Consider the following 48,480-nt stretch of genomic DNA (forward strand, 5'->3'; position numbering starts at 1 on the left):
CGAGCCGGACGGGCTCTGGACCACATAACCGCCGTCCGCCGCGGTGGTCGCGGAGACCGCCGAGTCGCCCGTGCCGACGGTCACGGTGGCGCCGGCGACGCCGTTGCCGTCGTTGGCGTCGAGGACCCGGCCCGCCACCACACCGCTCTTGGTGGTGCGGAAGGCGATGGACAGGCCGTCGGTGATGACCGGTGTGTTGAAGGAGTACTTGAAGGCGTCGGTGCCGGTGGCGTTCTCCACGCCGACCGTGGCCGTGGACCCGCCCTTGATCCCGCTGCCGCCCGTCCCCTTGTACGAGTACGAGACGGTGCCGTCCTCGCCGATGGCCGCGGCGAACGAGAACTTCTCGGCCTGCGCCGACCAGTGGGAGACCTCGCGCCACTCGATCACGTAGGCGCGGTGCGGGGCGGTGCCGGTGACGGCGGTGAAGACGCCGGATCCGCTGCCCGCCGCGCCGACGACCAGGTCGTCCCAGAAGGGGTAGAGCGCGGCGTTCGGGGTGGCCGCGCTCGGGAGGTCACCGTTGACGTCGGCGGTGTTGTTGCCGCCGAAGCTCACGGTGCCGTTGGTGCCGATCCAGGCCTGGCCGTACGTCTTGCCGTACAGCGGCAGCGGGAAGGGGAGGTCGACGCGCTCGGTGGTGTTGTCGCCGGTCAGCGCGAGCTGGCGGCTGCCCGGCGCGTACGGGCGGCCGTTCGCGGTGGCGCAGGCGTAGCCGTAGCCGTCGGTGCGCTCGGGCAGGGTGACGGTGACGGTGGTGTCGCCGGCGACGGTGGCCTTGGCCGTGCCGCCGGTGACGCAGCGGGAGGAGTGGGTGGCGTTCACGTCGTAGGCGCCGTGCGGCAGGGTGACCTCGAAGCGGCCCTGCGCATCGGCGGTGGCGGTCACGGGGGTGTCCGCGATGGTGACGGAGGCACCCGCGGCGGGTCCGGCGGCGGAGGAGACCGTACCGCTGAGCTTGCCGGAGGGGGCCTGGGTGAGGGTGAAGTCGCCGGTGGCAGTGGTGTTCTCGGCGACCGCCACCGTCGCGTTCTGCGGCCCGTAGCCGAACTTGGCGGCGGTCAGGCTGTAGTCGCCCACCGACAGGGCGGCGAACTTGTAGGTGCCGTCGGCCGCGGTCGTCGTCGTACGGTCGATCGGGCCGTCGGCGGTCACCTTGGCGCCCGCGACGGGCTCGCCGCCGCCGGAGCGGACGGTGCCGGTGAGCGCGCCGGTCGCGCCGCGCGGGGCGGCGTTCACGGCGGCGAGGACGTCGAGCCTGCCCTCGCCGAAGACGTTGTTGTCGGCGGCGTTGCCGCCGCACTGGCCGCTGTCGGTGTCCTGGGCGGTGCCGTCCAGGAGCGATTCGGTCTGCGCGATGTCGCCTTCCAGGGCGGGCGCGGCGGACCAGAGCAGGGCCACGGCCGCCGCGGTGTGCGGCGAGGCCATGGAGGTGCCGGAGAAGGCCTCGTACCCGCCGCCGGGGACGGAGGAGCGCACGTTCACGCCCGGTGCGGCGATGTTCGGCTTGATGATGCCGCCGGGGCCGGCGCCCCGCGAGGAGAACGACGCGATGGCGTTGTTGATGTCGAAGGCGCCGGAGCTGTAGGAGCTCGCATAGTCGCCGGGTGAGCCGCTCGTGGCGCAGCCGGGCCCGGAGTTGCCGTTGGAGAAGGCCGGGAAGATGCCGGCGGCGCGCCAGGTGTCGACGATCTGCTGGTACCAGTCGTCGTGCGCGGCGCTGCCCCAGGAGTTGTTCACGATGTGAGGGGCGAGGTCGGGGCGCGGGTTCTGGCCGCTCGGATCGGTCGGGGCGACGATCCACTGGCCGGAGGCGAGCAGGGAGGCCTCGGAGCAGGAGTTCGTCTCGCAGCCCTTGGCGGCGATCCACTTGGCGCCCGGAGCGACACCGATCTTGTTGGCGCCCCCGTCGTCGCCGACCATCGTGCCCATCGTGTGGGTGCCGTGGTCGTTGTTGTCGCAGGGGGCCGCGGCGGCGCAGACCCCCGCCGGGTCGAACCAGTTGTAGGCGTGGGTGTAGCTGCCGTCCGCGTTCTTGCCGCGGTACTGGTTGTTGACGGCCGGGTGGGTGTAGTCCACCCCGCTGTCGATGTTGGCGACGACGATGCCCTCGCCGCGTACCCCGGCCTGCTCCCAGACCTGGGGCGCCTTGATGCGATCGATGTTCCACTCGACGGCGTCGGCCGCGGCCCGTTCGCGCTTGCCCTCGGCGGGTTTGGGCAGGTCGACCTTGTCGTCGGCGTCGATCCGGGACACCTCGGGGCGCTGCGCGAGGGTGCCGGCGAGCTTCTCGCTGCCGACGACGCGGACGGCGTTCACGATCCAGTACGAGGTGTACTCGGCCTTGGCGCCTTCGAGGGCCTTGACCAGCTCGGCCTGGCTGCGCGCGGCGTGGTCCTTCTTGGCGCGGAGCACGGTCTCGGCCTTGGCGGCGCGGGTCTGCTGCTTCGCCGCGGCGCCGAGGTCGGCCGCGCTGTCGAGGTAGACCCAGAAGACGGCTTTCGCCGAGCCGTCGAGCTGGGCGCGGAGCTTGGGTTCGATCTTGCGTTCGGCCGCACCCGGGGTGGGTCCGCCGCTGCGGGGGTCCGCCGTCGGCGCGGCGGCGGCGACGCCCGCGCCGAGGGGCAGGAGCAGGACCGAGGTGAGGGCGGCTAGCGCCGTGCGTAAGTGTCGCCTGTTGCGTTGGGCCACGTGTTGTCTCCTCGTACACCGGGTGCGGGTTGTGCGGGAAAGACGTGCGAGATGTGCGGGATGTGCGCGGGTCATGGTGATTGAGTGCCATGTTCATTACAAGAGGGCCTAATGAGCCGCCCCCCGCGTCCGCTGGCCCTTCCCCGCGGCCGGGGCCAGCCTGAAGGCATGACCTCACCCGCCGAACCGCCCGAGCCGGGCGTCCCGCTCGCGTCCGCGCGAGGCCGCTGGATCCTGCTGACCACCGTGCTCGGGTCGAGCATGGCCCTGCTCGACTCGACGGTCGTCAACGTCGCCCTCCCGCGCATCGGGCAGGACCTGGACGCCGATCTTGCCGTGCTCCAGTGGACGGTGAACGCCTACGCGCTGACCCTGGCCGGGCTGATCCTGGTCGGCGGGGCGCTCGGCGACCGCTTCGGGCGCCGGCGGATCTTCGTGGTCGGCGTCGTGTGGTTCGCGGTGGGCTCGCTGCTCTGCGGCATCGCGCCGAACGCCGGGGTCCTCATCGGCGCCCGGGCCCTGCAGGGCGTCGGCGGCGCACTCCTGACCCCCGGCTCCCTCGCGCTGATCCAGGGCTCGATCCGGTCCGGGGACCGGTCCCGGGCGGTGGGGCTGTGGTCGGGGCTGGGCGGGGTCGGGGCCGCGGTGGGCCCGTTCCTCGGCGGCTGGCTGGTGGACGGCCCCGGCTGGCGCTGGGTGTTCCTGCTGAACGTGCCGCTGGCCGCGCTGTGCGTCCCGGTCGCGCTGCGCCACGTACCCGAATCGCGGGATCCGGACGCGCGCGGGCGGTTCGACGTGCTCGGCGCGGCGCTGTGCGCGACGTCCCTGGCGCTGATCACCTACGCACTGATCGAGGCGCAGGCCGCGGGCGCACCGGTGATCGCAGCGGCAGTCGGCGGCGTGGGGCTGGCCGTCGCCTTCGTCTACGTAGAGCGGCGGCGGCCCGACCCGATGGTGCCGCCGTCGATCTTCACCTCCCGGCAGTTCACGGCCGTCAATCTGGTCACCCTGTGCGTCTACGCGGCCTTCGGCGGCTTCTTCTTCCTCGTCGTGCTCCAGCTCCAGGTGGTGGCCGGATACTCCGCGCTGGCCGCCGGGGCCGCGCTGCTGCCGACCACGGCGCTGATGCTGCTGCTCTCGGCCCGCTCGGGGCAGCTCGCGGAGCGGATCGGGCCACGGATCCCGCTGACCGTGGGGCCCCTGCTCTGCGCCGCCGGGACGCTGCTGATGCTGCGCGTGGGTCCGGACGCCTCGTACGCGGCGGACGTGCTGCCCGCGATGGTCGTGATGGGCATGGGCATGGTGACCCTGGTGGCCCCGCTGACGGCGACCGTGCTGGCCTCGGTGGACCCGGGCCGGGCGGGGCTGGCGAGCGGCATCAACAACGCCGCGGCGCGGGTGGCCGGGCTGCTCGCGGTGGCGGCGCTGCCGCTGCTGGCCGGAATGGGACCCGAGGCGTACCTCTCGGCGGTCCAGTTCGACGCGGCCTTCGGCCGGGCCATGCCCTGGTGCGCGGGGGTCCTGGTACTCGGGGCGGCCGTGGCCTGGACGACCGTACGCACACCCGAGCCCTGGGCGCCGCATCCGCAGTGCCGTACCCAGTGCGCCATGACCGCCCCGCCGCTCGAACCCCCGCGAGAGGAGAGCGGAGCTTGACCGGAAATCAGTCGATGCCACGGCCCGCCCTGCTGGACGGTGCAGCAGACGGCCGCCCGGTGGCGTAGGGCCATGTGCTGGAGCGCCACGGCCGATCTGGCGGCGGGCACGGTCATCACCGCCGTGGGAGTCGTATGCGTGGCGCGCACGGTACGCGCACGGCGCGCCCGGGACCTGCCCGTCGCCGCGCTGCCCCTGCTGCTGGGCGCGCACCAGCTGGTGGAGGCCGCCGTCTGGAATTCGGACGGCGGCCGCTCCCCCGCCGCCACCGTCTGGGCGGTGATCGCCCTGCCCCTCCTGGCCGTGTGGGTGCCGCTCGGCGTGCTGTACGCGGCCCCACCCGCGGTCCGGCGCCGCCTGTGGGGGCCGGCCGGCGTAGGCCTCGCCATCGGCGCGGCCCTCTCGTACACCCTGGTGACGCGGCCGGTCACCGCGGAGATCCGCGGCCACACGGTCGGCTACGGCATGGACGTCCCGTACGCGCCGCTCCTCGTGGCGGGCTACCTCTTCGCCACCCTCGGCGCCCTGCTGCTCGCGGGCGACCGTCGGCTGCGGCTGCTCGGGGTCGTGACGGCCGCCGCGGCCGCGGTCTGCGCGGCCCTGTGGAGGCTGGAATTCGCCTCCACCTGGTGCGGGTTCGCCGCGGTCGCGTCCTTGCTGGTCCTGGGCTGGACGGGCCGCCCGGAGCCCGCCGTCCCCGTGCCGCGACCGGCCTGAAGTTGCCAAGTTACCTACCGGTATGTAGTGACTTCACACGCACGTAGCAGTAGAACTCGTTCTCATTCAGCCAAGAGTGAGGAACGTCACATGAGCGAAAAAGGCGTGTCCAGAAACGGGCCCAACGGATTCTCCCGGCGCGGATTCCTCGCAAGAACAGGTTCTATTCTGGGGGCGGTGGCCCTCTCTGCTCACGTCACCCCCGCTTCAGCCGCGCAGGCCGCCACCTCCACCGCACCGATCGGCGACGGAGCCCGCGTCCCCGTCCTGGTGATCGGCACCGGATACGGCGGATCCGTCGCCGCCCTGCGCCTGGCCCAGGCCGGCATCGATGTACACATGGTCGAGATGGGCATGGCCTGGGACACCCCCGGCAGCGACGGCAAGATCTTCGCCCACACCACCGACCCGGACTACCGCTCCTACTGGCTGCGCACCAAGACCAAGGCGCCCCTCAGCAACTTCCTCGGATTCCCGATCGACAAGACCGTCCCCAAGTACACGGGCATCCTCGACGCCGAGGAAATGGGCGGCATCATCGTCTACCAGGGCCGCGGGGTCGGCGGCGGCTCGCTCGTCAACGGCGGCATGGCCGTCACCCCGAAGCGGCAGAACTTCAGCGTCGTCCTGCCCTCGGTGAACGCCGACGAGATGTACGACACCTACTACCCCCGGGCCAACGCCGGACTCGGCGTGGGCCTCATCGACCCGGCCTGGTTCGACACCGTCGCCTGCTACCAGTACGCCCGCGTCGGCCGCAAGCACGCCCAGCGCTCCGGCTTCCCCTTCGTCTTCGTCCCCGACGTGTACGACTGGGACTACATGAAGCAGGAGGCGGCCGGCACCGTACCCAAGTCCGCGGTCGACGGCGAGATCCTCTACGGGAACAACCACGGCAAGAAGTCGCTCCAGCAGACCTACATCGCCGCGGCCAAGGCCACCGGCAAGGTCACCATCTCCCCCCTCCACCAGGTCACCTCGGTCGCCCCCGCCCCCGGCGGCGGCTACACCGTCGCCATCAGCCAACTGGCCACCGACGGCACCGTCACGGCGACCAAGACCGTCACCTCCGACCGGGTGTTCTTCGCCGCCGGCAGCGTCGGCACCAGCAAGCTGCTCGTCAAACTGAAGGCCACCGGCGCCCTGGCGAACCTGAACGACGAGATCGGCAAGGGCTGGGGCGACAACGGCAACGTCATGTGCGGCCGCGCCAACCACATGTGGGACGCGACGGGCAAGGTGCAGGCCGCGATCCCCTGCGGCGGCATCGACAACTGGGAGGCGGGCGGCGCCTTCGCCGAGGTGGCGCCGCTCCCGACGGGGATCGAGACCTACGCGTCCTTCTACCTCTCCATCACCAAGAACCCGCACCGCGCCCAGTTCTCCTGGAACGCGGCGGCCGGCAAGGTCCAACTCGACTGGCAGACGGCGTGGAAGCAGCCGTCCATCGACATGGCCAAGACCATCTTCGACAAGATCAACTCGAAGGAGGGGACGATCTACCGGAGCGACCTCTTCGGCACCAACAAGATCTGGGGCGACCACCTCACCTACCACCCGCTCGGCGGCGCCGTCCTCGACAAGGCCACCGACAACTACGGGCGCCTGCACGGCTACACCGGCCTGTACGTGATCGACGGCGCGCTCATCCCCGGCAACACCAGCGTCAACCCGTTCGTCACCATCACGGCCCTCGCCGAGCGGAACATCGAGAAGATCATCGCCACCGACCTGTAGCCAGCGCCTGGCACACCGAAGCCGGGGCCGACCGGATCCACCGAGCGGCCCCGGACCCATGTCAATGACCCGGCAGCACGCAGACGCTGTCGAGGCCGAGCACGTGGTTGAGCCGGCCGAAGGCCAGCCAGGAACCGATGCTCATCGTCAGCTCCACGATCTCCAGCTGGCTGTAGTGCGCGGTCATCCGGTCCCAGAACTCGTCGTCGAGTCCGTGGTGGTCGAGCGTGTACCGCTCGGCGTACTCCGCCGCCAGCCGGGTGCGGTCGTCGAAGGCCTTCGTCGTGCGCCACTCGGTGACCGCGTCGGGGAACTCCTCCTCGACCTTCTCCCCCTCCCGCTCGGTACGCCAGTCCAGGCAGAAGACGCACCCGTTGATCTGCGCGACGCGCAGCCGGGCGGCCTCGAACTCGCGCAGGCCCAGGGTGGTGTGGGCGTACACCGAGAGGGAGAAGTTGGCGGCGGCCATGCCGATGCCCGGGACCATGTCGCCCCACACGTACTCGATCGGGTGCTGGCCTTCGGGGATGTCGATCCTCATGACTGTTTCCTTCCGAGTTTGCCGACGGCGGGGCGCAGCGGGATGTCGAGGGCGTCGTAGAGTCCGGGCTCCGCCTCGGTGAGCCAGTCGATGGCGCCCACCAGGCGCCCGACGGCGGTGGCGTTGCCGCCGGCCGAGCGGTTCTCGCCCTCGTCGGTGGCCTCGACGGTGACCTCGATGCGGGGACGGCCTTCGATGACGACGCGGTGGGCGCCGTCGCCGCCGTCGGGCGGCGACGGCCAGTCCGGAGCGCACGAGGCGTGGATGCGGGTGACGTGCTCGATGACGATGCGGGGCTCGCCCTCGACGATGCCCTGCACCTCGAAGCGGATCGCCCCCTGGGTGCCGGCCTCGAAGGCGCCCATCGCCTTGGTGGTCACGGTGGTGTCGAGCGCGCGGCGCTCCGACGTCTCTCGGATCTCGTCCAGTTCGACCCCGAGGGCCCTGGCCATCATGCGTATCTGGCCGCCCCACACCATGGTCGGGATCGAGGGCGTGAGCATCATCGGCTCGTGGTCCATGGGCTGGCCCATGCCCACGAGTTGGCGGACGGAGTACGGCTGGTCGTAGGTGGAGTAGTCGAAGATCTCCTGGCAGCGGATCAAGTCGACGGTGGTGCCGAGTCCGCTGAGCAGCAGCGGGAGTACGTCGTTGCCCCAGCCGGGGTCGACTCCGGAGGCGAACAGCGAGCCGCCGCCCTCCGCGATGGCTGCCAGCACCGGATCGCGGAACTCCGGCGGTGCGCTGCGGTGGTCGTAGAGCGGGTACAGCGCGGGGCTGACGACCACCGCGCCGGACCGGATCGCCCGGGTGATGTCGGCGAGGGCGTCGTCGGGACGGACGTCCCCGGAGGCCGCGTACACGACGGCCTGCGGGCGTCCGGCCAGGACGGATCCGATGTCGTCGGTGGCCGCGACCCCCAACGGGTGGCCGAGGCCGCCGAGTTCGCCCGCGTCGCGGCCGACCTTGGCTGGATTGTGGACGATGACTGCGGCGAGCTTCAGCGCGGGATGGGCCTCGACGGCGCGGATGGCCAAACGGCCGACGTTGCCGGTACCCCAGACAACCGTGGAAATCATGCGCGGAGGGTAGCTACAGGACCTGCACCTTTCCAGAGCCGTGCGGCCCGGACCGCTACTGGTTCTGGCCGCCCAGGACGAAGAGGAGGTAGACGAAGAAGGCGAAGAGGTGACCGACGAACAAGTAGGCGATCAGCCGGATCAGCAGACCGCGCGGGAACTTCGATTCGATGCGCGCCCGTATGGTGACGGGGTTCTCTCCTCGGGACATGGGTGGGACTCCTCGGCTCTGTGGCGTGCGGGGGCTATCGGTGGTGCGTGGACGTGGTGGCTGCGCCGAGGCACAGCCCGGCGAGGCTGCTCTGCAGCAGGGTGTGGACGAACAGCAGGTCGGCTCCGCCCGCGGAGGCCGCGCCGATCCGGTGCGGGGTGAGCGAGTCGAAGTGCGCGCTGTCCCCCGGCTCCAGCAGGTACTCGGCCTCCCCCAGGTGGAGCCGCAGCCGCCCGGCGAGGACGTACAGCCACTCCTCGCCGGGATGTACGCGGACCAGCTCGCCCTGGCTGCGGCCCTGAGGGACGTGGACGCGCAGTGCCTGCATCCCGCGCCCGGAGCCGCCGGCCTGCCAGTACGTCCACCCGTCGGCCTCGCGGGCGCCCGGACCGCCGGCCCGTACGATGGGATCGGCGACGGCCGGGGTCTCGCCGAGCAGCTCGGAAACGGTCGTACCGTAGGTGCGGGCGAGCGCGAGCAGCAGCGGCAGCGAGGGCTGGCGCCGTCCCGTCTCCAGCCGGGACAGGTGCGCGGGCGAGAGCCGGGCCCTCGCGGCGGCGGCCTCCAGGGTGAGTCCGGCGCGGCGGCGCAGGTCACGCAGTTGCGGGGCCACGGCGGGCAGCTCGTCTGCGGGCTCGGCGGGGTCGGCTGGGTCGGCCACCGCTTCGGAGCCGGTTTCGGGGGCGGTCCGGTCTTCGGGACCGGGGGCAGGACCGGATGTCATACCCCGATTGAGCCAGAGTCTTGCCTTTCTGGCAACGCGTCTTACCTCTGAGGCAAATTCACCGGACCCTGCCCTGTTCGAGCACCGTCTCCACCGTGTCGGCCTGGTCCGCGCTCTTGTCCGGGCGGTGCCGGAGCACCCGCGCGAAGCGCAGCGCCACCCCGGCCGGGTAGCGCGGGGAGCGCTGCAGACCGTCGTAGGCGATCTCCACGACCAGTTCCGGGCGCACCCGGACGGTGAAGCCGTCGTCCGAGGTCGCGAGCGCGCCCAGCGCCCCGGTCTGCCAGCGCAGCATCTCGTCGGTGAGCCCCTTGAAGGTCTTGCCGAGCATGGCGTACGTCCCGTCGGCGGCCCGCGCGCCGAGGTGCAGGTTGGACAGCAGCCCGGTGCGCCGTCCGTGTCCCCACTCGGCGGCGAGGACGACCAGGTCCAGGGTGTGCACCGGTTTCACCTTGAGCCAGTTCCTGCCGCGCCTGCCCGCCGCGTAGGCGGAGCTGAGACCCTTGACCATCACACCCTCGTGGCCGCGGCGCAGGGTCTCGGCCCAGAACTCCTGGGCCTCGGCGGCCTGCGCCCGCACGTCCTCGACCACGAGGCGGCGGACCCGGGCGCTCTCGGGCACGAGCGCGGCGAGGGTCTCGTACCGCTCGCGGACCGGGAGGTCGAGCAGCACGTCGTCGCCGGCGACCAGGACGTCGAAGAAGAAGGGGACCACCGGGAGCGTCCGCCGGGCGGCCTCCACGTCGAGGCGCGAGCCGACCCGGCTCGCGATCTCCTGGAAGGGCACCGGACGGCCGTCCGCGGCCCGGCCGATGACCTCTCCGTCGAGGACGAACCGCTCCCCCGGCAGTGACCGGGCCAGCGCGGCCACCTCCGGCAGCCGGTCGGTGATCTCGTCCAGGGAGCGCGTGTACACCCGTACCTCGTCCCCGTCGCGGTGGACCTGGACCCGGATCCCGTCGAGCTTCTCCTCCACCGCGCAGGGCCCGAGCGCGGCGAGGGCCTCCGCGACCGACTTGGCGGTGGCCGCCAGCATGGGCTGTACGGGCTGCCCCACGCGCAGGGTGACGTTGCCCAGCGCCTGCGGCCCGTCGGCGAGGACGGCGGCGGCCACGCGCGGCAGGGATCCGTCGAGCATCACGGCGCGGCGCAGGTCGGCGGCCGGAACTCCGGCGGCCGCGGCCACGCCCTCCAGGGCCACCGCGTCGAGTGCGCCCTGGCGCACCTCGCCGGAGAGCAGGCTGCGCAGGAACCGCTGCTCGGCCTCGGTGGCCGCGCCGAGCAGGCCGTCCAGGATCCGGCGGCGCCGGGCGTGCGATCCCGGGCCCGTGACGGCGGCCAGCTCCGTGACCGCCTCGTCCACGGCCCGGACGGTCAGGCCGGGCTCCGACGCCGGTTCCACGTCCTGGGCGAGGGCGCGCCAGCCGATGCCCGGGCGGCCCTGTGGGAGGCGCCCGGCCAGGTAGGAGATCACCAGCGCGGCCTCCTGCGGGGGCGCGGCGGCGAAGAGCTCCGCGAGCAGGGCGGTCTTCCGCGACCGGGCGGAGGTGTCGGCGACCTCCCGGGACACGCGCGCGACCTCGGCCAGCAGCATGCGGCCATCCTCCCGCCGGACGGGGCGCCCCGCAGATCGGGAGCCGGGTGGCCGCATACCGCAGGTGCGGTACAGGGGGCGGTCCGTGTACTCCCCGGGAAGGTGGGGACATCCCCCTGCGGGCGCTCGGGCCGGGGGCAACTGGCGTTTAGGGTTCCCGTATGAAGCTCCGACTGCCCAGGCGACGCCGGGACCGTCTGCTCGCCGGCGCGGCCGCGCTCGCCGTCGTCGCGGGAGCCGGCACGTGGACGGCCGCGGCCTCGGCCGTCGGCGACGCGCCGGCCGTGCACCGCCAGGACGCCGTGCTGGACATGCCCGACGCCGGAATCGACACCTCGTACTTCACGGCCGGCGGTGGGGACGGCGAGGGGAAGAAACGTCCCGCTGTGCTGCTGGGGCACGGTTTCGGCGGCAGCAAGGACGATGTGCGCGCGCAGGCCGAGCGGCTGGCCCGCGACGGGTACGCCGTCCTGACCTGGTCGGCGCGCGGCTTCGGCCGCTCCGGGGGCCGGATCGGGCTGAACGACCCGGAGTACGAGGTCAAGGACGTCTCCCGGCTCATCGACTGGCTCGCCACCCGGCCCGAGGTGCAACTCGACGCGGACGGCGATCCGCGCGTCGGCGTGTCCGGCGCCTCGTACGGCGGCGCGGTGTCCCTGCTCGCCGCCGGGTACGACCGGCGGGTGGACGCGGTCGCCCCGCAGATCACCTACTGGAACCTGGCGGACTCCCTCTTCCCGAACGGCGTCTTCAAGAAGCTGTGGGCGGGTGTCTTCTTCACCACCGGCTCCGTCGGCGGCATGCAGCCCGGCCAGCCGGGGCCGCAGGCGCCCGATGCGCGGTCCGCCCCCGGCTGCGGGCGGTTCCAGCCCGAACTCTGCTCCATGTACGAGCGGGTCGCGGTGGCCGGGAAGCCCGACCCCGAGGCCCGCGCGCTGCTGGAGCAGCGCAGTCCGTCGGCCGTCGGTGCCCGCATCAAGGTGCCGACCCTCGTCGTGCAGGGCCAGGACGATTCCCTCTTCCCGCTGGACCAGGCCGACGCCATGGCCAGGGCCATCGCGGCGAACGGCGCGCCCGTCTCCGTGGACTGGGCGGCCGGCGGGCACGACGGCGGCATGCGCGAGGCGGGCCGGACCGAGGCCCGGGTCGCTGCCTGGTTCGACCGCTACCTCAAGGGGGGCGGGGCCGACGGAAACACGGACACCGGCCCGGCGTTCCGCGTCTCGCGCTCCGGCGGCATCGACTCCACCGACGGGCGGGTACAGCTGCGCGGCGCGAGCGGCGAGCGGTATCCCGGACTCACCTCCGGCCCGGAGCGGTTCGCGCTGACCGGGCGCGAGCAGAGCTTCGCCAATCCGGCGGGCGGGGCGCCCCCCGCGCTGTCCTCGCTGCCCGGCATCGGCGGGCAGCTCGCCGCCCTCGGAGCCGGGTTCTCGCTGGACTTCCCGGGGCAGAGCGCCCGCTTCGAGTCGGAGCCGCTGACGGAGGACGTACGGATCACCGGGACGCCGACCGTCACCCTGAAGGTGAGGTCGACGGCTGAGGACGGTTCGGCCGTCCTCTTCGGCAAGGTGTACGACGTCGGGCCCGACGGCCGCCAGCAGGTGCTGCCGAGTCAGCTGGTCGCCCCGGTGCGGGTGGAGGACGCGCAGCAGGGCAGGTCCGTCGAGCTCCGGCTGCCCGCGATCGACCACGCCGTGGAGGCCGGGCACCGGCTGCGGCTCGTGGTCGCGGCGACCGATCTCGGCTACGCGACCCCGGCCGCGCCCGCCACCTACACGGTCTCGGCCGAGGGCCCTCTGGCCGTCCCCGTGGCCCCGGACGTGCGGACCGCCTCGGCCGGGCTGCCCGCCTGGACGTGGTGGCTGCCGCTGGGCGCGGCGGCGCTGGCCGCGGCGCTGCTGGGGATCCGGCGGACCGGGCGGGGGCCGGCAGGGGCGCGGGGCGGCGTACCGCAGCCGGAGCCCGCGCTGGCCGACGTACCGCTGGAGATCACCGGACTGACGAAGCGGTACGCGAAGGCGCAGGACCGGTACGCGGTACGGGACCTGTCGTTCCGGGTGGAGAGGGGGCAGGTGCTGGGGCTCCTCGGGCCCAACGGCGCCGGGAAGACGACCACCTTGCGGATGCTGATGGGGCTGATCTCGCCGGACGCCGGGGAGATCCGGGTGTTCGGGCACGCGGTGCGGGCCGGGGCGCCGGTGCTGTCGCGGGTCGGGGCCTTCGTGGAAGGCGCGGGATTCCTGCCGCACCTGACGGGCCGGGCCAACCTGGAGCTGTACTGGCAGGCCACCGGCCGCCCGGCCGAGGACTCGCACATGGCGGAGGCCCTGGAGATCGCGGGGCTCGGCGACGCGCTGGAGCGCGCGGTGCGCACGTACTCGCAGGGCATGCGGCAGCGCCTGGCGATCGCGCAGGCCATGCTCGGGATGCCCGACCTGCTGATCCTCGACGAGCCGACGAACGGTCTGGACCCGCCGCAGATCCGGGAGATGCGGGACGTGATGATCCGCTACGCGGCGGGCGGGCGGACGGTCATCGTCTCCAGCCACCTGCTGTCGGAGGTGGAGCAGTCCTGTACGCACCTGGTGGTCATGGACCGCGGCAGGCTGGTGCAGGCGGGCGAGGTCGCTGAGATCACCGGCGGCGGGGACACCCTGCTGGTGACGCTGGCGGCGCCGGTGGACGAGACGGCCGTCGAGAAGGTGGCGGCGCTGGAGGGAGTGGGTTCCGTGGTGTCCGCCGAAGACGGGCTCCTCGTACGGCTCGAAGGCGCGACGGCCGCAGGGCTGATCGCCGAACTCGTACGGCTGGAGGTGCCGGTGGCGGGAGTCGGGCCGCACCGCCGGCTGGAGGACGCGTTCCTCACCCTGATCGGAGGTTCGGCATGAGCACGGTAGAGGCAGAGGCCGTCCAGGAGGTGGCCCCCGGCTACCGGGCGAACCGTACGCTGCCGCTGCGCGTGGAGGCGCTTCGGCAGTGGCGCCGACGGCGAACGCTGGTGATGGGCGGGGTGCTGGCCGCGCTGCCCTTCATCCTGATCATCGCGTTCGCGGTCGGCGGCGGGCCCGGCAGCCGCAGCGGCGGAGACGGCCGGATCACCCTCATCGACACGGCGACGGCCTCGGGCGCGAACTTCGCCGCGACCTGCCTGTTCGTCTCGGCGGGCTTCCTGCTGGTGGTGCCGGTGGCGTTGTTCTGCGGGGATACGGTGGCCTCGGAGGCGAGCTGGTCCTCGCTGCGCTATCTGCTGGCCTCGCCGGTGCCGCGGGCGCGGCTGCTGTGGAGCAAGCTCGTGGTGGCGCTCGGCTTCAGCCTGGCGGCGATGGTGCTGCTGCCGGTGGTCGCGCTGGCCGCGGGCACGGCCGCGTACGGGTGGGGGCCGCTGAAGCTCCCGGCGGGCGGCGCGCTGCCCGCCGGGGACACGGCGGCGCGGCTCGCGCTGGCGGTCGCCTTCGTCTTCGTGTCGCAGCTGGTGACGGCGGGGCTGGCGTTCTGGCTGTCCACGCGGACGGACGCGCCGCTGGGCGCGGTGGGCGGCGCGGTCGGGCTGACGATCGTCGGGAACGTCCTGGACGCGGTCACCGCACTCGGGTCGTGGCGCGAGTTCCTCCCGGCGCACTGGCAGTTCGCGTGGGCGGACGCCTTGCAGCCGCAGCTGGAGTGGGGCGGGATGGTCAAGGGGGCGGCGGTGTCGGTGTCGTACGCGCTGGTGCTGTTCGCCCTCGCCTTCCGGGGGTTCTCCCGCAAGGACATCGTGTCCTGAGTCCGCACGGCGGCCCGCGCCCCGCGGCCCACCGGCTGTGGGCCGGGGCTGTGGGCCGGGGCCGGGGGCCGGGGCCGGGGGCCGGGGCGGGGGCCGGGGAGCCGCCCGCCGGGAGCCGCCGTAAGCCGTCCGTGGCAATGCGCCCGCACCCGTGTGTGGCTGCGGTCCGATCACCCCCGGCGCGCTGGACATTCGCGGTCTTTACGACCGAGGGGTGCCACCCATGCACACAGCAGGACGTCCGGCTCGCAGGGCCGTGCTGACCGGCGGCCTCGCGGCCGGCGCGGCCGTCGTACTCGCGGCACGCCCGTCGGCGAGCACCCCGAAGGCGACGGCCGCGGCCCCGCAGCCGCGGCCGTCCACGCCCGGGGCCGCGTACGCACGCCTGATGGAGGGCAACGCGCGCTGGGTGAGCGGGGACCTCGACCACCCCGACCGGGATCCCGAGCGGCGCCAGCTCGTCGCCGCGGCGCAGAACCCGTTCGGGGTGGTCCTGACCTGCATCGACTCCCGGGTGGCGCCCGAGCTCGTCTTCTACACCGGGCTCGGCGACCTGTACGTACTGCGCACGGGCGGACAGGCGATCGGCCCGGTGGTCACCGGTTCCGTCGACTACGGGCCCCTGACGGGCGGCACTCCGCTGATCGTCGTGCCCGGGCACCAGCGCTGCGGCGCCATCGAGGCCGCGTACAAATCGCTGGGGGACGGCGTGCCGCTGCCCGGGAATCTGCAGGCCATCGTGGAGGCGGTGAAGCGGGCGTACCGGCTGCCGGTCGAGAACCCGGGTGCCGACCCCGTCGACACCATGATCCACAACCGGATCCGGGTCACCGCGGACGATCTGCGCGCCAACGCCGACCTGGCGCCCCTCGTGAAGAAGGGCGCCCTGACCGTCGTCGGCGCCTACTACTCGCTGGACACCGGCAAGGTGGACGTCCTGACGGGGGCACCCGTCTGAGCCGTCATTCCGGCTTCCCCGCCCCCGGGACGGCGTCGATCGCGGCGAGCAGCTCGGCGTCGAGCGGTCGGTCGGCGACGGCCGCGTTGGCGCGCACCTGATCGGCCGAGGTGGCCCCCGCGATGACGGAGGCGCAGCCGGGCTGGGCCGAGAGCCAGCCGATGGCGAGTTCGAGGACGGTACGGCCGTGCTTCTCGGCGAGGGCGGCCAGCGCTTCGACGACGTCGAGCCGTTCCTCCGTGAGGTACGCGTCGCGGCCTTCGAGGCGGGAGCCGGCCGGGACGGCCGCGCCGCGGCGGATCTTGCCGGTCAGCAGGCCGTTGGCCAGCGGGAAGTACGGGAGCACGCCGACGCCGTAGTGCAGGGCCGCCGGGACGAGCTCGCGCTCGGCCGACCGCTCCAGCAGCGACCACTGGTTCTGCGCGGAGACGAAGGGGACCGAGCCGGTCTCGCGGGCGACGTGGGCGGCTTCGGCGAGCTGCCAGCCGGTGAGGTTGGAGTGGCCGACGTAGCGGACCTTGCCCTCGGCGACGAGTTCGGTGAGGGCGGCCAGGGTCTCGGCGATGGGCGTGGCCGGGTCGGGGCTGTGCAGCTGGTAGAGGTCGATGTGGTCGGTGCCGAGGCGGCGCAGGGACTCCTCGACGGCCCGGCGGATGTAGGCGCGGCTGCCCCGGGCGCCGGCCGCGGGCCCGTACTTCATGTCCATTCCGTCGAAGCCGAACTTGGTGGCGAGGACGACCTGGTCCCGGCGGCCCTTGAGGGCCAGCCCGAGGTGGCTCTCGGAGCCGCCGAGGCCGCCGTAGATGTCGGCGGTGTCGAGGAGGGTGATGCCCGCGTCGAGGGCGGCGTCGACGACGGCGCGGGTCGCCCGGGCGTCGAGCCGGCCGCCGAAGTTGTTGCAGCCGAGCCCGACGGCCGAGACCCGAAGACCCGAACTGCCCAGGGAGAGATAGCGCATGCGTTTCCAGCCTCCGCGTTGGTGCGATGCCTGACCGGCCGTCGGGTCAGTCTAGAAGGGCCGGACCGGGCGCTCGCCCCGTCTCACTGCAGGGTGACGACCGTGGGGCGGCCGAGGTCGGGCCGGGCGCGTAGCGGGTGCCCTGTGGGCCGCGCGGGGTGTCGTAGTGGCCGAGGAGGAAGCCGTTCAGCCAGACCAGGCCGGTGCCCCAGCCGGACATGTCCAGGAACGCGTCGCCGGGTGCGCCGCCGAGGGCGTGGGTGAAGCGGTGGAAGACCGGGCGGCCCGCGTCGGTCCGGCTGTCGTGGGTGGCGGCGGCGAAGTCGAGTCCGGTGAGGTCCGCGAGGGGCAGCGGGCGGATCTCCCACTCGAACAGCTGCTGGTGGCCGTGGCGGACGCCGCGCCAGATGCCCTTGCGGTCGTCGAGGAGCGGCCCGTAGTGGACCCGGCCCTGGGCCCGGACGAGGACGTCGAGGACCACGCCGGCCTCGCCTCGTCGGGGGTGTTGCGGTCGAGGACGCCCAGCGGACTTCCGTCGGCGAAGAGTCGCCGAGGCCGGCGATCCTGACGGGCATGACGGGGCGCGGCTGACGGTCGGGCTGACCCGGTATCGCCCGGCGAGGACCGGACGCAGGCGGACCGGCTGCTCTCCGCCGGCGCGCACGGCTGCTGCTGACCCCGAACTGGGAGACCGGGGCGCCCGAGCCCGGAGGGGACGCCTGGACCGCGGAACTCCCGGTTCCGACCGTGCTGGTGGAGCGGCGGGTCTGGACCGGATGGCTTCCGACCACGCGCACCGCGCGGCCGGGGCGGCGCAGCACCTGGTGGGGCTGGGGCACCGGCGGATCGCGCCCGCCGGCCGGGCCACCCCGACCACGGCGCGGCTCCGGGCCGGGTACGAGGCCGCGGTGGCCGCGCTCTGTCGGCGGTGGCCCCGGCCAAGCACGAGGTGGGCTCCCGCGCGGCGGGCCCGCTCCTGGACCGGCTGTCGGGCGGCGCCCCGCAGGAATCCCCCCGACGGCACCTGGACCTGCTCCCCCGCCTGACCGTCCGCCCGTAGGCCGCGAGCGGCCCACCGACCCGATCGTTCCGATCGGACGCGCCGTGATCGACCGCTACCGCGAGCACGTCGAGTGAGGGTCGGTTCAGCCCTCGTAGTCGTACTTCATCCCGATGCCCAGGGTGCCCTGGGCCGGGAGGAGTCCGGAGCCGACGATGTCGAGGACCGGCGGGAGGAGCAGTTCGGCGAGCCGCGCCACTTCCTGCGGGGTCAGCGCGGACCACGGGGCGGCGGCGAGTTCGTCGGTGAGCTTCTCCACGGCGGTGCGCAGCGCCAGACCCGCGGCGGTGGCCGTACCGTCCTCGGTCAGCAGGCCCTCCGCGGCGAGGCGGTCGCGGGCGGCACTCCACCGGCTCGTGGACCACTCGCGGTTCGCGAACGCCTCGGCGGGAGCGGCTCCCGCGCCGGAATGCAGGACCAGGGACTCGACCGGGTCGAGGTGGTGGGCCTGAAGGGCGGCGATGTGGCCGTCGCCGCGGTGCTCGCGCAGGATCGTGGCGGCGTGCCAGAGCACGGCGTGCGGCGTCCCGGGCCAGGGCAGCGCCGCGTTGGCGGCGGCCAGCGGGCGTCCTGCGGTGTCGGCGGCCTCGGCGGCGCGGCGGGCCAGGAGCGCCGCCTCGGCCAGGTCCGGGGAGACGGTGCGCTCGCCCAGCAGCGAGCGCAGGGCGCGGTCGGTGGCGGCGGCGCGGGCCGCGAGGACCCGGGCCGGCGGGGCGAGCTGCCAGGAGCGGGCGACGTAACGACGGACCATGCTCGGGTTGAAGCTGTAGAAGAGGGCGTGGACGAGCTCCGCGTCGACCGGGCCGAGCGGGGCGGCCCTGAAGGCGAAGTACACGGGCCACCGCTCGTCCGTGGCATAGCCGAGGCCCGCGGCCTCCTCGTAGCTCTCGGGAGCGAAGTAGACGAGGGCGTGGACGGGTTCCAGTAGCTGCCACAGCTGCCGGACCGTGCCCAGACCGTGTGCGCCGCCGTACCTCATGTCACTTGCCTCCAGGATCAGTTGATGCCGGGCCCGGCAGGTGGGCCAGCATAGGTCACGGGCCGGTGGGGGTCATGGCCGAAGGGTGACATAACGTGCCCTCCATGGATCAGGAGCACATAGCCGGGGATGGCGAAGGCGCGGGCAGGCGGCGGTTCCTCGCGATCGCGACCGGTGCGGCCACGGCGGCCGGGCTCGGGGCCGTGGCCGGCTGCGCGAGCGGCGCCGGCGGCGCCGACGGGCAGGGCGGGGACCCGTCCGCCGGGACCCTGCCGCCGTCGGGGAAGCCGTCGACGGCAGGGCCCGGCGTCTTCGACGTTAAGGCCGAGAACGCCCGGCCCGGCCACGCCGACTGGCCGGTGACCAAGGCCGGAGCGGCCCGGGCCATCGAGGGCTTCGCGGACCGGGTCAGCGTCCTGCCCGGCGAGTCCTTCGGGCTGTACGTGTCCACCACCGCGCCCCGGTTCACCGTCTCCGCCTACCGGATGGGCTGGTACGGCGGAGCCCGGGCCCGGCTGGTGTGGCGTTCGCAGGCCCTGCCGGGCGTGCGGCAGCCCGAGCACACGGTGGACTCAGGGACGCGGACGGTCCGCACCCGGTGGGCCCGTACCACCACGGTCGACACCACGGACTGGCCCGAGGGCTGCTACCTGCTGCGGCTCGACGCGCAGGGCGGCGAGGGCCAGCGCTTCGTGCCGCTCACCGTCCGGTCGGCGACGACGGCAGGCCGTACCGTCGTGGTCAACGCGGTGGCGACCTGGCAGGCCTACAACCGGTGGGGCGGCTACGGCAGCTATGACGGACCCAGCGGCGGCTACGCGGCGCGCTCCCTCGCGGTGACCTTCGACCGGCCGTACGACTACGACGACGGCGCGGGCCTGTTCCTGGTGTACGAGGCCCCGCTGATCGCGCTCGCCGAGCGGCTCGGCATACCCCTGGCCTACACGACGACCACCGACGTGGCCCGGGAGAAGCGGCTGCTGGAGGGTGCCGCGGCGGTGCTGTCGCTCGGGCACGACGAGTACTGGTCGCCCGAGCAGCGGACCCACATCACGGCAGCCCGCGACGCCGGCACGAACATCGCCGTCCTGGGCGCGAACTGCTGCTTCCGCCGGATCCGGCTGGAGGCATCGGAGCTGGGCCCGGACCGCACGCTGGTCTGCTACAAGTCCTCCTACGAGCAGGACCCCGGATTCAAACGGGGCCACCCGGCGACCGTGGACTTCCGCTCGGCGCCCGGTGCGGACCCGGAGAGCTCGCTGCTCGGCGTCATCTACGACGGCTACCCGGTGGACGCCCCGTACGTGGTGACGAACCCGGGCCACTGGCTCTTCGAGGGCACCGGCGCCAAGGCGGGCGACCGCTTCGAGCACCTGGTGGGGGTGGAGTACGACAAGGTGAACACCGCGTTCCCGACGCCCCGGCCGATCGAGATCCTGGCCCACTCCCCCGTGGTGTGCGAGGGTCGGCCAAGCCATCAGGACACGGCGTACTACACGGTGCAGAGCGGTGCGGGGGTCTTCGCGACGGGCACGATGCGGTGGGTGGAGGCCCTGGATGCGACGGGCGACGGGCGCGGCGGCTCGAACCACGGCCTGGACGCGCGCTGCGGTGCGCTGACGACCCGGGTGACGGAGAACCTGCTACGGGTGTTCGCGGCGGGCCCGGCCGGCCGGACGCACCCGGCTCAGGACAACGTCAAGGCGGTGTACGGGGGTTCGTGAGGCCCGGGCGGCGGGCTCCGGCCGTCGTACCGTCGACGCCCACGAGGGGCAGCCCTGCCACGTCCGACAGGACGTGCATCTCGGAACCCGGCTTGCCCCGGTCCACGGGGCCCGGACCTGTGAGTTCGCCCCCCTTTTTTTTGCAGCCCTGATGTGATGTGGGGTCTCAATTTTCGCGGCACAATCTCAGCTCCGATGGCACATCGCTGGCACTTATGCCGTCTTCGTGAGACCGATTTCCTGGTCGCATTTTGGTCACCTTCAGCCAGGTTGGAAGAATGCGAGCATTTTCCGGGCGGCGTCGGGCGACGTCAGCAATGCGTGCATGTCCGCGGACATCCGGGCGGCAGCGCTGGTGCGTTCGAACATCTCGCGTTCGTACTCGCTGACGGCGGCGGGAAAGTCGTCCGGGCGCGCGGCCAGCGCGAGACCGAGCAGGGCACCGTCGAGCAGCGCCATGTTGGCGCCCTCTCCCACCGGCGGCATCAGGTGCGCGGCATCGCCGAGTAGCGTGACATCTGGCGTCGACGGCCAGGTCAGGCCGACCGGGAGAGTGGTGATCGACCGCGGCACGACCGTGTCGTCGCAGGCCGCGATCAACGCGGTGAACCGCGAGTCCCAGCCGGGAAGCAGGTCGATCAGCCGCGCCCGGGCGGCGGCAGGGTCGTCGAACGGGATCCCGCTGGTGGCGAACCAGTCCTCGGCGGTGTTGTAGAAGCTGAGGCCGATGCGAACGCGGCCGTCCCCGTTGCGCTGCGCCGCCAGGGATAGTCCGTTGCCGAGCACCCAGTAGGTGCCGCGCCCGACCATCTCCGCGAGGGCGGGGTGCGTGCGGTCGATATCGGGAATGCCGACCTCGACGACGTTCTGGCCGATATGCGCCGGGCGGGCGTCGGTGAGCAGCGCGCGGACCCGGGACTGCGCGCCGTCCGCGCCGACCAGCAGGTCATACGTCGCACTGCTGCCGTCGGCGAACTGCAGCAGGCCGTTGTCGGCGGATTTGAACGCGTGCCCCCAGCGCACCACGTCTTCGGGAAGGGAATCCAGCAGCAGGTTGCGCAGATCGGCGCGGTCGACCTCGGGTCGCTCAAGCGGGGCGTCGTCGGGCGTGTCCTCCTGGAGCAGCAGGGTGCCATCCGGCTCGAGAAGGCGCATGTCCTGGCCTTCGCCACGGGCAATCGTGTGGAACTGGTCGATCAGACCGGCCTCGCGCAGCGCCCGCTGACCGGAGTGGATGTCGAGCATGCCGCCCTGACCGCGCGCACCGCGTGACGATTCACGTTCATACACGACGGCGTCGATGCCGTTCACGTGCAGCACCCGGGCAAGGGCCAAGCCACCCAAGCCGGCTCCGACAATGGCGATGGTCATGGTTGCCCCTCCTAGATACGCCGTACTGGTCGATACACTGTATCGACCGGGGCGGTGTATTGTCAGGGGCATGTTGGTGTGGGAGAGGCCAGAGCCGCCGAATCGACCCGTGCCGGCCCCGTTGAGCCGGGAACGGATCGTGCGAGCGGCGATCCAGCTGGCCGACGCGGACGGCCTGGATGCGGTGTCGCTGCGCAAGGTCGCCACCGAGCTGGACGTCCGTCCGATGCGGTTGTACGGCTACATCGCCAGCAAGGAGGAGTTGCTAGACCTGATGGTCGACGCCGCCCACGCCGAGATCCGGCCGGTCGGAGACGGCTGGCGGGAGGTGCTCCGGTCTCTCGCCGAAGCCACTCGGCACGCCGCACACGAACACGAATGGCTCGCCGATCTACTGGGCGGCCGACCCCAGCTCGGGCCGCACGCGCTGGCCAGCGGGGAGACCGTGGTGGCCGCACTGGGCGACGTCGACGTGGACGCCATCATGCCGGTGGTCGCCGCAGTCAACGCGTACGTGATCGGCGCCGTGCGTCGGGAGATCGCCGAGCGGCGTGCCGAGCGGGCCACCGGGATGGACGAGAAGCGCTGGCAGGCGTCACTCGGGCCCTATCTGGAGCGGACCTTCGCCACTGGCCGATTCACCGCGCTGGCCACGGTGGTGCGCGATGCCGCCCACCTGGACGCCGACCACACCTTCCGGATCGGCCTCGACTTCCTGCTCGACGGCATCGAAGCCCGCATCGCAAAGTGACGCGCGGCAGAAGGACCGGACCGCCTACCGGTGGGCATGGCGAGGCCCCGACGTGCGGTCGGGTTCTGCGAGGTCCTTGAATCGAGGGCGGGCGGGGACGGCAAGTCGGCCGGCAGGGCGGGCCAGTGCGGCCAGGCAGTCGAAGGCGGCCGCGAGCTCCTGCCGCCAGGGCCTGGTCGCCGCTGTCCGAAGGTGGAGGCGGCGGCCGCCCCGGGTGATCCGGGCGGCGACGTGCAGGAGCCGGTAGCGGAGTTCCTTGGGGTCGCCAGCCGCAGGTTCGCCGTCCCGCTGGAGGACGCCCGACACGGTGGAGTACGAGCTCGTCAGTCCGGTTGCGTCAGTGAGATCAGTCAGTAGCCGTGCCCCGGCGTGACCGACCACCCCCGAACCGTCAGCGGATCCCGGCCAACAACCGGTCTCACGCCACATGAAACGGTGAGGTTAGGATCGTGAGCGCGGCATCGCGTGTCGGTCACCGGCTGGGTGAGGCATGGAGGTGACCGCGACGTGCCTTTCGGAGGCATTCACTCATGTCAGTCGCACTGAACCACACGATCATCCACTCCCGTGACAACCGGGAGTCCGCCGAATTCCTTGCGCACATCCTCGGCCTCGAGATCGGGACCGAGTGGGGTCCCTTCATTCCCGTGGAGACGGCCAACGGCGTCACCCTGGACTTCGCGACCATCCCGGCCGGGTCCATCACCGTGCAGCACTACGCGTTCCTCCTCTCCGAGGAGGAGTTCGACGTGGCCTTCGGGAAGATCCAGGCGGCGGGGGTCGCCTACTTCGCCGACCCGCACGGCAAGCACCCCGGCGAGATCAACCACAACGACGGGGGCCGCGGCGTGTACTTCACGGACCCGGCGGGCCACGGGATGGAGATCATCACCCGCCCGTACGGATACCAGGAGGACGGCGCCGCGTAGAGCGTCCTCTCGCCCCCGCGGCCGGTCGGCCGCGGGGGCGGTCGGCCGCGGGGGCGGTCGGCCGCGGGGGCGGTCGGCCGCGGGGGCGGGTAGCCGTAACCGGGCCGGAGCCACCACGCCGTAGGCTCGCCCGCATGATTCGCACTGTCGTGCTCGACGTCGGCGAGACCCTCACCAAGGACGACCGCTACTGGGCCGCCTGGGCCGACTGGCTCGACGTCCCCCGCCACACGGTGTCCGCCCTGGTCGGGGCCGCGGTCGTAGACGGCCGCGACGACGCCGACGCCCTTCGCCTCCTGAAACCCGGCATCGACGTCGGCGCCGAATACCGGGCCCGCGAGGCAGCCGGCCGCGGCGAGCGACTCGACGAGACCGACCTGTACGACGACGTCCGCCCCGCACTCACCGCTCTGCGGGCGGCCGGGGTCCGCGTCGTCATCGCGGGCAACCGGTCCCGCACGACGGGGGATCTCCTGCGCGCCCTCGACCTGCCTGCCGACCTGATCGTCACCTCCGGCGAGTGGGGCGTCGCCAAGCCCAGCCTCGACTTCTTCCATCGGGTCACCGGCGTCTCCGGCGCACCCGCGCATCAGACGCTGTACGTCGGCGACCACCCGCAGGACGACATCTTCCCCGCCGCCGAGGCCGGCCTGCTCACCGCACACCTGCGCCGCGGCCCTTGGGGCCACTGGTGGGCGGACGACGAGACCGTCCAGCGGGTCGCCGACTACTCCGTCGACTCGCTCCTCGACCTGCCCAGCCTCGTCAACCCGTCCTGGGGAAGGCCCGGTCCGGGCTGACCGGCCCCGTGACATGTGACCGCAGACGGCCTCCTTCTGGCCATCGCGTACTTGGAACGGCACCGGGACACACGTGGCCCGGCGTTATGCGCTGCCTGGCCAGGTGAGACGGCTCCGACTGTCACACTGGGCACCCTACGAGAGGGAGCCCGTGGAAGACACCGTCCGCCTTACCGTCACCGGCACCGTACAGGGGCAGCTGTGCCACGTCTCCATGCCGTATCCGCGCCGCTGCTGGGACGACGTAACCGACGAAGACCGCGAGCAACTCCGACTGATCGCGCGGTGGCGGTTCAGCGGATGGGCCCGCGAGGAGTACGGCGTCACGCTGCCTGAACGCGTGGTCGACAGCCTTCCCGTGAAAGCCAACTGACGCCTGTCGGCGCCGAGTGCCACACTGAGCGGGGCCCTTCGTAGTTCAGTGGCAGAGCAATCGGCGATCGCCTGGGCGACGGACGGCGGTCGCGGGTCCGAGTCCCGCTGAAGCGACTTGGGTCGGCGATCAAGTCCCCGTCCCTGGGCGGGGACTTCTTCATGCCACTGGCGCCAACTGCTAGGCGGGCAAGGGTGTACACAGTCAGGTGGGCTGAGATGGGCTAGGACACCTCGGCGCGGACGGTGTCGCCGATCAGACCGTCTGTGTACGTGACCGACTTCGGCGTGAACGCGCCCTTCCCGGTGATCACGCCGGTGATGTTCTCGCCCGGCGCCAGCTCGACGGTGTCGATCTGGTTCTCGTCGGCGGCGAGTTCGGCGACGTGCTTGGTGCCGTTGGTGTCGGTGATCGTGAAGTACAGCGGGTTGACATCGATCGGCTTCGACGAGTTGTTCGTGACTGTGACGGACACGCTCGTGTAGTCGCTGCCCTGCGCAAGAATGCTCTTCTCGAACTCCGCCTTCTTCGCGACGACTGCCACTGCGGCCTTCTTCTCCGGCTTCGCCGACGGCGCGGCCTCCGGGGCGTTCGCCGGTGCCGACGATACGCCGGCCGGCGCCTTGGGGTCCTTCGTCGCCGTGTCGGCGTTCTCGCCCCCGGAGAGCGCCCCGACGATGACGAGGAGCACGACGAAGCCGAGGATGGAAAGCCCGACGATCTTCCCGGTGTTGGACTTCCTCGGCGCGGGCGGCGGGGGCGGGTAGCCGTATCCCGTCTGGCCCGGCGGCGGGTAGCCGTATCCGGGCTGCTGCGGTTGGCCGGGCGACGGGAACTGGTTGGACATGAAACCCCCACGGGAACTGGTGCGAACCTGGTCACCGTATGAGGGTCTGGGGGTGAGGGGGCGGCTGTTCCCAAACCGTGATAATCGAAGATTCAACCAGCGGAGACGCGGGAATCAGGGATCCGGAACTCCCTTTGCCACATGTCTACCGCGCCACCGGCCTGCGGGTCTACGGTTCAGCCACCGGACCAGGCCGGGCCGGCGCCCCTCCCGAACCTCCCCACGGGAGGGTCGTCGCGCGTGCGGCTACGGCGAGGGAAGCCGACTGCCGATCCGGTGCAGTACGTCGCCGACCGTCCGCCACGCCTCCTCGTCGGCGCTGACGGCCAGCTGCCTGAGGAGCGCCATCACGGCGGTCACTTCGGAGCTTCGGAGCGGGCGGGCGAACCTGGCCTTTACCTGGTTCCCGTAGGAGCCATTCAGGGGACGACCCGCCCAGCACACCGCCAGCAGACTCCAACCAGAGGCCGGCGGATGCTTCCTGACATGACAACGCCCAGCTGGGAGAAGGCCTCTCAACTGGGCGTTTACGGCAGAGCCGCTGTACTGCATGGCAGGGGCGGCAGGATTCGAACCTGCGGCCTTCGGTTTTGGAGACCGGCGCTCTGACCAGCTGAGCTACACCCCTTCGGCGAGACCAACGATGACACGGCTCGGGCCGAAGATCCACCAAATTCTTCGATCAATCGGGTGGAAAATCCTCGGCCCTCGACGTGACCCCGGTCCGGGTGGCCGACCCCGCACGCCCGACCACACCCTTGACCCACCCTGGTCCAGACCAATAGTTTCCGGCTTGCACCGCGCACGCGCTCACGCCCCACTCCCGCATCCGTAAAGGAAGCCCATGCGCCGCAGCATGCTCGGCAGGCTGGCCGTCGCCGCCTGCTCCCTCTCCCTGCTGACCGCCTTCGCGCCCACCGCCACCGCCGGCGCGGACACCGGAGCCGACGCGGCGGGCGGCCACGACCGTTCGTACCGGAAGGTCGGCTACTTCACCCAATGGGGCGTCTACGGACGGGACTTCCAGGTCCAGGACCTTGAGGCGAACGGTTCCGCCGGCAAACTCACGCACATCAACTACGCCTTCGGCAACGTCAGTCCGGAAGGCAAGTGCTTCACCGGGAACGTGCCCGGAGAGGCCGACGCCTGGGCGGACTACGTCCGGCCGCTCGACGCCGAGAACTCGGTCGACGGCGTGGCCGACACCTGGGAGCAGCCGCTCGCCGGCAATTTCAACCAGCTGCGCGAGCTCAAGGCGCGGCACCCCGGCCTCAAGGTACTGATCTCGCTGGGCGGCTGGAGCTGGTCCACGCACTTCTCGGACGCCGCGCTGACCCCCGCCTCCCGCAAGGCCTTCGTCGAGTCCTGCATCGACCTCTACATCAAGGGCAATCTGCCGCAGGACGGCACCCGCGGCGGCGCGGGCGCGGCGGCCGGCCTGTTCGACGGCATCGACCTCGACTGGGAATGGCCCGGCTCGGCCGGTGACGCCGACACGAAGTTCCGGCCCGAGGACAAGCAGAACTTCGCCGCCCTCGTCAAGGAGTTCCGCACGCAGCTCGACGCGTACGCACGGAGCCGGGACAAGGAGTCGGCGTACGAGCTGACGGCCTTCGTCCCGGCCGCCCCCGCCAAGATCGACGCGGGCTTCGACGTCCGCCGGATCATGCGCGACCTCGACTTCGTGACCCTCCAGGGCTACGACTTCCACGTCTCCGGCGAACCCACCACCGCCCAGCAGTCCGCCCTCCGCGCCCGGGGTGACTTCAGCGTGGACGGCACGGTGGAGGCGTGGCGGCGGCGCGGCGCGCCCGCGCACAAGCTGGTTGTGGGCATGCCGTTCTACGGACAGGGCTGGACGGGCGTCAGCGGCGGCGGGGACGGCATGGGGCAGCCCGCCACGGGCCCGGCGCCGGCCACCTGGTCCGCGGGGTACGAGGACTTCAAGGTGCTGAAGAAGCTGGCCGACTCGGGGACCTACGAGGTCTACCGCGACCGGCGTGGCGGGCACGCCTGGCTGTTCGACGGCGCCACCCTCTGGACGTACGACGACCCGCAGGTGCTGCGCGCCAAGACCGGCTACGTCCGCGAACAGGGTCTGGGCGGTGCGATGTTCTGGTCACTGGACGCGGACACCGCCGACGGCGAGCTGATGACGGCCGTCGACCGCGGCCTGCGCGGCCGCTGACCGTTCGCCGACCAGCCACCGACCGGCGCCGCCGGGCCGCGGAAAACCATCCGGCCCGGCGGCGTCCCTCCACGTACCGTCCCCCGCATGAGGAATTCGACGGTACGGGCGGTCAACCGCCTCACGAAGCGCTGGGCCGAGCACGCCGATCCGGCCGGGGGCGGCTCCGGCACGGTCTTCACCGCGGCCGGGGTCTGGCCGCTGCTCGCCCTCCTCGCGGACGGCTCGGCCGGCCCGGCCCGCGCCGAACTGGCGGAGGCGCTCGGCATACCCGCCGAGGACGGGGCCGGGGCCGCACGGGAACTGCTGGCCGCCCTGGCAGGCGTACGGGGCCTCCAGGCGGCGACGGGGCTGTGGACCGCGGCGGAACTCCCGCTGGAGGACGCCTGGTCGGCGCATCTCCCGCCCGGCGCCCGGGGCGTCCTGACCGGCGACGAGGACACCGACCGCCAGGCGTTGGACGCGTGGGCGGCGGACCGTACGGGCAGGCTGATCGGGCGACTGCCGGTGCCCCTGGGCAAGGACGCCCTGCTGGTCCTGGCCTCGGCGCTCGCGCTGGGGCTGCGGTGGCTCCAGCCGTTCGACGAGGACTCCGGCACCCTGCAGCGGGGCCCGTGGGCCGGACGCGACGCGACCGTCCTGTACCGATCCACCAGCCTGCTCGACCGGGTGACAGTGGCCCGGGGGCCGCACGGCGCGGTCACCGTGCTGGAGGTCGTCGGCAGCGGCGGGGTGGACGTACACCTCGTGCTGGGCGAGCCCGACGCGGCCGCCGACGCGGTGCTCGCCACCGGGATCGATGCGCTCACCCGGGCGCTGCCGACCACCGGCGCGAGTCTGCTCCCCGACGGGAACCCCGGCCCCGGCCTGGCCTTGGCCACCGTGCGGGCCGAGACGCCCGAACCCCGGCTGCGCATCGAGACCGTCGCCTTCGAGGTGCGGGCGGAACACAACCTCCTCGACCACGCCGGGCTGTTCGGGCTGGAGACGGCGCGGGACCAGGACCACGGGCACTTCCCGGGCGTCAGCCCGAGGCCGCTGGCGATCGGGGCGGCCGGACAGTCGGCGCTGGCCCGGTTCCACGCGACCGGCTTCGAGGACGCCGCCGTCACCGCACTCGCGGCCTGCCCCGGCGGCGCAGCCATACCGCGCCTGCGCTACCGGGCCCGGCGGGCCGAGGTCCGCTTCGACCGGCCCTTCGGCTTCCTCGCCGTCCACCGGACCTCGCGGCTGGTCCTCGCCGCGGGCTGGGTGGCCGAACCCGCTACGGTCGGCGCATGACTTCAAAGACGATCATCGCGGCCGACGCGGGCACCTGGCAGCTCGGCGACCTGACCGTCAACCGGATCGGCTTCGGCGCGATGCGGCTGACCCATCTCGCCGATGGCTCCCCGAGCGACCGTGAGCGGGTGACCGGCGTGCTGCGCCGCGCCGTCGAGCTCGGCGTGAACCACATCGACACCGCCGCTTTCTACTTCTCCCCGCTGCGCTCCGCCAACGAACTGATCAACCGGGCGCTCGCCCCGTACGCCGACGACCTCGTCATCACGACCAAGGTCGGGCCGGGCCGCGACGCCGCCGGGCAGTGGTGGTGGGCCGAGCCCGGGCAGCTGCGCGGCCAGGTGGAGGAGAACCTGCGCCAGCTGGGCCGGGACCACCTGGACGTGGTCAATCTGCGAGTCCCGCGCCGCGAGACGACCGGGTCGGTCGCCGAGCACTTCGGGGCGCTCGCCGAGCTCCGCACGGCCGGTCTGATCCGGCACCTGGGCATCTCCAACGCCCGGCCCGACCACCTCGCCGAGGCGCAGGCCATCGCTCCTGTGGTCTGCGTGCAGAACCCGTACGGGATCGGGTCGCCGGCGGAGGACCACGCCTTCCTGGAGGCGTGCGGGGAACAGGGCGTCGCCTTCGTACCGTTCTTCGCGATCGCGGGCGCGGGCAAGGAGGCGGGAGTGACCGTCGAGGACGGCCCCGAGGTACGGGCGGTGGCCGAGGCCCACGGGGTGTCGGCGGCCCAGCTGCGCCTGGCGTGGACGCTGAACCGCGGTCCGCACGTCCTGGCCATCCCGGGTACGGGGAACCCGGACCACCTCGTCGAGAACATCGCCGCGGGGTCCGTGCGTTTCACCGCCGAGGAGATCGCGCTGCTCGGCTCCCTGTGATCCTGCGGTGTTCGGCCGCCAGCGCCACCGTCTGCGTGAAGGCGGGGACGCGCCCGGTGCCCCCGCGGCCGGAGACGGAAAGGGAGGCGGCCGCCGTTCCGTAGGCCACCGCGTCCGCGAGGCTGTCGCCGAGGGCGAGCCGGGCGGTGGTGGTGCCGGTGAGGCAGTCCCCGGCCCCGGTCGCGTCGACCGGAGCCGGGTTCACGGGCACGGCCTCGTACCGGGCCCCCGTACCGTCGTCCAGCAGCAGCCGGCCGGCGCCTGCGGTGACCACGACCGTACGGGCGCCGAGCGCGCGGTAGCGGGCGGCGGCGGTGCGCGGGTCGCCGGTGTCCACGAGGGCGAGCGCGTCGGCCGGGCAGGACGTCTTGAGCAGTCCGGTCAACGGGGCGACGGCGGCCAGCAGTTCCCGGGCCCGGTCCCGGCCGGTCAGCCGGGGGCGGAAGTTGGGGTCGTACGAGAGGTGCCCGCCGGCCCCGTGCACGAGGTGCGCGGCGGCCAGCACCGCGTCGTGGGCGGCCGGTGACAGGGCGCCGGTGACGCCGCTGGTGATGAGCGCCGTGGAGGCGGTCAGCAGGTCGCGCCAGGACTCGACGTGCGCGGGCGAGAGGGTGGAGCCGGCGCTCTGTGTGCGCCAGTAGACGAACTCCCGGTCGCCTTCGGTGTCTGCGGAGAGCAGGTAGGCGCCGTTGGGGCGCGGGGCGCGGCGTACGTGGGAGACGTCCACGCCGAGTTCGGCGGCGCGGCGCAGCAGCGGGACGCTGAGCTCGTCCTCGCCGACCACGGCGAGCAGGGCTGTCCGGGCTCCGGCCGCCGCGGCCGCGGCGGCGGCGTTCAGGGCGTCGCCGGAGTAGGAGATGCGGGCCGTGGTGCCGTCGGCGGCCTCACGGAGGGCGGCGCCGGCATGGATCTCGACGAGCACCTCGCCGAGCACGAGGACGTCGTACCCTCCGGTCACCGCGGGTCCCGCGCGGGGGAGCCGGTGCGGGACCCGCAGCACGGACGGGCCAGCTCGGCGAATACGGCGGCCAGTTCGGCCGGGTCGGCCGGCAGGCCGCCGCCGATGCCGACGGCGGCCGCGCCTGCGGCGAGCCAGACGGGGACCTCGCCGGGCCGGATCCCGCCGGTCGGGATGATCAGCCCCTCCGGGAGGACGGCCTTGAGCGAGCGGATGAACCGCGGGCCCCCGACGTGGGCCGGGAACACCTTGGCTGCGCCCCCGGCCCGGACGGCCGCGGCGATCTCGCCGGGGGTGAAGGCGCCCTCGATGAAGACGGCTTCGCGGCGCCCGGCGACCTCGCGGACCTCGGGAGCCGGATGCGGGGAGATCAGGAAACCGGCGCCGGCGTCCAGGGCGGTCTCGGCCTGCGCGGTGGTTGTCACCGTGCCGACGCCGATGAGGGCGGGGCGGCCGTACGCGTCGGCGAGCTGGGCGGTCCGGGTGACGGCTTCGGCCCAGCCGCGGGTGGAGGTGGTCAGCTCGACCGCGCGGCAGCCGGCGGCGAGCAGGGCGGTGGTGCGGCGGACGGCCTCGTCGGCGTCGGCGTCGCGCAGCACCGGCAGCAGGCGCTGGGCGGATATCGCCGCGTACGGGTGGCAGGTCGAGGGACAGGACAAGGGACCCTCCCAATGTTCCACGTAGTGGAACGCAGTATCGTGTACCGGAACCGTGTGGTCTGGACCCTACACAGAGCGGGAGTTGCCGTGTCAACGGAAGAAGCCTCCGCAGAAGGCGCGGTGGAAGCCTCGGAGGGTGCGCGCGGAGGCCGCACCTCCGCCGCCGGATCCGCGCTGGAGAAGTCCCTGCGCATCCTGGAGGCGGTGGCGGCGCCCGGCGGGCCGCACCGGCTCGCCGAGGTGACGGCGGCGGCCGCCGTTCCCAAGTCCAGTACTTTCCGGATCCTCGCGTCACTGGTCGACCTGGGCTTCGTACGCCAGGAGGGCGAGCGCCGGTACGGGGTGGGGCCACGGCTTCGCGGCCTGTCCGCACTGGTCAGCGGCGGGGAGCCGGCGAGCATCGGGCGCGTCCTCGACGAACTGCGCCAGGCGGTCGGTGGACAGACGGTCCATCTGGCCCTGCACAGCGGCGGGAGCATCACCTACATCCGCAAGCTGGAGGGCGAGCAGCCCTTCCGGACGGCCTCCCGCGTCGGCATGCGCATGCCGCTGCACACGACCGCCATCGGCAAGAGCATCCTGGCGCACCTGCCCGCCGAGGAGGTACGGGAGCTCATCGCCGCCACCGGACTGCCACCCCGGACGCCGAAGTCGCTCACCACCGCACAGGCGTTGCACGCGCAGCTGGCGGCCGTCCGCGCCCGGGGCTTCGCGCTGGACGACGAGGAGAACGAGCCCACCATCCGCTGCGTCGGCTCCGCGGTCCTCGGACCGGACGGCCGGCCGATCGGCGGGGTCAGCGTCACCACCGTCACCTTCCTGGTCTCCCGGGAGGAGATCGAGTCGTACGCGCCGATGCTGCGCGCGGCCACGCAGGCGCTGGCTCCGCTGCTGTGAACCGCGGCGGAAGCCCATCCTCCGGCGATCAGCGGCCGACCGGCGGCGCCGCCTCCCGCGCCGCATCGTCCCCGGCGGCCCCGCCGCGCAGGGCGAGGGCCACCCCCACCGCCACGGCGACGGCCAGGCAGGCCACGGCGGTCAGCGTCGCCGTGTCGGGCGAGGTCAGCGCCTGCCCCCGCAGGGCCTGCCAGGTGACCAGGGCCACCAGAGCGGCGTAACCCGCCCCCGCCACCAGGACGAGCCGGGTGCGCACCGCCGCGCGGGCCGCCCAGCCGTACCGCCCGGCCGCGAAGGTCAGGGCGAGCGCCAGCAGCGGCAGCGCCTGGAGGGCGTGCATCCCGACGAAGTGGGCGATCCGCAGGTCGCCGCCGGTGGCGGCCCAGCCGGTGACCGGCAGGTGCGGTCCGCCGTCCGGGACGCCGACGCTGTGTGCGCCGACCGTGTCGGTGATCTGTCCGGCCGACTGGGCCTCGGTGGGCTGGACCATCAGGAAGCCGACGGCGAGTCCGGCGAGCCCGATGAGCGGGCCGAGCCGTACCGCCCAAGCGGTGGCGCGGTCTGCGAGCGGCTGGCGCCACAGCACGACCGCGATCAGCAGGGCGGCCAGCCAGAGCACGGCGATCGTCGCCCCCATCATGGCGAACAGGCCGCCGTCGAGCGGGGTTTCCTGGTTGAAGTGGCTGCGCTTGCCCCGCACCACCTGACCGACGATCACCGCCATCTCGATGACGCTCGCCGCCACGATCACCGTGCCCGCCCACCAGCCGGTCCGCCGGCCGCGCGTGAGCAGTGAGTGCATCCAGGCCAGCGTCAGCGCGTAGAAGGCGAACGAGACCGAGAACTTGAACGGCTTGTGCCAGATCGGGGATCCGACCAGCACGCGGTCGTCCACGATCAGCCCGACCCCCGAGACCAGCGTGAGCACTCCCATGGCCGCCGCGAAGACGAGCAGCGGCCGATGCCATCCTTCGATGTGGTTCCGCACTCTGCACCCCCTAATGGATACTGGAACTATCCGTTATCCGATAGCGCCACTGTCCATAATCCAGCCCGTCCCCGCAAGCCCCCGGGCCGAACGAAAGAGAGAATTCACCTTGCGCATGGGAGAGTTGAGCCGGTCGACCGGTGTTCCGGTGCCCACCATCAAGTTCTATCTCCGCGAAGGCCTGCTGCCCGCCGGCGAGTTGACCAGCCCAAATCAGGCCCACTACGGCGACGAGCACGTCCGGCGGCTGCACTTGATCCGCGCCCTCACCGACGTCGGCGGCCTGCCGCTCGCCTCCGTCGGCAAGGTGGTGGAGGCGGTGGAGGACCGCGGCCGGCCGGTGCACGACCTGCTCGGCGCGGCCGCCAGTACCGTCGACCCCGATGTCGCACCGGACACCGACCCGGTGAACGGCGAACGCGCCCGGGCCCTGGTCGAGGAACTCATCGCGCGGCGCGGCTGGCAGGTCCCGGCGTCCCATCCCGCGGCGCGCGCACTGGCCGCCACCGCGGCCTCGCTGCTGGCGGTCGGGCACGGGGACTATCTGGACGACCTCGACGAGTTCGCGGCCGCCGCCGAGCGGATCGCCGGCGCCGACCTGTCCTTCGTCGCGCGCGGGAGGAGCACGGAGGACATGGTGGAGCGGGTGGTGGTGGGCACCGTACTGGGGGATGCCATGCTGGCGGCGTTGCGCCGACTGGCCCAGAGCGACTCCTCGGCCAGGCGCTACCCGCTGCCTTCCGCTCCGGACCGGGAGGCGGCGGAAACTTCTTCGGACAAGAATTCCTGATAAGTGTTATCGAGGCCCCTCTCGACGGTCTCCCAGGCATTGGGCATCATCGACCGCCGGTACGGACAGGGAACATCACATGAGCACTCAGCACACGGCAGCGCTGGTGGCAGCGGCCCGCGCGGGGGATCCCCGCGCGCAGGACGATCTCGTCAGCACCCATCTGCCGCTCGTCTACAACATCGTCGGGCGGGCCCTTAACGGGTCCTGCGACGTGGACGACGTGGTGCAGGACACGATGCTGCGGGCCCTCGACGGGCTGGGCGGCCTGCGCGCGGACGAGAGCTTCCGGTCCTGGCTGGTGGCGATCGCGATGAACCGCGTACGGGCGCACTGGCAGGCCCGGCAGAGCGGCTACGGCGAGAGCACCCTGGAGGCGGCCGAGGATGTCGCGGACCCGGGGGCCGACTTCGTCGACCTGACGGTCGTACGCCTTCAGCTGGCGGGCCAGCGCCGGGAGACGGCCCGCGCCACGCGCTGGCTGGAGCCCGACGACCGGGCCCTGCTGTCGCTGTGGTGGCTGGAGTGCGCCGGGGAACTGACCCGGGACGAGGTGGCCGCCGCGCTGGAACTGACCCCGCAGCACACCGCCGTACGGGTGCAGCGGATGAAGGCGCAGCTGGAATCGGCCCGTGTGGTGGAACGGGCCCTGGGCGCCCAGCCGGTGTGCGAGGAGCTGCGGGCGCTCGCGGCGGGCTGGGACGGACGGCCCTCGGCACTGTGGCGCAAGCGAATAGCCCGGCACGCGCGGGAATGCGTACGGTGCTCCGGCCTGTGGAGCGGACTGGTCCCGGCGGAGGGGCTGCTGGCCGGTCTGGCCCTCGTCCCCGTCTCGGCGGCCCTGCTGGCAGGGGTGCGCTCGGCCGTGACGGCCGACTTCGCCCCCGCGGGCTCCGCTTCCCCCGACGGCGCCGGGGCCGACTTCGCCGACACGGCGGCCCACCTGGGCATGGACGCGACGACGGCGGGCGGCGGCCGGGGCGCGCTGCGCCGGCGCAAGCAGAGCCGGCGCCGGGTGATCGGCGGCGCGGTGCTCGCCGCCTGCGTCGCGGGCGGCGGGCTGGTGTACCTCGGCACGCTCCCCGGTTCCGGCGGTGAGAAGGCGGGGGACACCGCTCCCCCGGCCCCGCTGGCCGCCCTCTCGGCGACCGAGTCCCCCCTCCCCTCGCAGTCGCCCTCGCCCTCGGCGTCCCCCTCGCCGTCCGCCTCCCCGTCGCCGTCTGCCTCCGCCTCGCCGAGCCCGTCCGCGAGCCCGACGAAGAGCCGCAGCAGCTCGCCGACCCCGCGGGCCTCGGCGCCCGCACCGGCTCCGGCCCCGCAGGGCGTCGCGGGCCAGGTCGTGGCACTGGTCAACGCCGAGCGGGCGGCGGCCGGCTGCGGCCCGCTGAAGGAGGACCCGCAGTTGCGGGCCGCCGCCCAGGGCCATTCCGACGACATGGCGAGCCGGAACTTCTTCGCGCACACCAACCCCGACGGCGCGGACCCGGGCGCCCGGACGACCTCCGCCGGGTACCGCTGGTCGACGTACGGGGAGAACATCGCGCGGGGCCAGCAGACCCCCCAGTCCGTCATGGACTCCTGGATGAAGAGCCCGGGACACCGCGCGAACATCCTCAACTGCTCCTTCAAGGACATCGGCGTCGGCATCCACCAGGGCTCGGGCGGTCCCTGGTGGACGCAGAACTTCGGAGCGCGCTGAGCCGCCCGCCGACGGGCCCGGCACGCGGGTGCCGGCGCGGTTCAGGGCCGGAGGCCGCGCAGCTTCTCCGGGTTGACGGTGAGGCGCAGCGCGGTGATCCGCCCGTCGGCGGCCTCGAAGGTGAGGGCGCCGACGTTCACGCCGCCGTGCACCAGCAGCAGGCCGGGCTCGCCGTTGATCTCGGCAAGGCGCATCTCGACGCCCCGGACCGCGGGCTTGGCCAGGACGCCGAGGAACCAGCGGGCGACGTGGTCGGGTCCGTACAGCGGGCGGCGGGCGGCCGTGACGACGCCGCCGCCGTCCGACCAGGAGACGATGTCGGGGGCGAGGAGCGTGAGCACCTCGCCCAGGTCCCCGCCCGCGCAGGCCGCGCGGAACTTCTCGGCGATCGCGCGTTGTTCGGCGGCCTCGGCGGTGAAGCGGGGGCGCCGGGCGCGCACGTGCTCGCGGGCCCGGTGCGCGGACTGGCGCACGCTCGCCTCGGACTTGCCGACGACCTCGGCGATCTCCGCGTAGGCGTACCCGAACACCTCGCGGAGCACGAACACCGCGCGCTCGGTCGGGGTCAGCGTCTCCAGCACGACCAGGACCGCCATCGAGACGGTGTCGGCCAGCTCGGCCTCCTCGGCGACGTCGGGCGAGGTGAGGAGGGGCTCCGGGAGCCACGGCCCGACGTACGTCTCGCGGACGGCCTGCGCGGACCTGAGCCTGTTCAGGCTCAGGTTGGTGACGGTGCGCACCAGGTAGGCCTTGGGGTGCTCGACGGCGGACCGGTCGGCGCGGTGCCACGCGAGCCAGGCGTCCTGCACGATGTCCTCGGCGTCGGCGACGCTGCCCAGCATCCGGTAAGCGGTACCGAACAGCAGCCGCCGGTACTCCTCGAAAGTCTCGGTCATGAGCCTCACCGTGGCACCCTCGCGGCGAATCGATCAAGCGGTGTCAGCGCCCGGCGAGCGCGCGCAGCGCCTCGGCGCAGCCGGCGTGGCTCGGCGCCCATCCCAGTTCGGCCCTCGCCTTCGCGTTGGACACCCGCATGCTCGTCATGACCATCCGGTGGGCGTACGGGAAGGGGCGCATCATCCAGGCGGGCACGGTCAGCGGCTTCGGGGCGCCGAACGCCTCGGCGACCGCCCTGACGTGCGCGCCGAATCCGGTCGGGGTGTCGTCGACGATGTTGTACGCCTGCCCCGCGCGGCCGCCTTCGACGGCGAGCGCCACGGCCCGTCCGGCGTCCGCGAGGTCCACCCAGGGCAGCACCCTGCCGCGGTCGGCGACCGCCGGGATCTTCCGCTTGCGCAGCATCTCCACGAGGGCCTCGGTGCCCCCGGCGCCGTAGAAGAGCCCGAAGCGCAGGGCGACGCCCTCGATTCCCTCGGCGCCCAGGACCAGCCGCTCCTTGACGCGCATGCCTTCGAGGTGGCGTTCCACGGCCGCGTCGCCGGCCGGGCCGAACAGGTCTGCGTCCTCGGTGATCACGTGGTCGCCGAAGTCCCGGTAGCCGTATCCGAAGACCATCGACTCGGCGATGACGCGGCGGGCTCCGACGGCGCGGGCGGCCTCCATGAGGTGCCGGGTACCGGTCATCCGCAGGTCGTCGGTCGCGAACATGTCCTTGTGCCTCATCGGCGCGTCGCGCAGGGCGGTGGCCGCGTGCACCACGGTGTCGATCTTGAGGCCGTCGACGGCGCGGAGCAGCTGGTCGCGGTTCATCAGGTCGGCCCGCACGTCGGCCGAGGCGCCGCGGCCGAGGCCGATCACGGTGTGGCCGGTGCGGGTGAGGGCCTCGGCGATGTGGCGCCCCAGGACTCCGCTCGCCCCGGCCAGCAGTACCTTCTTGGTGTCGGTCATGCCCATGGGACACGGCACCCCCGCCGAACGTGACACCCCCTTTCGTGACTGTCGTCACATGACCCGCTCGACATTCGCTGGAGCCATTCCCCGCCTTCTCCGCGCCTTGCATCAAAATGGGGGGCAGGATAGGAGCTGGAGGCAAACCGGCCGATCACAGGGGCGGGGTGACACACATGGCGAGGAAGAACCTCCGCCCGCACCAGCGCGAGGCCGTCGACGCCGTGGTGCGGGCACTGGAGCTGCCCGCCGGGGGCCGGGTGCCCGCGAGCGGTCTGCGCACCCAGGTGATCATGGCCACGGGCTCGGGGAAGTCCCTCGTCGCCGTCCGCTCGGCCGAGGAGCTGCGGGCCGGGCGGGTGCTGGTACTGGTGCCCTCCCTGGATCTGCTGGTGCAGACCGTCGCAGCCTGGCGGGAGGGCGGCCGCAGCGGCCGGTCCCTGGCCGTGTGCTCGCTGCGCGGGGAGGACGCGGGCGTGCCCACGACCACCGATCCGGCCGAACTGGCCCGCTGGGGCGGCCCGTCGGTGGACCGGCTCACGGTGTTCGCCACGTACGCCTCGCTGGGCCTGGGCACTCTCGAACGCGCGCATCTCGCCGGACTCCCGGGCTGGGACCTGATCGTGGTCGACGAGGCGCACCGGACGTCGGGGCGGATCGGCAAACCCTGGGCGGTGGTGCACGACAACGCGCGGATCCCGGCCGTGCGCCGCCTCTACCTGACGGCCACGCCGCGCGTCTGGCAGGACGGCGAGGAGACGCCCGACGAGGGTGAGGGTCCGCGGCGGGGCGGCGAACTCGTGGCGTCCATGGAGGACGATCCACGGGGGCCGTTCGGCGCGCGCTGCTACACGCTGTCCCTGTCCGAGGCCATCGACCGCGGCATCTGCGCCCCGTACCGGGTGGTGTGCGTGGACGTCACCGACCCGCAGTTCCGGGCGGCCGTCCTGCTGGGCAGGGACGGCCGCTCGGACGCGGTGCGCGGGGCGCGGCTGGCGGCGCTGCAGACGGCGCTGGTGAAGGCGGCCGCCCACGAGGGGTTCCGGCGCACGCTCGTCTTCCACCACCTGACCAAGGAGGCGGAGGCCTTCGCGGCCGGGCTCCCGGCGGTGGCCGCCCGGCTGCGGCTCACGAGCCGCCGGCCGCACCCGGTGTACCCCCGTACCGTCTGGGCGGACTGGCTGTGCGGGCAGCACACGGCGGCCCACCGACGGCGGGTGCTGGGCGCGTTCGCGGACGGCCGGGTCGCCGAGAAGGCCTTCCTCGGCAGCGTCCGGGTGCTGGGCGAGGGCGTGGACACCAAGGAGTGCGACTCCGTCTACTGGGCCGACGTACGCGGTTCCATGCCCGATCTGGTGCAGGCGGTCGGGCGGGCGCTGCGGATCCGGCCCGGTGAGGGGAAGGTCGCCTCACTGGTGGTGCCCGTACTGCTGGGACCGGACGAGACGCCGGAGACGATGCTCACCTCGCGGGCGTACGGGGACCTCGCGCGGCTGCTGGAGGCGCTGCGGGCGCACGACTCCCGCCTGGTCGAGTCCCTGGCCCAGCCGCAGACACCGAGCCGGGCTGCCGCCCCGGCGGCGGTGGCCTCCGGTGCGGGGACCGGGGCGCAGGCGCTGCTGAGCTTCTCCACGCCCCGGGATCCGGCGCTGCTGGCCGCCTTCGTCCGGCTGCGGGTGCTGCACCCGGAGCGCGAGCACTGGCGGCGCGGCGTCGAGGCGGCCCGGATCTACGCGGCCACGGCCGGGGACCTGAAGGTGCCCTTCGGCTTCAAGGTGCCGGCGGGCGACGCGGCGTGGCCGCCCGGGCTGGCCCGGTTCCCGCTGGGCCAGTGGATCGCGGACGCGCGCCGCACGTACCGCCGGGGCGCGCTCGGCCGTGAGCGGGTGGCACGGCTCGACGAACTCGGCATGGTGTGGAGCCACTTCGACGTCGCGTTCGAGGAGGGGCTCGCGGTGGCCCGCGCCTGGGCGGCGGAGCACGGCCACCTGCTGCCGCCGGTGGATGCGACGTGGCGCGGCGCCCCGGTCGGGGTATGGGTCAAGAACCAGCGGGCCGCGGCCCGCCGCGAGGGACCGGGGGCCCTGTCCGCGGACCGGCGGGAGGCCCTCGAGGCGATCGACGCGTCCTGGTGTCCCGCCTGGGAGATCTCCTGGCAGCGCGCCTTCCACCTGAACCGGGTCCGTCTGGACGCGGGCGGCGCGCTGCCACTGGTGCCCGGCGAGGTGCTGGTCCAGGGCGAGGACCTGGGCGGGTGGGTCCGTACCCAGCGCCTGAACTGGGAGCGGCTGTCCTGGGCGCAGCGTTGGCTGCTGGAGCACACCCTCGGGATGACCCCGGCGACCGAGGCGGAACGCCCGCCGCCGCGCCGCAGTCACGCCGCCGCGTGGGCGGACCACCTGGAGGCGGCCCGGCTGTTCCACGCCCGCGAAGGGCATCTCAGGGTCCCCCGTACGCACGTGGAGCCGGTCGACGGCCGGCAGCGGCGGCTGGGCTCCTGGATCGCCAACCAGCGCTCCCGCGCCGCCTCGCTCACCCCGGAGCGGGTGAGGGCCCTGAACGCGCTGGACATGCGCTGGTAGGCGGAACGGCCGTCTGACGCCAGGTACTGGTCGGCGGGCGCGCCGGCGCCACGTGGGCGCCGGTCCGCCGAGCATGGCGGCCGCCTCGCCGGAGCGCACCTTCCGGCCGACTCCGCGGCGCGACCGTCTCCGTAGCCATGCGGCTCGACCGAAAAAATTACTGACTACGAGCACTTCAACCGAAAATCCTCTCGCCTTGGCCTCCGAACCCGCCCCGAAGGCGGGAAGATCGCAGCATTCGTTCTATGCGAAACTTATCCCTCGATGTCCGGATAGCAGTCAACTGCCCCTGACGCCCTGATAGTTCTTCGGCCATGGACACGATCACCCGCCGGCAGGCCTTGGGCACCACTGCCGGCGCACTCACCGCCCTCGGCCTTGCGGGCGTCACCGCGCACGCGGCCGCCACCGATTCCCGGGCCGCCGCCACCACATCCGCCGGCCCGGTCGACGAGGTGTACCAGGGCCGACGCATCCGGATATCCACCGAGGGGGGCGGCCACCACGGTGGCCACCACTCTCCCGGTCTGCCCACCGTCCGGATAGACGGCCGCGAGCTGCACGTGATGAGGAACGCCGACGGCACCTGGATCAGCGTGGTCAACCACTACGAGACGTTCGCCGACCCGGCCTCGCTGGCCAGAGCCGCCGTACGCGAGCTCCAGGGTGCCCAGCTCGCGCCGTTCGCACCGATGGGAGGCACGGCATGACCGTCCGCAAGAACCAGGCCGCGCTCACTCCCGAGGAGAAGCGCGCCTTCAGCAACGCGCTGCTCGAACTGAAGCGCACCGGCCGCTACGACCGGTTCGTCACCACCCACAACGGCTTCATCATGAGCGACACCGACTCGGGCGACCGGGTAGGGCACCGCTCGCCCTCCTTTCTTCCGTGGCACCGCTGCTTTCTGCTCGAGTTCGAAGCGGCTCTGCAGGCTGTGGACGCGAGCGTTTCGCTCCCTTACTGGGACTGGACGGCCGATCGCACCACCCGCTCCTCGCTCTGGGCCGCCGACTTCCTCGGCGGCACCGGGCGGGCCCGCGACGGGCAGGTCCTCGACGGCCCGTTCGCGTACGCGACGGGCAAGTGGGACATAGCCGTACGGGTGGACGGGCGCGCCTACCTGCGCCGGGCGCTCGGCGCGGGCGTCGCCGAGCTGCCGACCAAGGCGGAGGTGGAGGCCGTACTCGCCATGCCCGTCTACGACACGGCCCCCTGGAACAGCGCCTCGAACGGCGGCTTCCGCAACAGCCTGGAGGGCTGGCGCGGCGCCAACCTGCACAACCGGGTGCACGTGTGGGTCGGCGGCCAGATGGCCACCGGCGTCTCCCCCAACGACCCGGTGTTCTGGATGCACCACGCCTACGTGGACAAGCTGTGGGCCGAGTGGCAGGCCCGACACCCGCACTCCGGCTACCTGCCGGCGGCCGGCACACCGAACGTCGTGGACCGGGGCGACACGATGCGGCCGTGGAACGACGTGACCCCGGCCGACATGCTGGACCACCGCAAGCACTACACCTTCGACACCGAGCCGGCCGCCGCCGCGAGCCAGCGGTAGTGCAGTTCGGGGCGGCCGACCTGGCCGTACCGGGGAGTGCGGTCCGCGCGGCCGGTGTCCACCAGGTGCTCCAGGTACCGACGGGCGGTGATCCGGGAGATCCCGGCCGCCTCGGCCGCCCCCGCCGCGGTCAGCCCCTCGGCCGCCGCCCGCAGCAGGGCGGCGACCCGGTCCAGGGTCGGCGCGCTCAGCCCCTTGGGGAGCTCGGCGGGGCGGGGCGCGCGCAGGGCCGCCATCGCGCGGTCCACGTCGTCCTGGCCGGACGCCTCCCCCGCCGTCGCCCGGAACTCGGCGTAGCGCAGGAGCCGTTCGCGCAGGGTCGGGAAGGCGAAGGGCTTCAGTACGTACTGGACCACGCCGAGCGAGACGCTCTCGCGGACCACGGCCAGGTCGCGCGCCGAGGTCACCACGATCACGTCGACGGGATGGCCCGCGGCCCGCAGCCCGCGCGCGAAGCGCAGGCCGTTCCCGTCGGGCAGGCCGAGGTCGAGCAGCAGCAGGTCGACGCGGGTCCGCTCCAGGGCCCGGGTCGCCTCCCCGAGCGAGTGGACGGTGCCGACGGCGGTGAAACCGGGGACCCGGCCCACGTAGAGCGCGTGCGCGTCGGCGGCGACGGGGTCGTCCTCGACGATCAGGACCCGTACCTCGGGCGCGCTCACGGCCGCGGCTCCGGTCGCAGGGGGAGCCGTACGGTGAACTCGGCGCCCCCGCCCGGCGGCTGGGCCGCCTCCGCGGTGCCACCGTGGCGTTGCGCCACCTGCCGCACGAGGGCCAGGCCCAGGCCGCGCCCCTCGCCCTTGCCGGACCAGCCGCGCCGGAACACGTCCACCCCTTCGGGCAGGCCCGGGCCGCTGTCGGCCACGCGCAGCAGCAGTCCGTCGGCGCCGCAGCGCACGGTGACCGCGATCCGTCCGCCGGGAACGCCGGTGAGCGCGTCCATGGCGTTGTCCACGAGGTTGCCGACCACGGTGACCAGGTCCCGGGCCGGCGGGGTCCCGGCCGCGCCGTCGACGGCGGTGCTGTCGGGGGTCACGACCAGCTCGACACCCCGCTCGTGCGCCTGGGCGGCCTTGCCGAGCAGCAGCGCCACGAGCACCGGCTCTCCGACGGCGGTGACCACCTCGTCGGTGAGCGCCTGCGCCAGTTCCAGTTCGGCGGTGGCGAACTCCACCGCCTCCTGCGCGCGGCCCAGTTCGATGAGCGAGACCACCGTGTGGAGCCGGTTCGCCGCCTCGTGGGCCTGGGAGCGCAGGGCCTGGGTGAAACCGCGTTCGTGATCCAACTCCCCTGCCAGTACCTGGAGTTCGGTATGGTCGCGCAGGGTCACCACCGTTCCCCGGCGGCCGCCGCCCGCGACGGGTGAGCTGTTGACGACGAGCACCCGGTCGGCCGTCAGGTGCACCTCGTCCACCCGGGGCCGGTCCGCGAGCAGCGCCCCGGTGAGCGGCGCGGGCAGCCCCAGGTCGGCGACACCGGTGCCCGTCATCGCGTCCCGCAGGCCCAGCAGTTCCCGTCCGGCGTCGTTGATCAGGGTGATCCTGCGCTGGCCGTCGAGCATCAGCAGCCCCTCGCGCACCCCGTGCAGGGCCGCCTGGTGGTAGTCGTACATCCGGCTGAGTTCGGCCGCGTTCATCCCGTGGGTGTGGCGGCGCAACCGGGCGTTGACGATGTACGTGCCCGCCCCGCCGAGCGCGAGCGCGGCGGCGGCGACCCAGGCGAGTGCGGTGAGCTGGGAGGCGAGCCGCGCACTGATCGCGCGGACGGTGATCCCCGCGCTGACCATGCCGACGACGTGGCCGTCGTTGTTGAGCGGGGTGACCACGCGGATCGAGGGCCCGAGGGTGCCCGTGTAGGTCTCGCTGAAGGTCTCGCCGCGCAGGGCGGGGGCGGTGTTGCCCATGAAGCGCTCGCCGATCCGGCGCGGGTCGGGGTGGGTCCAGCGCCGCCCGGCCGGATCCATGATCGTCACGAAGTCCACCCCCGAGTCGATCCGGACCCGCTCCGCGTACGGCTGGAGCCGGGGGGTGGGATCGGTGCCGCGCACGGCTTCCCGTACGGCCTCCTGGACCGACGGGGAGTCGGCGACCGCGCGGGCCACGGCGCCGGCCTGGCGCCGGGCGGCCTCCTCGGCCTGGCCGCGCGCGGTGGCGTACGCGAAGACGGCGCATCCTGCGACGACCACGGCGACCAGCAGCACCTGCATGGCGAAGAGCTGGCCGGCGAGGCTGCGCGGCGGCCGGGGCAAACGGAACATGGCGCTCAGTGTGCACCGGCTCGTGAACTCAATGAACGCAAGGGTGACCGGGGTCACAGCGCTGGGTGATGGTCCTCCCGGGACGTATTCACCACAGGAGGCATCGTGGCCGCCAGGCGCGACAGAACGCACTATCTCTACATCGCTGTGATCGCCGCGGTGCTCCTCGGCATCGCCGTCGGCTTCGCCGCCCCCGGCGTGGCCGTGGAGCTCAAGCCGCTCGGCACCGGCTTCGTCAACCTCATCAAGATGATGATCTCGCCTGTGATCTTCTGCACGATCGTGCTGGGGATCGGCTCGGTCCGCAAGGCCGCCAAGGTGGGCGCGGTGGGCGGGCTCGCCCTCGGCTACTTCATGGTGATGTCCACGGTGGCCCTGGCCATCGGCCTGCTGGTGGGGAACCTGCTGGACCCGGGCAGTGGGCTGCACCTGACCGAGGCCGCCCGTCATGCGGGCGAGGCCCAGGCCAAGGCCGGCGGTGCGCAGACCACCCCCGAGTTCCTGCTCGGGATCATCCCGACCACGCTGGTGTCCGCCTTCACCGGCGGGCAGGTGCTCCAGACGCTGCTGGTGGCGCTGCTGTGCGGGTTCGCGCTCCAGGCCATGGGAGCTGCGGGCGAACCCGTGCTGCGCGGCATCGGGCACGTGCAGAAGCTGGTCTTCCGGGTACTGGCGATGATCATGTGGGCGGCGCCGGTGGGCGCCTTCGGGGCGATCGCGGCGGTGGTCGGAGCCACCGGCATCGACGCGCTGAAGTCCCTCGCCGTCATCATGATCGGCTTCTACACGACCTGTCTGATCTTCGTGTTCGTGGTGCTGGGCACCCTGCTGCGGGTGTGCACGGGGGTCAGCGTGTTCGCCCTGCTGCGCTACCTGAGCCGGGAGTTCCTGCTGATCCTGTCCACCTCCTCCTCGGAGTCGGCGCTGCCGCGGCTGATCGCGAAGATGGAGCACCTGGGGGTGTCTCGCCCGGTCACCGGGATCACGGTGCCGACCGGGTACTCCTTCAACCTGGACGGGACCGCGATCTACCTGACGATGTCCTCGCTGTTCGTCGCGGAGGCGATGGGCAAGCCGCTCGCGCTGGGCGAGCAGATCTCACTGCTGCTGTTCATGATCATCGCCTCGAAGGGCGCGGCCGGGGTCACCGGCGCGGGCCTCGCCACACTCGCCGGCGGACTCCAGTCGCACCGGCCGGAACTGGTCGACGGGGTCGGCCTGATCGTGGGCATCGACCGGTTCATGAGCGAGGCGCGGGCGCTGACCAACTTCGCCGGCAACGCCGTCGCCACGGTTCTCATCGGGACGTGGACGAAGGAGTTCGACCGCGGAAGGGCCGCCGAAGTGCTGGCCGGGCGGCTGCCGTTCGACGAGACCACGCTGGTCGACGACGCGCACGTCGAACCGGCGGGCGCCGTACCGCCCCAGACGGCCGACAACAAGGACCGCGTACCGGCGTAGCCGGTCCGCCCCCACGGGCCGGCCGGGCAGGGCTCGCCCCCACGGTGCCCAGCCCGGTCGGCCCCGACTACTCCCGGTAGGGGCTGTTTTCAGCCACAGCCCGAAGAACGCGCGTGCTGTAAAAGGTACTTCCATACCGGGGCACGCGTCTGACATCTTGCGTCCACCACTCGTTTCGTACGGACCGGTAGGTGCCATCCGCACCACCGGTCCATCGGAGGACGCATTGATACCCCACATATCCAGCCGACCTCGACGTACCCTCGTGCTGGCCGCCACCCTCGGCGCCGCACTTGCTTTCGGGGCCCCCGCCGCGCTCGCCGGCACCGCCCCCGTCTCGCCCTCCGCCTCCGCTTCCGCCCCGGCGGCCGCGGCGGCGCCCCAGGCCGCGGCCCCGACTTCCCAGAGTGCGACCTGGGTTGCCGGCACCCGTGCCTACCTCGTGATCACCGCTCCCGGTGACAGCTCGGCGGTGCGTGCCGCCGTCGCCGCCAACGGCGGCACGGTCTTCGCGAACTACGACGCGATCGGCGTCATCGTCGCCCACTCCGCCTCCGGCTCCTTCGCCACCACCATGCGCGGTGTGAGCGGGGTCCAGCAGGTCGGCGCCACCCGCACCTCGGACGTACCGGCGGACGCCTACAACCCGGCGCTCCCCGCCAACCCGGCGCAGGCCACGACCCCGTCGGGCGAGCCGGTCCGCGCCGACATGACCCAGATCAAGGCCGACCAGGCCTGGGCCGTCACCACCGGCTCCCCCTCCGTCAAGGTCGGCATCCTGGACACCGGTGTGGACGACCAGCACCAGGACCTGGCGCCGAACTTCAACGCGGCGGACTCCGCGTCCTGCGCGTACGGCAAGGCCGACACCCGCACCGGCTCCTGGCGCGACGTGGGCACCCACGGCACGCACGTGGCCGGTACGGTCGCGGCCGCCAAGAACGGCAAGGGCGTCATCGGCGTGGCTCCCAGCGTGAAGATCTCCTCGGTGCGCATCGCCGAGCCGGGCTCCTCGCTGTTCTTCGCCGAGAACACCGTCTGCGGCTTCATGTGGGCGGGCGACCACGGCTTCAAGGTCACCAACAACAGCTACTACACCGACCCGTGGCAGTTCAACTGCCCGGACAACGCCGACCAGGCCGCGATCATCGAGGGCGTCAAGCGCGCCCAGGAGTACGCGGAGGGCAAGGGTTCGCTGCAGGTCGCGGCGGCCGGCAACTCCAACATCGACCTGGCCAACAAGCGGACCGACACCGAGAGCCCGAACGACTCGACGCCGGTCACCCGCACCATCACCAACGCCTGCCTCGACATCCCGACCGAACTCCCGGGCGTGGTCACGGTCTCGGCGATGGGCACCACCGCGAAGGCCTCGTACTCCAACTTCGGCCTGAACGTCATCGACGTCACGGCTCCCGGCGGCGACACCACCGGCATTTACAGCACCCAGCCGGGCGGCAAGTACGGCACCATGAGCGGCACCTCGATGGCGTCCCCGCACGTGACCGGTGTGGCCGCGCTGCTGGCGAGCACCAACCCGGGCATCACCCCGGCGCAGCTGCGCGACAAGCTGGCCACCCAGGCCAACGACGTCGCCTGCCCGTCGGACAGCCGCTGCACGGGCACCACCGCCAAGAACGGCTTCTTCGGCGAGGGCCAGGTCGACGCGCTCAAGGCTGTGGGCTCCACCCCGCCGCCCGGCAAGTACTTCGAGAACCTCGGTGACTTCGCCATCGCCGACAACGCCACCGTGGAGAGCCCCATCACCGTCAGCGGGGTGACCGGCAACGCGCCGGCCACCCTCAAGGTGGGCGTGAACATCGTGCACACCTACATCGGTGACCTGAAGGTGGACCTCGTCGCCCCCGACGGCACCGTGTACACCGTGCACAACCGCGCCGGCGGGAGCACCGACAACATCAACACCGTCTACACCGTGAACGCCTCCTCCGAGGTCGCGGTCGGCACCTGGAAGCTCCGGGTGAACGACAACGCCGGCGGCGACATCGGCAAGATCGACTCCTGGAACCTCACCTTCTAGGGGTTCCGGCCGGACGGGGCCGTCGGGGAGCAGCGCAGCTGCGCCCCGGCGGCCTCCGCCGGTTCCGCGACCGGGACCGGGACCGGGACCGGGATCTAGCGTGTGCGCAGCACGCAGTCCCCGCAGAATCCGCCGCCCGGCACCTGGTAGTAGAGGCAGCAGCTGCGCCGTACGAAGGCCACCCCGAGCCCCTCCTCGTGGACGAAGGTGCCGGTGCCGGCCAGTGGCCCGTCCTCGGCCAGGAGGGCGGCCGCCAGGTCCACGGCCACCCGGCCCTCAACTCTGTCCGTCAGCATCCGGACCGCCCCGACCAGCCCCGACGCGGTGTTGCCGCGCAGCACCCTGGGCGAGACCCGCAGCCGCTCCCGCAGGCCCGCGTCGAGCAGGGCCAGGTTCCCCAGGACGCTCTCGCCGAGCTCCTCGGCCGGCAGTTCCCCCGGCTCGGGCAGCCACAGCTCCAGTGATCCCGCGCCGGGCAGCCGCCACCACACCCGGTCGGCTGCCAGGTCCGGCACCCGGCCGGCCAGCGCCGCGCACCCCAGCCCGATCGACCACAGCCGTGAGGCGATCCCGAGGTGCGCCGTGGAGGCGGCCACGCGCCCCGGTCCGCTGCCGATCCGGCGCCCGACCTCGGCGGTGTACGCCCCCAGGTGCTCCCCGTACAGGGCGGTCAGCGGCCGGAAGCCCGGGCCGGGCGGTTCCTTCCCGTACGGCACGGCGAAGAAGGGCCCCACGGAGGCCAGTTTCCGCAGCACTTCGTCCACGTCAGGCCTCGGGCGCGATCGTCGTGAGCCCTCGCAGCATGCGTGTCCTCCAGCTCGGCGGGGGGGGGCCGCGGCGGGGGGGGAGCCCCAGGGGGGAAGCCGCCCCCCGGGCGGGCGCCCGGCCCGCGACCCACGGGCGCCCCCGGGTGGGCCGCGGGGGGGGGA

43 protein-coding genes, 1 tRNA gene and 3 pseudogenes (1 of these 47 cut by a window edge) are annotated in these 48,480 nt (G+C 72.9%); 24 read left to right on the forward strand and 23 right to left on the reverse strand.

Annotated features, from left to right (window positions below):
* Nucleotides 1-2,691, reverse strand: partial view of a S8 family serine peptidase gene (locus tag ACFYOB_RS02675; RefSeq protein ID WP_388553452.1) — the 5' portion only. The gene continues 891 nt to the left of window position 1, outside the view; 2,691 of the gene's 3,582 nt are visible here — the first part of the coding sequence; it begins with the start codon at nucleotides 2,689-2,691; its stop codon lies beyond the left edge, outside the window.
* A 168-nt stretch (nucleotides 2,692-2,859) separates the two neighbouring features.
* Here ACFYOB_RS02675 and ACFYOB_RS02680 point away from each other — a divergent pair, with 168 nt between their 5' ends.
* From ACFYOB_RS02680 to ACFYOB_RS02690, 3 genes are all read left to right on the forward strand, one after another.
* The gene (locus ACFYOB_RS02680) at nucleotides 2,860-4,347 is read left to right on the forward strand and encodes an MFS transporter (RefSeq protein ID WP_388553455.1); all 1,488 of its coding nucleotides are present in this window, start codon (nucleotides 2,860-2,862) and stop codon (nucleotides 4,345-4,347) included.
* Between the two features lie 72 nt (nucleotides 4,348-4,419).
* Nucleotides 4,420-5,064 carry a DUF6629 family protein gene (locus ACFYOB_RS02685; RefSeq protein WP_388553458.1) on the forward strand — a complete coding sequence of 215 codons (645 nt, stop codon included), beginning with the start codon at nucleotides 4,420-4,422 and terminating at the stop codon, nucleotides 5,062-5,064.
* 90 nt (nucleotides 5,065-5,154) lie between these two features.
* On the forward strand, nucleotides 5,155-6,801 hold the full coding sequence (locus ACFYOB_RS02690) for a GMC oxidoreductase (protein WP_388553460.1): 1,647 nt from the start codon (nucleotides 5,155-5,157) through the stop codon (nucleotides 6,799-6,801).
* 61 nt (nucleotides 6,802-6,862) lie between these two features.
* Here the strand turns inward: ACFYOB_RS02690 and ACFYOB_RS02695 are convergent, their stop codons facing one another.
* From ACFYOB_RS02695 to ACFYOB_RS02715, 5 genes are read right to left on the reverse strand one after another with little or no spacing between them, the layout of a single operon-like run.
* On the reverse strand, nucleotides 6,863-7,342 hold the full coding sequence (locus tag ACFYOB_RS02695) for a carboxymuconolactone decarboxylase family protein (RefSeq protein ID WP_388553462.1): 480 nt from the start codon (nucleotides 7,340-7,342) through the stop codon (nucleotides 6,863-6,865).
* A complete protein-coding gene (locus ACFYOB_RS02700; RefSeq protein WP_388553464.1) occupies nucleotides 7,339-8,421 on the reverse strand; it encodes a dihydrodipicolinate reductase in 1,083 nt (360 codons plus the stop codon). The genes ACFYOB_RS02695 and ACFYOB_RS02700 overlap by 4 nt, the downstream gene beginning before the upstream one ends.
* A gap of 55 nt (nucleotides 8,422-8,476) precedes the next feature.
* Nucleotides 8,477-8,632, reverse strand: a complete 156-nt coding sequence (locus ACFYOB_RS02705; RefSeq protein WP_388553467.1) for a DUF6126 family protein — start codon at nucleotides 8,630-8,632, stop codon at nucleotides 8,477-8,479.
* Nucleotides 8,633-8,666: 34 nt separating this feature from the next.
* Nucleotides 8,667-9,356, reverse strand: coding sequence for a helix-turn-helix domain-containing protein (locus ACFYOB_RS02710; RefSeq protein ID WP_388553469.1), 690 nt, complete (start codon nucleotides 9,354-9,356; stop codon nucleotides 8,667-8,669).
* 58 nt (nucleotides 9,357-9,414) lie between these two features.
* Nucleotides 9,415-10,950: an ATP-dependent DNA ligase gene (locus ACFYOB_RS02715; RefSeq protein WP_388553471.1), complete on the reverse strand. Its 1,536-nt coding sequence runs from the start codon at nucleotides 10,948-10,950 to the stop codon at nucleotides 9,415-9,417.
* A gap of 161 nt (nucleotides 10,951-11,111) precedes the next feature.
* Here ACFYOB_RS02715 and ACFYOB_RS02720 point away from each other — a divergent pair, with 161 nt between their 5' ends.
* The 3 genes from ACFYOB_RS02720 (at nucleotide 11,112) to ACFYOB_RS02730 (ending at nucleotide 15,674) form a co-directional block, all read left to right on the forward strand.
* Nucleotides 11,112-13,841 (forward strand): alpha/beta fold hydrolase, encoded by a 2,730-nt coding sequence (locus ACFYOB_RS02720; RefSeq protein ID WP_388553473.1) that lies wholly within the window; start codon nucleotides 11,112-11,114, stop codon nucleotides 13,839-13,841.
* Nucleotides 13,838-14,716, forward strand: a complete 879-nt coding sequence (locus ACFYOB_RS02725; RefSeq protein ID WP_388553475.1) for an ABC transporter permease — start codon at nucleotides 13,838-13,840, stop codon at nucleotides 14,714-14,716. The genes ACFYOB_RS02720 and ACFYOB_RS02725 overlap by 4 nt, the downstream gene beginning before the upstream one ends.
* Nucleotides 14,717-14,939: 223 nt before the next feature.
* On the forward strand, nucleotides 14,940-15,674 hold the full coding sequence (locus ACFYOB_RS02730) for a carbonic anhydrase (protein WP_388553477.1): 735 nt from the start codon (nucleotides 14,940-14,942) through the stop codon (nucleotides 15,672-15,674).
* Between the two features lie 4 nt (nucleotides 15,675-15,678).
* Here ACFYOB_RS02730 and ACFYOB_RS02735 read toward each other — a convergent pair whose 3' ends face one another.
* The 3 genes and pseudogenes from ACFYOB_RS02735 to ACFYOB_RS02745 form a co-directional block, all read right to left on the reverse strand.
* Nucleotides 15,679-16,632: an aldo/keto reductase gene (locus ACFYOB_RS02735; protein WP_388553479.1), complete on the reverse strand. Its 954-nt coding sequence runs from the start codon at nucleotides 16,630-16,632 to the stop codon at nucleotides 15,679-15,681.
* Between the two features lie 46 nt (nucleotides 16,633-16,678).
* Nucleotides 16,679-17,008, reverse strand: coding sequence for a hypothetical protein (locus ACFYOB_RS02740; protein WP_388554029.1), 330 nt, complete (start codon nucleotides 17,006-17,008; stop codon nucleotides 16,679-16,681).
* A pseudogene (locus ACFYOB_RS02745) lies at nucleotides 16,994-17,116 on the reverse strand (hypothetical protein); the annotation flags it as partial. The pseudogene ACFYOB_RS02745 and the gene ACFYOB_RS02740, both read right to left, overlap by 15 nt.
* A 94-nt stretch (nucleotides 17,117-17,210) precedes the next feature.
* Here ACFYOB_RS02745 and ACFYOB_RS02750 point away from each other — a divergent pair.
* A pseudogene (locus ACFYOB_RS02750) lies at nucleotides 17,211-17,552 on the forward strand (LacI family transcriptional regulator); the annotation flags it as partial.
* An 8-nt stretch (nucleotides 17,553-17,560) separates the two neighbouring features.
* Complete coding sequence (locus ACFYOB_RS02755; protein ID WP_388554065.1) at nucleotides 17,561-17,692, forward strand: hypothetical protein; 132 nt, start codon at nucleotides 17,561-17,563, stop codon at nucleotides 17,690-17,692.
* Nucleotides 17,693-17,777: 85 nt separating this feature from the next.
* Here ACFYOB_RS02755 and ACFYOB_RS02760 read toward each other — a convergent pair whose 3' ends face one another.
* The gene (locus tag ACFYOB_RS02760; RefSeq protein WP_388553482.1) at nucleotides 17,778-18,671 is read right to left on the reverse strand and encodes a hypothetical protein; all 894 of its coding nucleotides are present in this window, start codon (nucleotides 18,669-18,671) and stop codon (nucleotides 17,778-17,780) included.
* A 104-nt stretch (nucleotides 18,672-18,775) separates the two neighbouring features.
* On the opposite strand from ACFYOB_RS02760, the gene ACFYOB_RS02765 reads away from it, so the two are divergent.
* Nucleotides 18,776-20,395, forward strand: a complete 1,620-nt coding sequence (locus tag ACFYOB_RS02765) for a N,N-dimethylformamidase beta subunit family domain-containing protein (RefSeq protein ID WP_388553483.1) — start codon at nucleotides 18,776-18,778, stop codon at nucleotides 20,393-20,395.
* Between the two features lie 16 nt (nucleotides 20,396-20,411).
* On the opposite strand, the pseudogene ACFYOB_RS02770 reads toward ACFYOB_RS02765, so the two are convergent.
* A pseudogene (locus ACFYOB_RS02770) lies at nucleotides 20,412-20,534 on the reverse strand (IS5/IS1182 family transposase); the annotation flags it as partial.
* Nucleotides 20,535-20,656: 122 nt separating this feature from the next.
* Nucleotides 20,657-21,766: an FAD-dependent oxidoreductase gene (locus ACFYOB_RS02775; RefSeq protein WP_388553485.1), complete on the reverse strand. Its 1,110-nt coding sequence runs from the start codon at nucleotides 21,764-21,766 to the stop codon at nucleotides 20,657-20,659.
* Nucleotides 21,767-21,836: 70 nt separating this feature from the next.
* On the opposite strand from ACFYOB_RS02775, the gene ACFYOB_RS02780 reads away from it, so the two are divergent.
* Nucleotides 21,837-22,517, forward strand: coding sequence for a TetR/AcrR family transcriptional regulator (locus ACFYOB_RS02780; RefSeq protein WP_388553488.1), 681 nt, complete (start codon nucleotides 21,837-21,839; stop codon nucleotides 22,515-22,517).
* Between the two features lie 24 nt (nucleotides 22,518-22,541).
* Here ACFYOB_RS02780 and ACFYOB_RS02785 read toward each other — a convergent pair whose 3' ends face one another.
* Nucleotides 22,542-22,823 (reverse strand): hypothetical protein, encoded by a 282-nt coding sequence (locus ACFYOB_RS02785; protein ID WP_388553491.1) that lies wholly within the window; start codon nucleotides 22,821-22,823, stop codon nucleotides 22,542-22,544.
* Nucleotides 22,824-23,047: 224 nt separating this feature from the next.
* On the opposite strand from ACFYOB_RS02785, the gene ACFYOB_RS02790 reads away from it, so the two are divergent.
* From ACFYOB_RS02790 to ACFYOB_RS02800, 3 genes are all read left to right on the forward strand, one after another.
* Entirely contained in the window at nucleotides 23,048-23,446 is a 399-nt protein-coding gene (locus tag ACFYOB_RS02790) for a VOC family protein (RefSeq protein ID WP_388553493.1), read from the forward strand.
* 134 nt (nucleotides 23,447-23,580) lie between these two features.
* Nucleotides 23,581-24,246: an HAD family hydrolase gene (locus tag ACFYOB_RS02795; RefSeq protein WP_388553495.1), complete on the forward strand. Its 666-nt coding sequence runs from the start codon at nucleotides 23,581-23,583 to the stop codon at nucleotides 24,244-24,246.
* Between the two features lie 151 nt (nucleotides 24,247-24,397).
* Nucleotides 24,398-24,619: a hypothetical protein gene (locus ACFYOB_RS02800; protein WP_388553498.1), complete on the forward strand. Its 222-nt coding sequence runs from the start codon at nucleotides 24,398-24,400 to the stop codon at nucleotides 24,617-24,619.
* 223 nt (nucleotides 24,620-24,842) lie between these two features.
* On the opposite strand, the gene ACFYOB_RS02805 is transcribed toward ACFYOB_RS02800, so the two are convergent.
* Nucleotides 24,843-25,466 (reverse strand): DUF4352 domain-containing protein, encoded by a 624-nt coding sequence (locus ACFYOB_RS02805; RefSeq protein WP_388553500.1) that lies wholly within the window; start codon nucleotides 25,464-25,466, stop codon nucleotides 24,843-24,845.
* Between the two features lie 551 nt (nucleotides 25,467-26,017).
* Nucleotides 26,018-26,094 (reverse strand) — tRNA-Trp (locus ACFYOB_RS02810).
* Between the two features lie 216 nt (nucleotides 26,095-26,310).
* Here ACFYOB_RS02810 and ACFYOB_RS02815 point away from each other — a divergent pair.
* The 3 genes from ACFYOB_RS02815 to ACFYOB_RS02825 all read left to right on the forward strand — a co-directional run bounded on the left by ACFYOB_RS02815 (nucleotide 26,311) and on the right by ACFYOB_RS02825 (nucleotide 29,816).
* Nucleotides 26,311-27,654, forward strand: a complete 1,344-nt coding sequence (locus ACFYOB_RS02815; protein ID WP_388553503.1) for a glycoside hydrolase family 18 protein — start codon at nucleotides 26,311-26,313, stop codon at nucleotides 27,652-27,654.
* Nucleotides 27,655-27,741: 87 nt separating this feature from the next.
* The gene (locus ACFYOB_RS02820; RefSeq protein WP_388553505.1) at nucleotides 27,742-28,935 is read left to right on the forward strand and encodes a serpin family protein; all 1,194 of its coding nucleotides are present in this window, start codon (nucleotides 27,742-27,744) and stop codon (nucleotides 28,933-28,935) included.
* On the forward strand, nucleotides 28,932-29,816 hold the full coding sequence (locus ACFYOB_RS02825) for an aldo/keto reductase (protein ID WP_388553507.1): 885 nt from the start codon (nucleotides 28,932-28,934) through the stop codon (nucleotides 29,814-29,816). The genes ACFYOB_RS02820 and ACFYOB_RS02825 overlap by 4 nt, the downstream gene beginning before the upstream one ends.
* Here the strand turns inward: ACFYOB_RS02825 and ACFYOB_RS02830 are convergent.
* Together ACFYOB_RS02830 and ACFYOB_RS02835 are read right to left on the reverse strand one after the other, a co-directional pair.
* A complete protein-coding gene (locus ACFYOB_RS02830; protein ID WP_388553510.1) occupies nucleotides 29,779-30,774 on the reverse strand; it encodes a PfkB family carbohydrate kinase in 996 nt (331 codons plus the stop codon). The two genes, ACFYOB_RS02825 and ACFYOB_RS02830, sit on opposite strands and share 38 nt — an antisense overlap.
* Nucleotides 30,771-31,433, reverse strand: a complete 663-nt coding sequence (locus ACFYOB_RS02835; RefSeq protein WP_388553513.1) for a bifunctional 4-hydroxy-2-oxoglutarate aldolase/2-dehydro-3-deoxy-phosphogluconate aldolase — start codon at nucleotides 31,431-31,433, stop codon at nucleotides 30,771-30,773. Before ACFYOB_RS02835 ends, ACFYOB_RS02830 begins: the two co-directional genes overlap by 4 nt.
* Nucleotides 31,434-31,520: 87 nt before the next feature.
* Here ACFYOB_RS02835 and ACFYOB_RS02840 point away from each other — a divergent pair, with 87 nt between their 5' ends.
* The gene (locus tag ACFYOB_RS02840; protein WP_388553516.1) at nucleotides 31,521-32,330 is read left to right on the forward strand and encodes an IclR family transcriptional regulator; all 810 of its coding nucleotides are present in this window, start codon (nucleotides 31,521-31,523) and stop codon (nucleotides 32,328-32,330) included.
* Between the two features lie 28 nt (nucleotides 32,331-32,358).
* Here ACFYOB_RS02840 and ACFYOB_RS02845 read toward each other — a convergent pair whose 3' ends face one another.
* Nucleotides 32,359-33,264 (reverse strand): hypothetical protein, encoded by a 906-nt coding sequence (locus ACFYOB_RS02845; RefSeq protein ID WP_388554031.1) that lies wholly within the window; start codon nucleotides 33,262-33,264, stop codon nucleotides 32,359-32,361.
* A 202-nt stretch (nucleotides 33,265-33,466) separates the two neighbouring features.
* Between ACFYOB_RS02845 and ACFYOB_RS02850 the strand changes: the two genes are divergently transcribed.
* Complete coding sequence (locus ACFYOB_RS02850) at nucleotides 33,467-34,108, forward strand: MerR family transcriptional regulator (RefSeq protein ID WP_388553519.1); 642 nt, start codon at nucleotides 33,467-33,469, stop codon at nucleotides 34,106-34,108.
* 79 nt (nucleotides 34,109-34,187) lie between these two features.
* Nucleotides 34,188-35,807, forward strand: coding sequence for a sigma-70 family RNA polymerase sigma factor (locus ACFYOB_RS02855; protein WP_388553522.1), 1,620 nt, complete (start codon nucleotides 34,188-34,190; stop codon nucleotides 35,805-35,807).
* Between the two features lie 41 nt (nucleotides 35,808-35,848).
* On the opposite strand, the gene ACFYOB_RS02860 is transcribed toward ACFYOB_RS02855, so the two are convergent.
* Together ACFYOB_RS02860 and ACFYOB_RS02865 are read right to left on the reverse strand one after the other, a co-directional pair.
* Nucleotides 35,849-36,703, reverse strand: a complete 855-nt coding sequence (locus ACFYOB_RS02860) for an RNA polymerase sigma-70 factor (RefSeq protein ID WP_388553524.1) — start codon at nucleotides 36,701-36,703, stop codon at nucleotides 35,849-35,851.
* Between the two features lie 43 nt (nucleotides 36,704-36,746).
* Nucleotides 36,747-37,655 (reverse strand): NAD-dependent epimerase/dehydratase family protein, encoded by a 909-nt coding sequence (locus ACFYOB_RS02865; protein WP_388553526.1) that lies wholly within the window; start codon nucleotides 37,653-37,655, stop codon nucleotides 36,747-36,749.
* 176 nt (nucleotides 37,656-37,831) lie between these two features.
* Here ACFYOB_RS02865 and ACFYOB_RS02870 point away from each other — a divergent pair, with 176 nt between their 5' ends.
* From ACFYOB_RS02870 to ACFYOB_RS02880, 3 genes are all read left to right on the forward strand, one after another.
* Complete coding sequence (locus ACFYOB_RS02870; protein ID WP_388553529.1) at nucleotides 37,832-40,237, forward strand: Helicase associated domain protein; 2,406 nt, start codon at nucleotides 37,832-37,834, stop codon at nucleotides 40,235-40,237.
* 314 nt (nucleotides 40,238-40,551) lie between these two features.
* Entirely contained in the window at nucleotides 40,552-40,947 is a 396-nt protein-coding gene (locus ACFYOB_RS02875; protein ID WP_388553532.1) for a tyrosinase family oxidase copper chaperone, read from the forward strand.
* Nucleotides 40,944-41,795 carry a tyrosinase family protein gene (locus ACFYOB_RS02880; RefSeq protein WP_388553535.1) on the forward strand — a complete coding sequence of 284 codons (852 nt, stop codon included), beginning with the start codon at nucleotides 40,944-40,946 and terminating at the stop codon, nucleotides 41,793-41,795. The genes ACFYOB_RS02875 and ACFYOB_RS02880 overlap by 4 nt, the downstream gene beginning before the upstream one ends.
* Here the strand turns inward: ACFYOB_RS02880 and ACFYOB_RS02885 are convergent.
* Both ACFYOB_RS02885 and ACFYOB_RS02890 read right to left on the reverse strand, forming a co-directional pair.
* On the reverse strand, nucleotides 41,750-42,454 hold the full coding sequence (locus ACFYOB_RS02885; protein WP_388553538.1) for a response regulator: 705 nt from the start codon (nucleotides 42,452-42,454) through the stop codon (nucleotides 41,750-41,752). The genes ACFYOB_RS02880 and ACFYOB_RS02885 overlap by 46 nt on opposite strands.
* A complete protein-coding gene (locus ACFYOB_RS02890) occupies nucleotides 42,451-44,049 on the reverse strand; it encodes an ATP-binding protein (protein WP_388553541.1) in 1,599 nt (532 codons plus the stop codon). Before ACFYOB_RS02890 ends, ACFYOB_RS02885 begins: the two co-directional genes overlap by 4 nt.
* Nucleotides 44,050-44,154: 105 nt before the next feature.
* On the opposite strand from ACFYOB_RS02890, the gene ACFYOB_RS02895 reads away from it, so the two are divergent.
* Together ACFYOB_RS02895 and ACFYOB_RS02900 are read left to right on the forward strand one after the other, a co-directional pair.
* Nucleotides 44,155-45,510 carry a cation:dicarboxylate symporter family transporter gene (locus tag ACFYOB_RS02895; protein ID WP_388553543.1) on the forward strand — a complete coding sequence of 452 codons (1,356 nt, stop codon included), beginning with the start codon at nucleotides 44,155-44,157 and terminating at the stop codon, nucleotides 45,508-45,510.
* Between the two features lie 265 nt (nucleotides 45,511-45,775).
* Nucleotides 45,776-47,551 carry a S8 family serine peptidase gene (locus ACFYOB_RS02900; protein ID WP_388553545.1) on the forward strand — a complete coding sequence of 592 codons (1,776 nt, stop codon included), beginning with the start codon at nucleotides 45,776-45,778 and terminating at the stop codon, nucleotides 47,549-47,551.
* 95 nt (nucleotides 47,552-47,646) lie between these two features.
* Here the strand turns inward: ACFYOB_RS02900 and ACFYOB_RS02905 are convergent, their stop codons facing one another.
* Nucleotides 47,647-48,315 carry a (2Fe-2S)-binding protein gene (locus ACFYOB_RS02905; RefSeq protein WP_388553547.1) on the reverse strand — a complete coding sequence of 223 codons (669 nt, stop codon included), beginning with the start codon at nucleotides 48,313-48,315 and terminating at the stop codon, nucleotides 47,647-47,649.
* Between the last annotated feature and the right edge of the window lie 165 nt (nucleotides 48,316-48,480).

Source organism: Streptomyces sp. NPDC006463 (genome assembly GCF_042870715.1).
GTDB lineage: Bacteria > Actinomycetota > Actinomycetes > Streptomycetales > Streptomycetaceae > Streptomyces.

Excerpts from the sequence above, each read along its gene's own strand:
- ACFYOB_RS02860 (WP_388553524.1), bottom strand. The coding sequence starts at position 36,703 with ATGACCGAGACTTTCGAGGAGTACCGGCGGCTGCTGTTCGGTACCGCT.
- ACFYOB_RS02680 (WP_388553455.1), top strand. The coding sequence starts at position 2,860 with ATGACCTCACCCGCCGAACCGCCCGAGCCGGGCGTCCCGCTCGCGTCC.
- ACFYOB_RS02765 (WP_388553483.1), top strand. The coding sequence starts at position 18,776 with ATGGATCAGGAGCACATAGCCGGGGATGGCGAAGGCGCGGGCAGGCGG.
- ACFYOB_RS02815 (WP_388553503.1), top strand. The coding sequence starts at position 26,311 with ATGCGCCGCAGCATGCTCGGCAGGCTGGCCGTCGCCGCCTGCTCCCTC.
- ACFYOB_RS02780 (WP_388553488.1), top strand. The coding sequence starts at position 21,837 with ATGTTGGTGTGGGAGAGGCCAGAGCCGCCGAATCGACCCGTGCCGGCC.
- ACFYOB_RS02710 (WP_388553469.1), bottom strand. The coding sequence starts at position 9,356 with ATGACATCCGGTCCTGCCCCCGGTCCCGAAGACCGGACCGCCCCCGAA.
- ACFYOB_RS02700 (WP_388553464.1), bottom strand. The coding sequence starts at position 8,421 with ATGATTTCCACGGTTGTCTGGGGTACCGGCAACGTCGGCCGTTTGGCC.
- ACFYOB_RS02820 (WP_388553505.1), top strand. The coding sequence starts at position 27,742 with ATGAGGAATTCGACGGTACGGGCGGTCAACCGCCTCACGAAGCGCTGG.
- ACFYOB_RS02690 (WP_388553460.1), top strand. The coding sequence starts at position 5,155 with ATGAGCGAAAAAGGCGTGTCCAGAAACGGGCCCAACGGATTCTCCCGG.
- ACFYOB_RS02805 (WP_388553500.1), bottom strand. The coding sequence starts at position 25,466 with ATGTCCAACCAGTTCCCGTCGCCCGGCCAACCGCAGCAGCCCGGATAC.
- ACFYOB_RS02685 (WP_388553458.1), top strand. The coding sequence starts at position 4,420 with ATGTGCTGGAGCGCCACGGCCGATCTGGCGGCGGGCACGGTCATCACC.
- ACFYOB_RS02760 (WP_388553482.1), bottom strand. The coding sequence starts at position 18,671 with ATGAGGTACGGCGGCGCACACGGTCTGGGCACGGTCCGGCAGCTGTGG.
- ACFYOB_RS02875 (WP_388553532.1), top strand. The coding sequence starts at position 40,552 with ATGGACACGATCACCCGCCGGCAGGCCTTGGGCACCACTGCCGGCGCA.
- ACFYOB_RS02890 (WP_388553541.1), bottom strand. The coding sequence starts at position 44,049 with ATGTTCCGTTTGCCCCGGCCGCCGCGCAGCCTCGCCGGCCAGCTCTTC.
- ACFYOB_RS02720 (WP_388553473.1), top strand. The coding sequence starts at position 11,112 with ATGAAGCTCCGACTGCCCAGGCGACGCCGGGACCGTCTGCTCGCCGGC.
- ACFYOB_RS02730 (WP_388553477.1), top strand. The coding sequence starts at position 14,940 with ATGCACACAGCAGGACGTCCGGCTCGCAGGGCCGTGCTGACCGGCGGC.
- ACFYOB_RS02825 (WP_388553507.1), top strand. The coding sequence starts at position 28,932 with ATGACTTCAAAGACGATCATCGCGGCCGACGCGGGCACCTGGCAGCTC.
- ACFYOB_RS02790 (WP_388553493.1), top strand. The coding sequence starts at position 23,048 with ATGTCAGTCGCACTGAACCACACGATCATCCACTCCCGTGACAACCGG.
- ACFYOB_RS02870 (WP_388553529.1), top strand. The coding sequence starts at position 37,832 with ATGGCGAGGAAGAACCTCCGCCCGCACCAGCGCGAGGCCGTCGACGCC.
- ACFYOB_RS02795 (WP_388553495.1), top strand. The coding sequence starts at position 23,581 with ATGATTCGCACTGTCGTGCTCGACGTCGGCGAGACCCTCACCAAGGAC.
- ACFYOB_RS02695 (WP_388553462.1), bottom strand. The coding sequence starts at position 7,342 with ATGAGGATCGACATCCCCGAAGGCCAGCACCCGATCGAGTACGTGTGG.
- ACFYOB_RS02725 (WP_388553475.1), top strand. The coding sequence starts at position 13,838 with ATGAGCACGGTAGAGGCAGAGGCCGTCCAGGAGGTGGCCCCCGGCTAC.
- ACFYOB_RS02775 (WP_388553485.1), bottom strand. The coding sequence starts at position 21,766 with ATGACCATCGCCATTGTCGGAGCCGGCTTGGGTGGCTTGGCCCTTGCC.
- ACFYOB_RS02845 (WP_388554031.1), bottom strand. The coding sequence starts at position 33,264 with ATGGGAGTGCTCACGCTGGTCTCGGGGGTCGGGCTGATCGTGGACGAC.
- ACFYOB_RS02705 (WP_388553467.1), bottom strand. The coding sequence starts at position 8,632 with ATGTCCCGAGGAGAGAACCCCGTCACCATACGGGCGCGCATCGAATCG.
- ACFYOB_RS02735 (WP_388553479.1), bottom strand. The coding sequence starts at position 16,632 with ATGCGCTATCTCTCCCTGGGCAGTTCGGGTCTTCGGGTCTCGGCCGTC.
- ACFYOB_RS02715 (WP_388553471.1), bottom strand. The coding sequence starts at position 10,950 with ATGCTGCTGGCCGAGGTCGCGCGCGTGTCCCGGGAGGTCGCCGACACC.
- ACFYOB_RS02865 (WP_388553526.1), bottom strand. The coding sequence starts at position 37,655 with ATGACCGACACCAAGAAGGTACTGCTGGCCGGGGCGAGCGGAGTCCTG.
- ACFYOB_RS02855 (WP_388553522.1), top strand. The coding sequence starts at position 34,188 with ATGAGCACTCAGCACACGGCAGCGCTGGTGGCAGCGGCCCGCGCGGGG.
- ACFYOB_RS02880 (WP_388553535.1), top strand. The coding sequence starts at position 40,944 with ATGACCGTCCGCAAGAACCAGGCCGCGCTCACTCCCGAGGAGAAGCGC.